Origin of the sequence: Streptomyces sp. Z26 (assembly GCF_003665095.1) — a bacterium.
Taxonomy (GTDB): domain Bacteria; phylum Actinomycetota; class Actinomycetes; order Streptomycetales; family Streptomycetaceae; genus Streptomyces; species Streptomyces phytohabitans.
Genome location: NZ_RCHV01000002.1, coordinates 512760 through 569807 on the forward strand (window position 1 = coordinate 512760; position 57048 = coordinate 569807).

Consider the following 57048-nt stretch of genomic DNA (forward strand, 5'->3'; position numbering starts at 1 on the left):
ATGCTGTGGGACCGCGCCACGGGCGAGCCGGTGCACAACGCCATCGTCTGGCAGGACACCCGTACCGACGCCCTCTGCCGGGAACTCGGCCGCAACGTCGGCCAGGACCGCTTCCGCCGCGAGACGGGCCTGCCCCTCGCCTCGTACTTCGCCGGGCCCAAGATCCGCTGGCTCCTCGACAACGTCGACGGCCTCCGCGAGCGCGCCGAACGCGGCGAGCTGCTGTTCGGCACCATGGACTCCTGGGTCATCTGGAACCTGACCGGAGGCACCGACGGCGGCGTCCACGTCACCGACGTGACCAACGCGTCCCGCACCATGCTGATGAACCTGCACACCATGGCGTGGGACGAGAAGATCTGCCAGTCCATGGGCGTACCGATGTCCGTGCTGCCGGAGATCCGGTCGTCCGCCGAGGTGTACGGGGAGGCCAAGGGCGCGCTCGCGGGCGTGCCGGTGGCGTCCGCCCTGGGCGACCAGCAGGCGGCGCTGTTCGGCCAGACCTGCTTCGCGCCGGGCGAGGCCAAGTCGACGTACGGCACGGGCACGTTCCTGCTGCTGAACACCGGCGAGGAGGCCGTCAACTCCTACAACGGGCTGCTGACGACGGTCGGTTACCGGATCGGCGACCAGAAGCCGGTCTACGCGCTGGAGGGCTCCATCGCCGTCACCGGTTCGCTGGTGCAGTGGATGCGCGACCAGATGGGCCTGATCAACAGCGCGGCCGAGATCGAGACCCTCGCCAGCTCCGTCGAGGACAACGGCGGCGCCTACTTCGTACCCGCCTTCTCCGGCCTGTTCGCCCCGTACTGGCGCTCCGACGCGCGCGGCGTCATCGCCGGTCTGACGCGCTACGTCACCAAGGCGCACCTCGCGCGCGCCGTGCTGGAGGCGACGGCCTGGCAGACGCGGGAGATCGTCGACGCCATGGCGAAGGACTCCGGCGTGGAGCTGACCTCCCTGAAGGTCGACGGCGGCATGACGTCCAACAACCTGCTGATGCAGACGATGTCGGACTTCCTGAACGCGCCCGTCGTCCGCCCGCTGGTGGCCGAGACCACCTGTCTGGGCGCCGCGTACGCGGCCGGGCTCGCCGTCGGCTTCTGGCCGGACACCGACGCCCTGCGCGTGAACTGGAAGCGGGCCGCCGAATGGACCCCCCGGATGGACGCGGACAGGCGCGACCGCGAGTACAAGAGCTGGCTCAAGGCCGTCGAGCGGACCATGGGCTGGCTCGAGGAGGAGAACTGATCATCATGAACACCCCGCAACGCGTCCCGGCCCTCGGGACGCACCCGACTTCGGGAGCCCGTCCGGACCGCGCCGAGACCAGGGAACGGCTCGCGCGTGCGACGTTCGACCTGCTGGTCGTCGGCGGCGGCATCCTGGGCACCTCCGTCGCGTGGCACGCGGCGCAGTCGGGTCTGCGGGTCGCGATGGTGGACGCCGGCGACTTCGCCGGCGCCACCTCGTCCGCGTCCTCCAAGGGCGCGCCGCACGGCGCGGTCAAGCTGGGCGCGGGCGTCACGCGTACTCGGCGCTGTCCGGTTTCGGTGACGGCGTCGGGCGGGTCGTCTCCCGGTCGCGGGCGGCGGCGGAGAACCCGGGGCCGCGTACGGAGAACCTCCGGTGCATGGCCGTCTTCGGCGACCACCAGATGAACGACTCGCGGATGGCCGTGATGACGGTGCGCGCCGCCGTCGACTCGGGCGCGGTCGCACCGGCTGCTGGCGGACCGCGAGCCCGGCGTACGGATGGACCCGGCGACGGCCCGTCAACTGGCCACGCACTACGGCTCGTTGGCCTTCGACATCGCCCGGCTGGCCAACGAGGACCCGGCGCTCGGTGAGCGCGTCCACCCCGACGGCCCGGAGATCTGGGCGCAGGTCGCCTACGCCCGCGACCACGAGTGGGCGGCGACCGCCGACGACGTGCTGCGCCGTCGTACGACGCTGACCGTGCGCGGGCTGGACACCGGGGAGGTACGCGCCCGGGTGGAGCGGATGCTCGCGGAGCGGGACGGCTGACGCCCGTACGGGACCACGGGAGCGCCTCCGGACAACGGTCCGGGGGCGCTCCCGGCGCGTTCCGGCGCACCGTGCGGCGGGCGTACGGAACCGGGCGTTCCGCACGGCGGGGCGCACCCGGACCTGCGGGCCGGACCGCGCGCGGGCTGCTGCGGCGGCCCCCGCACCGCTTAGGCTTGGGCCCGCACGCAAATTGATCGGACGCCGGACGGAGCGAGGGGCTCCGCACCGGTCGGAAGGAGGCGCTGGGTGATCGAGCTGGAGGGGGTTCCCGAGCTGGTCGACCCGGTCATGGTGGCCGCGTTCGAAGGCTGGAACGACGCCGGCGACGCCGCCTCCACCGCGGTCGGGCACCTGGAACGGGAGTGGAAGGGCGAGGTGTTCGCGGCGCTGGACGCCGAGGACTACTACGACTTCCAGGTCAACCGTCCGCAGATGTGGCTGGACGACGGCGTGCGGAAGGTCACCTGGCCGACGACACGGCTCTCGGTGGTCCGGATCGACGACTCCGACGGCAAGGGCAGACCGCGCGACCTGGTGCTCGTCCGTGGCATCGAGCCGAGCATGCGGTGGCGTTCGTTCTGCAACGAGGTGCTGGGCTTCGCGCACGAGCTGGGCGTCGAACTCGTCGTCGTGATGGGCGCGTTGCTCGGTGACACCCCGCACACGCGTCCGGTGCCCGTCACCGGCATGACGTCCGACCCGGACCTGGCGCGCACGATGAACCTGGAGGAGTCCCGTTACGAGGGGCCCACCGGCATCGTCGGCATCCTCCAGGAGGCGTGCACGCACGCGGGCGTACCGGCGGTGAGCCTGTGGGCGTCCGTACCGCACTACGTCTCGCAGCCGCCCAACCCGAAGGCGACGCTGGCCCTGCTGAACCGGCTGGAGGACCTGCTGGACCTGCGCATCCCCCTCGGTGAGCTGCCGGAGGACGCGCGCGCCTGGCAGATCGGCGTGGACCAGCTGGCGGCCGAGGACACCGAGGTCGCGGAGTACGTGCAGTCGCTGGAGGAGGCGCGGGACACGGCGGAGCTGCCGGAGGCGTCGGGCGAGGCGATCGCGAAGGAGTTCGAGCGCTACCTGCGGCGCCGCGACGACGGTCCGGGCACCGGGCACGCCACGGAGAGCGGCGAGAGCGGCCCGCCGTACGTACGGGAGCCCGGCGGCGCCGGTACGGCGGGCGGGCCCGGCGGCGGCCGGTCGCGCCCGGCGCGGCCGCGGGCGGGCGACGACGCGGGCGCGGCCGGGCGGGCCCGGCGCGGCGAGGGCGACGCCGGGGACGCGGGCGCCGAAGCGGCCGACGGGAACGCGGACGGGGACGCGCGGCAGGACGCGGCGGACGGCCCGGAAGGCGCAAGCGGGGAGAGCGGTACGGACGGCACGGCCGGGGAGGACGCGGCGGGCCGTACGGACGGACCGTCCGGGTCCGAGCCCGAGTCCGAGGGGCGCGAGGACGGTGGTGACGGCGGCAAGGGCTGAGCCCGCGCCGTACGGGCGCGACGGGCGCGAACGGGCGGGGCCGGTGCCGGACTTGGTGTCCGGTACCGGCCCCGCCCGTCACGTCGGGTCGCGCGCCCGCTCAGCGCGGCACGCGCGTCAGAGCGCCACTCCCAGCAGCGCGTCCACCGCGCGCGAGACCAGCCCGGGGGCGCCCTCGTCCGTACCGCCGTCCGCCTGCTGCGCGGCGGCCCAGCGGTCGACGGCGGCGAGCGCGGCGGGGGCGTCCAGGTCGTCGGCGAGCGCGGCGCGGATCTCGGCCAGCAGCGCCTCGGCCGGTGGCCCGTCGGGCCGCGACACCGCGGCACGCCAGCGGGCGAGCCGGGCCTCGGCCTCGTCCAGTACGGCGTCGGTGTACTCCCAGTCGGCGCGGTAGTGGTGCGCCAGCAGCGTCAGCCGGATCGCGGCCGGGTCGGTCCCGGCCTCGCGGAGCTTCGAGACGAAGACCAGGTTGCCCTTGGACTTCGACATCTTCTCGCCGTCCAGGGCGACCATCCCGGCGTGCACGTACGTCCGCGCGAACGGGAACTCGCCGGTCAGCGCCTGCGCGTGCGAGGCACCCATCTCGTGGTGCGGGAACGCCAGGTCGGAGCCGCCGCCCTGCACGTCGAAGCCCATCCCCAGGTGCTCCAGGGCGATGGCGACGCACTCGATGTGCCAGCCGGGGCGCCCCCGGCCGAGCGTGCCGCCGTCCCAACTGGGCTCGCCCTCGCGGGCGGCGGACCACAACAGCGGGTCGAGCGGGCTCTTCTTGCCGGGGCGTTCGGGGTCGCCGCCGCGTTCCGCGGACAGCAGCCGCATCGTTTCCGCGTCCAGTCGGGAGACCGAGCCGAAGCGGGGGTCGGAGTCGACGGAGAAGTACGTGTCGCCGTCCAGGTCGTACGCGGCGCCCGCCTCCCGGAGCCGTTCGACGAGCGGCACGATCCGGGGTATGGACTCCACCGCGCCGACGTAGCGCGCCGGGGGCAGCATCCGCAGTGCCGTCATGTCCTCGCGGAACAGGGCGGTTTCGCGCTCGGCGAGAGCCGTCCAGTCCTCACCGGTCTCGACGGCCCGCTCCAGCAGTGGGTCGTCGACATCGGTGACGTTCTGTACGTAGAGGACCTGCCGCTTGGTGTCGAGCCACACGCGCTGCACGAGGTCGAACGCGTTGTACGTCGCCGCGTGCCCCAGGTGGGTGGCGTCGTACGGCGTGATGCCGCAGACGTAGATACGGGCGACGGGACCCGGGGCGAGGGTCACCCGCCCTCCGGTCGCGGTGTCGTGAATCCGTAGGTCGCCGCCCTCGCCGGGCAGCGCGGGGACCTCGGAAGCGGGCCAGGCATGCATGCCCTGAGCGTAACCGGCGTGCGGTCGTCCGTACGAGCCGGGAGGCGTCCGGCCTGCGGGGATTGGCCGATTGCCCGGCCTTGACGGACGGGCGCGGACGTGCGGACGCCTCACCGCGCCGTACGGAGCGCGGACCCGTCCGTCGTACGGCTACAGCGGCGGCCAGGGGATCGGCGGCCACTCCCCGCCCGGCGCGGGGTGGCGGCCGGAGGCGAGCAGGGCGGCGGTGCGTGCGCGTACGGCGTCCAGTTCGGCGGCCGTGACCAGTTCGGCCAGCCGGGTGCCGAGCGGGGCACCCTCGGCCAGGGCGGCGGAGAGGCCGCGCAGCACGTCCAGCGCCTCGTCCGGCAGCGGTTCGCCCGCCCAGCCCCACAGCAGGGTGCGGAGCCGGTCCTCGGCGTGGAAGGTGACGCCGTGGTCGATGGCGTACAGGCGGGCGCCGGAGAGCAGCAGGTGGCCGCCCTTGCGGTCGCCGTTGTTGAGCACCGCGTCGAGGACGGCGAGGCGGCGCAGGCGCGCGTCGTCGGCGTGCACGAGCAGCGCCGTACGGCCGCCGCCGACGTCCGCGAAGCCGATCGCCTTCCAGCCGGGGCCGGGCTCGTCGCCCTCGACGAGGGCGAGGAGCTGCTCGTCCTCCTCCCCCTCGGTGCCGTCGTGGGTCGCGTCGTCGGCCGCGTCCCCGGAGTCCCCCGGATCGTCGTCCGGGTCCTCCGCGTCGTCCTCCGGCACCGGCCCGATCCACAACTGGCACATGCCCTCGCCGTACGGCCCGTCCCGCAGCACGGTGGCCGGAACCAGCCCCCAGCCCGTGGCCTCCGACACCTCGTACGCGGCGACCTCGCGCTGGGCCAGCGTGCCGTCCGGGAAGTCCCACAGGGGCCGCTCACCGGCCACCGGCTTGTAGACGCACGGCAGGGACGCGCCGGACGGGTCCTCCACCACGCAGTGCAGCACCGCGTTGGAGGCGCCGCCGATCCGGCCGCGTACGGTCAGCGCGCCTCCGGCGAGCAGGGCCCGCGTGGCGTCCCGGTCCACGGCGTCACTCGTCACGCCGGTCATTCGCTGCGCCGGTACCCGTTCTGGCGCGGGCACACGTGCCCCTCCGGGTCCAGCGGCAGGCTGCACAGCGGGCACGGCGGGCGCCCGGCGTTCACGACCTCCATGGCGCGCTTGGCGAACGAGCGGGCCATGGCGCCGCTGATCCGCACGCGCAGCATCGGGGGGCCGTTCTCGTCGTCCTGGAGGAGGCGCTCCTCGGCGTCCGCGAGGTCCTCCTCGGAGTCGATCTCCAGCTCGACGAGCGCCTGCGCCTCGACGACCATGCGCTCGCCCTCGCCGTCCCAGGCCAGCGCCATGGTGCCGACCCGGAACTCCTCCTCCACGGGCGCCTCCAGCGGGCCCGTGTCCTCGACCTCCGCGGGTGCCACGGCGGGCACCGGGGCGTTCCCGCCGGAGCGGCGTACGACCTCGTCCAGCAGCTCGTCGATCCGCTCCGCCAGCGCTTCCACCTGGGCCTTCTCCAGGGCGACACTCGTCGTCCGGCCGGTCCGGGAAGCCTGGAGGAAGAAGGTGCGCCGCCCGGGCAGCCCGACCGTACCGGCCACGAATCGGTCCGGTGGGTCGTAGAGGAACACCTGACGTGACACGTCCTTCTCCGTTGCGTCGACTGATTGGCCCACCCGCACCCTACTGCGCGTGCTGATCAACGCCGCTACGAGCCGCCGCCGACCGCCGCGACACCGTCCGCCGTACCCCCGGCGGCGCCGTCCCCGCTCCCGGCACCCCCGTCCGTACCCTCCGCGTCCGCCGCGGTGGGGGCGGGCGGCGGGGCGAGGGAGGCGAGTTCGCCGGTGTCCCCGAGGCGCAGCAGGAACGGGCGGTGCGGCGTGTAGCGGATCACGGTGACCGAGCAGGGGCCGACCGCGATCCGCTGGAAGAGGTCCAGGTGCATGCCGAGGGCGTCGGCGACGATCGCCTTGATGATGTCGCCGTGGGAGCACATCAGCACGGCCGCGTCCGGCCCGTGCTCCGCCGCGACGCGCGCGTCCCAGTCCCGTACGGCCTCGACGGCGCGCGTCTGCATGTTCCGCATCGACTCGCCGCCGGGGAACGCGGCTGCCGAGGGGTGCTGCTGGACGGTCGTCATCAGCGGCTCCCCGTTCAGCTCGGAGAGCTTGCGGCCGCTCCAGTCGCCGTAGTCGCACTCACCGATCCGCTCGTCCGTGTGCGCGGGCACGTCGGGGCGGGCGGCGGCGAACGGCGCCAGGGTCTCGCCGCAGCGTTGCAGCGGGCTGCGCACGGTGGCCGCGACGGGCACCCCGGCCAGTCGGCCGGGCAGCGCGGCGGCCTGCTCGCGGCCCAGCTCGTCCAGGGCCACCCCGGGCGTCCACCCGGCCAGCAGGCCCGCGGTGTTCGCGGTGGAACGGCCGTGGCGTACGAGGATCAGCGTCGGCATACGGCCACCCTACGGCGTCGTACGGGCGCGCCGCGGGCCGCTTGGGCGGGCCGCCGCCGGGCACCGGACGGCGGCCCGGGGGTTGTGCCTCCGGCGGACGGGGGCAGAATGCCAACCGTGATCGTCGACTGCGCCCTGTACCGGGACGGCCGCCGCAGCGAGCGGCGCCAGCCGGAGGACTTCTCCGACGCGCTGGACGAGGCCCGCGCTTCGGGTGACGCGTTCCTGTGGATCGGGCTGCACGAGCCGACGGAGGCCGAGTTCGCGCTCGTCACCAGCGAGTTCGGGCTGCACCCGCTGGCCGTCGAGGACGCGCTGTGCGCGCACCAGCGGCCGAAGCTGGAACGGTACGACGACTCGCTGTTCCTCGTCCTGAAGCCCGCCGCGTACGACGACGGGACGAGCACCGTGTCGACGGGCGAGCTGATGCTGTTCGTGGGCGACTCGTTCGTGGTCACCGTGCGGCACGGCGACACCAACCCGCTGAGCGCCGTACGCCAGCGGCTGGAGGACGAGCCCGATGTGCTGCGGCACGGGCCGACCGCCGTGATGTACGCGGTCAGTGACGCCGTCGTCGACCACTACATGGACGTCGAGGCCGAACTGCACGTGGATCTCGACGAGTTGGAGGAGGAGGTGTTCACGCCGGACGGCGGGGAGGGCCGGGGCGTCGCGGAGCGGATCTACGCGTTCAAGCGCCAGGTGCTGGAGTTCCGGCGGGCGGCGGGGCCGCTGGCGGAGCCGATGACGCGGCTGGCCGGGGGCGGTATGCGCTTCGTACCTGGCCCGTCGTTGCCGTTCTTCCGCGACGTGAACGACCACCTGACGCGCGTCAACGAGCAGATCGAGGGCCTCGACCGGCTGCTGTCGGACATCCTGTCCGCCCATCTGGCGCAGCTCAGCGTCCGGCAGAACGACGACATGCGCCGGATCTCCGCGTGGGCCGCGATGTGCGCCGTGCCGACGATGATCGCGGGCGTCTACGGCATGAACTTCACGCACATGCCGGAGCTGCACTGGGCGTGGGCGTACCCGGCCGTGGTGGCGCTGATGGCGGGCACGTGCGTGGTGCTGCACCGGTTCTTCCGCAGGCGCGGCTGGCTCTGAACGGCCCGGGTGGCCGTACCAGCGGGGGCGCCGGCGGGCCCGTACCCGCCGGCGCCCCGGCTCAGGCGAAGCCCGGCGCGGGCGCGGCGGGGCCGCCCAGCGCGTTCCGCCGCACCGGCATCTCCAGGGTGGTCATCCGCCGCCAGCCGCCCGCCCGTTCGTACGCGTACACCGCGCGGACGCCGCCCGCCAGCACCGCGGACTTCGCCCGCGGCCACCCCAGGAGGCGTCCCATGCGGCCCATCACGGCGAGGCTGACGTCCCGGTAGACGGCGGTCTCCGCGAGGGCGCACTCGCGGAGCGCGTGCTGGATGCGGCGGCCGTGCCCGGCGGCGGCCAGCCGCAGCAGCTCCTCGTGGCAGTACGCGAGGTGGTTGTCCTCGTCGGCCGCGATCATCCGTACGGCGCGGCCGATGTCGGGGTGGTCGCCGAAGTGGCGGGTGAGCAGGTTCATCTGGGCCGCCGCCCGTTCCTCGGTGACGCGGCTGTGCGCGAGGTACGTGACGACGTCGTCCTCCGTCAGCGGCTCGTCGCGGCGCAGCTTGTGGTGGGAGAGGCCGATGCCGCGCCGTTCCAGCAGCGCGGTGTAGTCGGTGTCCTCGGGCACCTCGCACGGCGTGAGGCCGCGCCCGCGCAGGAGGCCGAGGAAGATGCGGCCGTGCTTGTCCTCGTCCGCGCCGTGCCGCGTGATCTTCGGGGCGAGGTAGCGCCTGCTGTCGGGTACGAGGGCGGCGATCCGGGCGTTCTCCCAGCCGCCCTGGGCCTCGCCGCTGGCGGCGACGGAGCAGAAGAGCCGGAACGACTCGTCGTCGTCGATGATGTCCTGGAACAGGCTTCGGGCCGAGAGCATGGCGGTCTCCTCCGTGCGCGCGATTCGCCACGGTCGAGTCAACTGCCGCCCCGTCCGCCCGGCAACAGCTCCGCCTCCGGCCTCCGCCGAACGAAGGAGCACACGCGTGTGCGAGGGGGCGGGACCGGGCGCGCGTCGTAACCCCGCGGGGCGGGCCGCCGTTGTGCAGCGCGACGGCCGTGGCGGGGAGACCCCCGAGCCCCCACCACGGCCGCTGTGCGTCACACCCGAGCGCGCCGCCCGTTCCGTACGGGCGGCGCGCTCGGGTGCGTGGGGCCGCGGGTCGCGGGCGGGGCGTCCGTACGGGCGTCCCGCGCGCGGTCAGGCCAGTCCGGCGCGCTCCAGGGCCTCCACACCGGCGCGCAGCGAGGTCAGCCGCTCCTCCAGCGCGAAGCCCGCCGGGGCGAGGGACAGGGTGGTCACACCGGCGTCGGCGTACGCCTGCATGCGGTCCGCGATCCGGTCGACGGACCCGATGAGGGTGGTGGAGTCGATCAGCTCACGCGGTACGGCCGCCGCCGCGGCGTCCTTCTCGCCCGCCAGGTACTTGTCCTGGATCTCGGCGGCCTCGCGCTCGTAACCCATGCGCTGCGCCAGGCTGTTGTAGAAGTTCTGCTTGCGGCTGCCCATGCCGCCGACGTACAGCGCGGTGTACGGCCGGAAGACGTCCGCGAGCGCGTCCACGTCGTCGCCGACGGCCAGCGGCACCGTCGGGCAGACGTCGAAGCCGTCCATCTTCAGGCCCGCCCGCTCCCGTCCGGCGCGCAGGTGGCCGAGGGTGGTCTCCTCCGCGTGCTCGGGGGAGAAGAAGATCAGCAGCGCGCCCTCCGCGATCTCGCCGGTCTGCTCCAGGTTCTTGGGACCGATCGCGGCGATGTAGAGCGGGATGTGCTCGCGCACGGGGTGCACGGTGAGCTTGATGGGCTTGCCGGGGCCGTCCGGCAGGGGCAGCGTCCAGTGCTGTCCCTCGTACGAGAGCCGCTCGCGCGTCATGGCCTTGCGCACGATCTCGACGTACTCGCGGGTGCGGGCGAGCGGCTTGTCGAACTTCACGCCGTACCAGCCCTCGGAGACCTGCGGCCCCGAGACGCCGAGGCCGAGGCGGAAGCGGCCGCCGGAGAGGCTGTCGAGGGTCGCGGCCGTCATGGCGGTCATCGCCGGGGCGCGGGCCGGGATCTGGAAGATCGCCGAGCCGACGTCGATCCGCTCCGTCTGGGCCGCGACCCAGGAGAGCACGGTGGGGCCGTCCGAGCCGTACGCCTCCGCGGCCCAGCAGACCGCGTAGCCGAGCCGGTCGGCCTCGCGGGCGACCGCGAGGTTGTCCGCGTCCATCCCGGCGCCCCAGTAGCCGAGGTTGATCCCGAGCCGCATGCGGTCCCCTTACTGATCAGTAACGTGGTTGTCCCCGGGACTCTAGCGCGCACCCGCAAGTACGCTCAACGCCCATGGAACAGAGGCACCTGGGCCGTACAGGTCTGCGGGTTTCCCGGTTGGGGCTCGGCACGCTCGGCTGGGCCCGGGACACCCGCGAGAGGGACGCCGCCGACCAACTGAAGGCGTTCTGGGAGGCGGGCGGCACTCTGGTCGACACGGCCGACGTGTACGCGGACGGGGGCGCCGAGTACCAACTCGGCCGCCTGCTCGGCGGACTGGTGCCCCGCCGGGACCTGGTGATCGCCACGAAGGCGGGCAGCGTACCCGACCCCGACCGCCGCTTCGACGCCTCCCGCGGCCACCTGCTGTCCGCCCTCGACGCCTCGCTGGAACGTCTCGGCACCGACCACGTCGACCTCTGGCACGTCCACGCCTTCGACCCGACGACACCCCTGGACGAGACGCTCCAAGCGCTCGACATCGCGGTCAGCACGGGCCGTACGCGCTACGTCGGCGTCTCCGACTTCTGCGGCTGGCAGCTCGCCAAGGCCGCCACCTGGCAGCTCGCGGCGCCCGGCACCCGCACCCGGCTGGCCAGCACGCAGCTGGAGTACTCCCTCCTCCAGCGCGGCGTCGAACGGGAGGTGCTGCCCGCCGCCCTGGACCTCGGCATCGGGCTGCTGCCGTCGTCCCCGCTGGGGCGCGGCGTGCTCACCGGCAAGTACCGGCACGGCACTCCCCCGGACTCGCGCGGCGCCTCACCCCACCTCGCCCCGTTCGTCGCCCCGTACCTCGACGACACGGCGCGCAGCATCGTGGACGCCGTGACCACCGCCGCCGACGGGCTGGCCGTCACCCCGGTCCAGGTCGCCCTCGCGTGGCTGCGCGACCGGCCGGGCGTGGTCGCGCCCATCGTCGGCGCGCGCACGGCGCAGCAGCTCGACGCCGCTCTGTCAGTGGAGGGCCTTAGTCTTCCCCAGGAGATCTGCCAGGCGCTCGACGACGTGTCAGCCCCGGTGCACCGCTATCCCGACCAGGACTGGAGCGAGCTGTGACCAGCCAGGACAAGGCAGCCGAACTCCTCGCGGCCGTACGGGCCGTGGAGAGCGGCGAGCGCGCCGCAGCCTCGTTCTTCGCGGAGCCCGCGCGACCGGCGGCCCCGGCGAGACCGCGGGCGGCGGACCGTACGGGCGGGGAGGGGCGTACGGGCCCGGCGGCCGCGGGGGGCGGCGCGGCGGCAGGGGGGAGAGCGGAGCCCGCGGGGCCGCTCGCCGTGCCGGAGGACGTGCGCGCGCTGCTCGCCGGGAGCGGCGCGCCGGAGGAGCTGGGCGGCGCCGTGGTGGCGGCGCTGGGGCCGCGGGCGGACGCGGTGCTGCGGGACGACCCGTGGCAGCTGCTGGCCGTGCCGGGCGTGCTGCCGGAGCAGGCTGACGGGTTCGCGCGCGCCGTGCTGGGCGCGGAGTGCGGGCCGGACGACGAGCGGCGGACGTGCGCGCTGACGGTGTGGCTGCTGGAGCGCGCGGCGCTGCGGGGGCACACCGCGCGGGAGCCCGAGGAGCTGCGCGCGGACCTCGCGCGGCACGGCGTACCGGACCCGGAGGAGGCGTTGCGGGGGGCCGTGGACGCGGGCGCGGTCCTCGTCTTCGAGGACGCGCTGGACGCCCTGGAGGCGCCGGGTGTGCCCCGGCGGGAGAGCGGCGGCGCGGGCGGTCCGGGCGGCGCGGAGGAGGACACGGACGGCGCGGAGCGGCCGGTGCGGCTGCTCGCCGGGCTGGACCGGTGCGCGTTGGCGGAGGAGAGCCTGGCGGACGGACTGGCCCGGCTGATCGGCACGTTCGGCACCTCCGGGGCGGCGGGCGGCGCGGACGTGGACGGCGCGGACGGCACGGACGGCTGGGCGGCGCTCGCGGCGGCGGCCCCGTCGCCCTCGGCGGCGGAGCTAGTACGGGCCGCGGCCGGGCACGGTCTCGTGGCGCACACCGGCGGGGAGGCCGCGCGCGCCGAACCGGCCGCGCTGGTCGCCGCCGCCGCGTCGCTGGGACTGCGGGCGTACGCGGTGACGCACGGCGAGGACGGACGGCGGCGGGCGGCGGAGCTGGTCGCGGCGGCCACGACGGCGTGCCCGGCCCGTACGGCGGACACGGACGGGCCGGACGGCCCCGAGGAGGCGAACGACCCCGCGCACGGAGGGAGTTCGGGCCCCGGCCCGGTCCTCACGGTGGCCGGGCTGCTCGACGGCGGCGCCGGTCCGGGACGGGACGAGGAGGGGATGTACGCGCTCGACCTGCTCGTCGTCCTCGACGCGCCGCAGCTCGACGCGGAGACGGCGGCGGCGCTCGTCGAGTCGGTGCCGGACGGCGCCCGGCTGGTGCTCAGCGGCGACCCGCTGCTGCTGGGCTCGGCGGGGCCGGGCCAGGTGTTCCGGGACGTGCTGGCGGCACGCGCCTGCCCGCGCGTGGTGTCCCGGACCCCGGACCCGGGCCCGGTGGGCGAGCTGGTCTCGGGCGTCGGGGTGGGCGAGTTGCTCCAGGTGGAGGCCCCCGGCAAGGAGGTCGTGATCGTGCCGGTGCGGGACGCGGGCGACGCGGTGCACCGTACGGTCCAGCTGGTCGCGGACTCGGTGCCCCGCGCGCTGGGCGTACCCACGGAGGACACCCAGGTGGTCACCCCGGCGCACGGCGGCAGCGCGGGCACCCGCGCGCTCAACGCGGCGCTGAAGGAACGGCTGAACCCGGGCCCCGGCCGGTTCGGCGGCTTCGACCCGGGCGACCGGGTCGCGCACTCCGCCGCCCCGGGCCGTACGGCCGTCGGCACCGTCGTCTCCGCCGACCAGGACGGGCTGCGGCTGGACCTCGCGGGGGACGCGGTCGTCGTCCCGCCGGACCGGGTGCCGTCGACCGTGCGGCACGGCTGGGCGGTCACCGCGCACCAGGCGGCGGGGCTGCGCTGGCCCGCGGTCGTGGCGGTCCTCCCGGGGGACGCGGCGGACACGCTCACCCGGGAGTGGGTCTACACCGCCTTCAGCCGCGCCGACCGGCACCTGTCGGTGGTGCACGGCGTGGGCGACGCCCTGCCCCGCGCGGTGGCCGGGGCGACCGCGCCGGAGCGTACGACCCGGCTGCGTACTCTCCTGGTGCAGGCGGCACAGGCCGCGACGGCCCCGGCGCCCTCGGCGGCGGGGGACCCGGCGGTCTGATCCCCGTACGGCCCCGTCCCGGCCCGCCCCGTGCGCGGCACCCGTACGGGACGGGGCCGGTGCGCGACGCGGGTCGGCCGGGGCGCCGGTCAGTACGAGGTGCCCGCGCCGGGGCCGCCCTCCGGGCCCCGCTCCAGGTCGAGTTCGAGGTCCTCGTCGTCGAAGACGGTGCTGACGTCGAAGCGGCAGATCACCCGCTCCGGGTCCGCCTGGTCGAAGGGCGCTGCCAGCCACTCCCCCGGCTCACCGGGCGCGTCGGCGGCCGACACCCAGAGCGTCGCGTCGCCCTCCTCCAGGCCGAACTCCTTGTGCCGCGTGGCGATCTCGTCCGGCTCGAACTCGCCGAACAGCACGCCGAGTGCCGCGTGCACGCTGTGCCCCGCCGACGCCGCGTCGAAGCCGTCCCGCTCGACGGCCGACTCGGGGTCGAGGTCGGTGACGCGCTGCGCCTGCGCGAGCAGCCGCTGCGGCTCGTCGACGACGTAGTCGCGACGGGCGAAGACGCTCAGCGCGCGCGGCTCGTCGGGCCCCGTGTAGTCGGGCATGGTGTCGCCGCCGGGGATCTCGAACGGCGTGACCTCGTCGTACGCCTCGTAGAGCAGCTCGTCGTACGCCTCCCCCGCCGCCGCCAGCGCGTCGAACGCGGCGAACACGGCGGTCTCGTGGTCGGCGCCGGTGCCGCCCCCGGCCTCCGCCGCGGCCCGCCGTTCCACGGCGTCGAGGTGCCGGTCCAGGGCGGCCTTCACCGCGTCGGCGGCGGCGCGTACGTCGGCAGCGGTCGGCTGCTCAGCATCAGACATAGTGCAGACGCTATCCGCAGTGGGGCCCTGCACGCACAATAGATGTGATGCCGGAATACGAATTTCGCGATGTGTACGTCCCGCGCACTGTGTCGCGCAAGGCCGCCACACAGCTGCTGACCGACCATGCCGAGTACGGGCGCTGGGAGTTGGACCGTACGCGGCTCTACCCGGACGGCAGCCGCAGGGTGCGGCTGCGCCGCCGGATCATCCGACAGCTGCGCGCCACCTGGTGATCCACGGCGCCCCGACGCGGCCGGGCGCCCGCACCGCGGGGGCGCCCGGCACATCACAGAGCGGGCCCCGATCGGGACCCGCTCCGGTGGTGTGCTGTGTCTGCGGCGCTGCCGCAGCCGCTCTGGGGGCCGGGCTGCTCAGCTCCGGTGATCCGGCGCCGTCCCTCCGGCGCCGCGGAGATCAGTGCTGCCGCGCGGCCCGGTTACGGCGGTAGAGGACGCCACCGGTGAGGAGCAGACCGCCGCCGAGCGACAGTCCGAGCGCGAGGTCGTAGCCGTTGCCGGTCTCCGCGAGCTGCGTCTGCGGCTCGGCGGCGAGCTGCGTCTCGGTCTGCGGCAGCGTCTCGGCCTCTTCCTCGGGTGCCTGCTCGGGCGCCTCCGGCTGGGGGCCTCCGGTTCCTCCGAGGGCGTCTCGGCCTTCGGGGGCTCCGGCGTGTGGGGGGTCTCGGGCTTCGGCTCGCTGCCCGAGTCGTCGTTGACGCAGGTGTTGCCGAACGCCGGGTTGAGCAGGCCGACGACGTCGATGGTGTTGCCGCAGAGGTTCACCGGCACGTGCACGGGAAGCTGGATGGTGTTTCCCGACAGCACGCCCGGGGAGTCGGACGCGGCGCCCTGGGCACCCGAGTCGGCGAACGCCGTACCGCCCGACAGCGCGAGCACGCCGCCCGCGGCGGCCACGGTGATCAGGCCCTTCTTGGTGACCTGTCTCATGGTTCTTCCTGCCTTCGTTCCTTGTGAGTTACGAGCGGCCCGGCGGTCGACACCCCCGGCACCGCCCGCCCAGTGGACCGGTGGCCCCGGAGCGCATGGCGCGCGCTCCGGGGCCACTCGGCGTCAACCCCTCACGGGGCGAGACACAACGTCACTTGTTGACGCAGGCGTTGCCGAACGCGGGGTTCAGCAGGCCGATGACGTTCACGGTGTTGCCGCAGACGTTCACGGGAACGTGCACGGGCACCTGAACGACATTGCCGGACAGCACGCCGGGGGAACCGACCGCGGCACCCTGGGCACCGGAGTCCGCGACGGCCAGGCCCGCACCCGCGAGCACCAGACCACCGGCGGCAGCCGCAGCAGCGACGACCTTCTTGATCATTAATCCTCCTCGTTGGCAATGCGGTCCCATACCGCGGACCGCATCTGATGTAACGAGGAGGAGGTAATCGGGCTACGAGCGTACGCACGCATTCACTCGTCCTGACTACGAGCGGACAGGCGCCCGATTTCCGCGCGCGCCCGTCAGCCGGTGTCCGCGACGGCCCCGCAGGGCCGCGGTGTTCAGCACTGGTCGAGGAACCGGTCCAGCACCCGTACGCCGAACTTCAGCCCGTCCACCGGCACCCGCTCGTCCACGCCGTGGAACATCCCCGCGAAGTCCAGCTCCGGCGGCAGCTGGAGCGGCGCGAAGCCGAAGCAGCGGATGCCCAGGTCGTCGAAGGACTTGGCGTCCGTGCCGCCGGACAGCATGTACGGCACGGCGTGCGCGATCGGGTCCTCGGCCTTGAGCGAGCTGCGCATCGCCGCCACGAGCGCGCCGTCGAACCCCGTCTCCAGGGCCTTGTCCGCGTGGACGTCCTCCCGCTTCACGCGCGGGCCCAGGACACGGTCGAGGTCGGCGAGGAACTCCTCCTCGTGACCGGGCAGGAACCGGCCGTCGACGTGGGCGGTGGCCTGGCCCGGGATGACGTTGACCTTGTAGCCCGCGCCGAGCTGGGTGGGCGCGGCGGTGTTCTGGAGCGTGGCGCCGATGATCTTCGCGATCCCGCCGAGCTTCGCGAGCGTCTCCTCCATGTCCTCCGGGTCGAGTTCGGTGCCCAGTGCGTCGGACAGCTCGTCGAGGAAGGACCGCACGGTCTTCGTCACCCGTACGGGGAACTTGTGCCGTCCCAGCCGGCCGACGGCCTCGCACAGCTCGGTGATCGCGTTGTCGTTGTTGGTCATCGAGCCGTGCCCGGCGGTGCCGTCCACGGTCAGGCGCATCCAGTGCATGCCCTTCTGCGCGGTCTCCACGAGATACAGCCGCAGGTTCTCGTTGACCGTGAAGGAGAAGCCGCCGACCTCTCCGATGGCCTCCGTCACGCCCTCGAAGAGGTCGGCGTGGTGGTCGACGAGGTGCCGCGCGCCGTAGACGCCGCCCGCCTCCTCGTCCGCGAGGAACGCGAGCACGACGTCGCGCGGGGGCTTGCGGCCGGTGCGCAGCCGCTCCCGTACGACGGCGAGGGTCATCGCGTCCATGTCCTTCATGTCGACGGCGCCGCGCCCCCAGACGCAACCGTCGCGGACCTCGCCGGAGAAGGGATGGACGGTCCAGTCGTCGGCGTTGGCGGGGACGACGTCCGTGTGGCCGTGGATCAGCAGTCCCGGCCGGGAACGGTCCTCGCCCTCGATCCGCGCGACGAGCGAGGCGCGGCCACGGTCCGACTCGAAGATCCGCGGCTCCAGCCCCACCTCCGCGAGCTTCTCGGCGATGTACTCGGCGGCGGCGCGCTCGCCGGTCGCCTCGTTGCCGCCGTAGTTGCTGGTGTCGATCCTGATCAGGTCCCGGCAGAGGTCGACGACCTCGTCCTGGCCGGTGGGGTCGGTGGCCGCGGGCGTGCTGGACTGGCTCACGCTTCCTCCTCGTGTGGCGGGTGTCCATCCTCCCGCGTCACCCGGGTCGGGCCCAAGCAGCGGTGATCGACCACGCCCGTGGCGGTGCTAAAGTTGGACACGTCACGGCGGGCGGGTGAAGCACCCGCGGACCGTGGCGAACACCTTTGTCGGGGTGGCGGAATGGCAGACGCGCTAGCTTGAGGTGCTAGTGCCCTTTACAGGGCGTGGGGGTTCAAGTCCCCCCTCGACACCGGATGAACCCCCTGCCCAGCAGGGGGTTCTTCGTTGTGCCCGCGCCTCGTACGCTGTCCCCGCGCGCGGGCGTACGGGTCCCGCGCACAGGCTGCGGGAGGTCCGCGTATGACGGTCGTCGCCACCGCGTACGGCGAGGTGCGGGGTGTCCGGGAGGAGCACGCGACGGTGTTCCGCGGGGTGCCGTACGCGGCGCCGCCGGTCGGCGCGCGCCGCTTCCGGGCGCCGGAGCCGCCGGAGCCCTGGGAGGGCGTACGGGACGCCGCCGCGTACGGGCCGACCGCGCCGAAGCACCCGTACGCGCCCGCGCTGGCGGAGCTGCTGCCCGACCCGGTGATCCCCGGCGACGACTTCCTGCACGTCAACGTCTGGACCCCGGCGGCCGGGCCGGACGCGGGACCGTTCCCGGTGATGGTGTGGGTGCACGGCGGCTCCCTCTGCCACGGCTCGAACGCCGTGGGCCTGTACGACGGCACCTCGTTCGCCCGCGACGGTGTGGTCCTGGTGTCGGTCAACTACCGGCTGGGCACGGAGGGTTTCGCGTTCCTGCCGGACGCGCCCGCGAACCTGGGGCTGCGCGACCAGATCGCCGCGCTGGAGTGGGTGCGGGACAACGTGGCCGCGTTCGGGGGCGACCCCGGGAACGTCACCGTGTTCGGTGAGTCCGCCGGGGCGATCAGCATCGCGGCGCTGCTGGCGGCGCCGCGCGCGGCGGGCCTGTTCCGGCGGGCGGTGCTCCAGAGCGGACCGCCGACGGCGGTGCCACCGGCCACGATGCGCCGTACGACGCGGGCGATCGCGAAGCGGCTCGGGGTGCCCGCGACGGCCGAGGCGTTCCGTACGGTGTCCACCGCGCGTGTGGTCGAGGCGCAGCGGGAGGTGCTCGCGGGCGGCAACCCGCTCACCGGTGGCCCGTCGTTCCAGCCCGTCGTGGACGGCGACCTGCTGCCCGAGCACCCGGCGGCGGCGCTGGCGCGCGGCGCCTCGGGGGACGTGCCGCTGCTGGTGGGCACGACCACCGAGGAGTACCGGCTGTGGTTCGTGCCCGGCGGGCTGATGGAACGCGTCAGCCCGCTCGGCCTGCGGCTGGCGATGCTGCGCAAGCGCGTCCCGCGCGCCGCCGCCCGCGTCTACGGCGCGAACCGGCCGGGCGCGCGCCCCGGCGAGATCCTCGGTGCCCTCGCGACGGACCTGCTGCTGCGGCTCCCGTACAACCGGCTGGCGGACGCGCGTACGGGCGGCAGCACGTACGTGTACGAGTTCGCGTGGCCGAGTCCGGTGCTGGGGCTCGGCGCGTGCCACGCGCTGGAGATCGGCTTCGTCTTCGACCGCTTGGACTCGCCGGACGCGCACGCCCTGGCCGGTGCGGACGCCCCGCAGCCGCTGGCGGACGCGATGCACGGGGCGTGGACGGCCTTCGCCCGCACCGGTGATCCCGGCTGGCGGGCGTGGGACGAAACCCGGCCGGTCATGGTGTTCGGGCCGGACACGGCCGAGGTGGCGCACGCTCCTCGGGAGGACGAGCGGGCGCTGTGGGGCTGAACCGGGCACCCGGCCGGGACCGGCGGGGCTGAAGCCGGTGGCGGCCCGGCGCGGAGCGGGGCTCCGGCCGGGCCGCGGGGGCAGTCGTTCCGGCACGCGCCGTCACGTCGGCACGTGCCGTCACTCGTCGCGGCGGGACGCCTCCGTGCACTCCTTCGCGCCCTCGCACTCCGTCAGGGCCGTCAACGTCCCGTGCAGGGAGGCCCGTTCGTCGGCGGAGAGTTCGTCGGCCCGGTTGCGGAGCTGGTCCGGGTCGGAGTCGGTGCGGTAGAACTCCCGTTGCCCGTCGGCGTACTCGACGTACAGCTCCTTGTCCGTACGGATCGCCGCGTAGTCCGGCGGGTTCCCGGCGTTCTCGGGGGCCGCGTCGGGGTCGCCCCTCTTGGACCCGCCGCGGTGGTGTTCGACGAGGGCGGTCTCTCGCCAGTCGTCGGGCTGTTCGCCGTGCAGCAGGGGGGCGAGGCTGCGCCCGTCGGTGTCCGACGGCGGCTCCAGCCCGGCGAGTTCCTGGAAGGTCGGGCTGAGGTCGGTGTTCTCCGCGATCTGCGGGACCTTCTCGCCCGCGGACACCCCGGGACCGGTGACCATCAGCGGCACGTTGATGTCGGTGTCGTACGCGGTCTGCTTTCCGGGGCGCAGCCGGTGCTCGCCCATGTGGAACCCGTTGTCCGAGGAGAAGACGAAATACGTCTCGTCCGCGATGCCCTTCTCCGCCAGCTGCTTCTGGACGCGCCCGACGAGATCGTCCACGGCCTGCACGGAACGCACCCGCTTCGCGAACTTCCGGTCGATCTCCTTCTTCTCCTGGGCCGAGAGCGGCTTCAGCCCCTTCTGCCATTCGGGCGCGGGCGTCGGCGCCTTGTCGTACGCCGCCGTGCGCGGTGCCTCGACCGTCGGGTACGTGTCCTCGTCGCGGGGCGCGGGAGTCGCGGGGCCGTGCGGCGAGAAGGTGGAGACCTCCAGCATGAACGGCTTCTCCGCCTTCACCGAGTCGTCGACGAAGGACGTGGCCCTGTCGGAGAGGACGTCGGTGAGGTAGTCCTCCGGGTCGCTGCCGTAGTGGGTGACCTTCCCGTTCTCGTTGAGGTCGTAGTCGTACTGCTTGTAGCCGTCCCCGGCGACGTCCCACTCGTCCCAGCCGGGCGGCACCTCGGTGCCCGCGTCGGTGGCGTCCTCAGCGCTGGCGGCGGCGGGGTCGGCCTGCTGGGCGCCTTCTCCCCCGCGCCCGCGCCCGCCACCCCGCTCGGGCCGCCGCTGCTCGCCGTCGGGCGTGTAGCCGTTCATGTACTTGCCCATGAAGCCCGTCCGGTAGCCCGCTTTCCGGAGGGAGTTGGCGAAGCACTTCTCCTCGCCGCCGTTCTTGGTGAAGGCGCCGTATCCGCCGTCGTCGCCGTTGTTCGTGAACACCCCGGTGTTGTGCGGGTAGTCGCCGGTGAAGATGGTCGAACGGGACGGGCAGCAGAGGGAGTCGGTGACGTAGTAGTTCGGGAAACTCACGCCTTTCTCCGCCATCTCGCGTACGTGCGGCATGTACGGGACCAGGTTCTCCGAGAGGTCGTCGGTGAGCACGAAAACGATGTTCGGCCGGGATTTCCCGGCCGCGTCCGGTGATTCCGACGCGTCCGTGTCCTTTCCGTCCGAATCCCCGGTGCACGAGCCGAGCAGGGCCGCCGCCAGTACGGCGCACATTCCGGTCGCGAGCCTCCGGCGGTGACGTGAGACGAGCATGAACGTGCCTCCACGGTGCGCTGGTTGTGCGATTCCGGCCATGCTAGGAGCGGAATCCGCGCGGACCGCGAAACGGCGGAATTGTTCCGGAGGTTCCGCGCGACCTCCGGAACAATTCCACGGACGGGCCGTCGGCGGGGTGGCGCCGTCACTCGTCAGCCCTCGACCGTCGGCCGTCGCCCGGTTCAGCCGATGGAGAACCCGAGGTCGGACACGTACCAACTGCCGCCGACCCGCGTCGCCGTCAGGTCGACGGCGACCTGCCCCTTCTTCAGACCGGTGGAGTTGCCCAGGATGACGTCGGTGAGGGACTGCCCGTCGACGTCGATGTGGTCGCCACCGACCTTCAGCGCGCCACCGGACGGGCCGGGGCCGTGCACCGACACCCGGGGCGGGTCGCCGGGGTTCTTCGGGGTGAACGCCGTGTGCATGTCGCTCAGTTGCTCCTTCCCCTTCGCGGCCGCCGCCGGGGTGGTCCCGCACGTGCCGACGGCGTCGGGCGAGGGCTTCTCCGGCGCCGGGGCGTCGCCGGGGGACATGGCGATCATCACCGCGCACGCGTCGTCCGGCCGGTCCTGGACCACGGCGGTCACCCAGCGGGTGATCGCCTGTTTCGCGGTGGACGCGGGGCCGGCCCCGCCCTTCGGGGCGTCCGGTGTGTCCGGGGAACCGGCGTCCGGCGCCGGTTCGGACGCGGTCGGGCTCTGGGACGAACGTGTCCCCTTGGCGCCGTCCTTCGCCGTGTCGCCGTCCCCGCCGTCGTCCGAGCACCCGGCGAGGAAGGGGGCGACGGCCACCAGGCACGCGCCGGCGAGCAGCCCGGCCGTCCGGCCCCGCGCCCGTACGCGTCCCCGTGCCGCCATCCGTACCTCTCCGTCCTCCGGCCGTCCGCCCCCGGGGGCCGCCCTCCCCACCGCTCCGTCCGCCGCGCGCGCGGATTGCCGCAACTCGCCTGTGTTCACGTGTCGTTACCTCACTTCGTGGGTCGGTTCTGCAACACCAGCCCCATGCACCACACGGACTCGTCCGGGCGCCCGGTGGTTCCCCGTACGCGCGGCCGGTACGTGTGCGGGGCGCCCGGCGGCGGCAGACTCGGACCCGTCACCCGCCCCCGACGGCAGAGGACCCCGATGCCCGCACCGACGCCCCGTACGGCACCCACGGACCCCGCCGCCCCCGCCCGGCGGCCGAACGTCCTCGTCTTCTTCACCGACCAGCAGCGCTGGGACACCACCGGCCTGCACGGCAACCCGCTCGGCCTCACCCCGCACCTGGACCGGCTGGCGGCGGACGGGGTGTGCGTGGACCGCTCGTTCACCTGCCAGCCCGTCTGCGCGCCGTCCCGCGCGAGCCTCCAGACCGGGCGCTACCCGACGGCCACCGGTGTCCACCGCAACGGCCTGAGCCTGCCGCGCTCCGCCCCCACGCTGGCCCGCGCCTTCCGCGACGCGGGCTGGGCGACCGGCTACATCGGCAAGTGGCACCTCGCCGGTGACCACACGCACGGGCCGGTCCCGGAGGAGGACCGGGCCGGGTACGAGCACTGGCTCGCGGCGAACCTGCTGGAGTTCACCTCCGACGCGTACGAGACGACCCTCTACGACGGCGACGGGGCACCGCACACCTTCGGCGGCTACCGTGCCGACGCCCTCGGTGACGCCGCCCTCGACTTCCTCACCGGGGACGGGCGGCGGGCCGGGGACGGACGAGGGGCCGCGGACCGGCCGTTCTTCCTCTTCCTCTCCTTCCTGGAGCCGCACCACCAGAACTCCCGCGACGACTACCCGGCGCCCGAGGGCTACGGCGCGCGGTACGCGGACCCGTGGGTGCCGTCCGACCTGGCCGCGCTCGGCGGCGGCAACTGGGCCGAGCACCTGCCCGGCTACTACGGCATGGTGCGCCGCCTCGACGAGGTCCTCGGCCGGATCACGGCCGCCCTGGCGGAGCGCGGCGAACTCGACGACACCGTCGTCCTCTTCACCTCCGACCACGGCTGCCACTTCAAGACCCGCAACGACGAGTACAAGCGGAGCGTCCACGACGCCTCCCTCCGCGTGCCCACCGTCCTGCGCGGTCCGGGGCTGCGCGGCGGTACGCGGCTGCCGGAGCTGGTCAGCCACGTCGACCTGCCGCCGACGCTGCTGGACGCGGCGGGCGTGCCGGTGCCCGACACCATGCAGGGCCGGTCGCTGCTGCCGCTGCTGCGCGGCGCGGACCCCGCGTGGCCGTCCGAAGTGCTCGTGCAGGTCAGCGAGTCGGAGGTGGGGCGGGCGCTGCGCACCGACCGGTGGAAGTACGGCGTCACCGCGCCGGAGGGGGACGCGTGGCACGACGTACGGGCCGAGGCGTACCGGGAGACGTACCTCTACGACCTGGCCGCCGACCCCGACGAGCTGGTCAACCTGGTCGGCGATCCCGCCCTCGCGACCGTACGGGACGGGCTGCGCGCACGACTCCTGGCGCGGATCGTCGCCTCCGGCGAGCCGCTGCCCGTCATCACGGCGGCGGCCCCGGCGGGGTGACGCGCGCGGGCGCGGCGTGGGGGTCGCGTGCGCCGTGTGGGGCCGCGTCAGCGTTCCGGCGGGTCCCGGTCGGCGTCCGGCGTCCGGGGGTCGGGGTGCGCGGGCGTGGTGGCGTCGGTCAGCCAGTCGCGGCGCAGGAGCGGCAGCGTGTGTTCCACGGCGGTGTGCGCCGCCGCCGCGTCGCCGGTCGTGGCGCCGGTCGCGGGCAGCCGTACCGCGAAGTGCGCGCCGGGCCGCCCGTCGGGCCGGTCCGCCACGGTGACGGTGCCCCGGTGCAGCGCGACCTGCTGGGCGACGAGGGTGAGGCCGAGCCCGGAGCCGGGGCTGTCCGGGCCCCGGTGGAAGCGGGCGAAGACCCGGGCGCGGTGCTCGGCGGGGACGCCCGGCCCGTGGTCGGCCACGGTGAGCAGCGCCTCCGTACGCTCCCCCGCGCGGTGGGCGCGCAGCGCGACCTCGACGCGTACGGGGGCGGGGGCGGGGGCGGGGGACGTACGGCCGTGGGTCCAGGCGTTGGCCAGCAGGTTGTCGACCGCCGAGCGGAGGCCCAGTTCCCAGCCGTGCACGAGGAGTTGCTCCCCGGCGCGTACGGACACCTCGGCCTCCGCGTGCGCGCGGCGCAGACCGGCGGCGGCCTCCGCGACCAGTTCGGCGAGGTCGACGGGCCCGAACGCGTCCGCCTCCACCAGGTCGCCCCGGCCCAGCGCCCGCAGCATGGTCAGCAGGCCGAGCAGCCGGGCGTGCTCGCGGTCCAGGTCGGCCAGGACCTCGGCGCGGTCGCGGGGGTCTAGGCCGGGGTGGGCGGTGAGGACGTCCAGGTTGGTGCGCATGCTCATCAGCGGGGTGCGCAGCTCGTGGGAGGCGGCTGTGGTGAAGGAACGCGCGGTGGCGAGCGCCTCGCCGGTACGGGCGGCCTGCTCGTCGTAGCGCGCGAGGACGGTGCGTACGGTGCGGGCCAGTTCGTCGACCTCGGTGACGCCGGTCGGGGTGTGCGCCAGGCGCGTACCGCCGTCCCGTGGGTCGAGGCCGCTCGTACGCCGCTGGAACCGGCGCAGCGGCCGTACCGCTCCGGCGGCGACCGCCCAGGTCACGGCCCCGGCCACGGGTGCGGCGAGCAGCGTGACGGTGACGACGCGCTCCCGTACGACGGACAGGTCCTCCTCGTAGGCGCTGTCCGGGGAGTAGATCCACAGGTTCGGGGCGCCGTCGCGGCCCGCCATGTGCACGCGGCGGGACAGCACGTGCCAGGACTCGCCGCCGCCGTGCGCGGCGACGGGGTCGGGGGCGCGGTCGGGCAACCGTACGTCCGCGTCGGGCTGCGGCCCGGCCGTGAACGCGACGTCCGCACCGGTCAGTCGGACGCCCATGTCGCGCGCGGAGGTCTCCAGGCGGCGCCGGGACTTGTCCGCGACGACGGTCTGGCCGTCCTCGACGGCGTGCAGGTAGCGGTTGGCGTTCTGCGTGACGGCCGTGGCGCGGGCGCGCAGCTGGGCCCGCTGCCCGGCGCGCAGGTCGTCGGCGACGAGGTGCAGCAGCAGCCAGCCGGTGGCGAGGACCAGCAGGGGGACGGTCACGCCCACCGCGAGGGCGAGGCGCGTGGACAGCCTCACGCGCCGCCCCCGCCGGGCCGGTCGGGACGGTCCGGCCGGAGGACGAAGCCGACGCCGCGCACCGTGTGCAGTACGCGCGGGTGCCCGTCGGCCTCCAGCTTGCGCCGCAGGTAGCTGACGAACGTGTCGACGACGTCCGTACGGACGGGGAAGTCGTAGCCCCACACGCGGTCGGTCAACTGCTCGCGGGTGAGGACGAGTCCGGCGTTGCGGGCGAGCACCTCCAGCAGCGCGAACTCGCGCCGCGTCAGCTCCAGCGGCCGCCCGGCCACGCTCGCCGCGCGGGCGGCGGGGTCCAGCGCGAGGCCGCCGACCCGTACCCGGTCGGTGGGCGCGGGCGGGCGGCGGCGCAGCAGGGCGCGCAGCCGCAACTCCAGTTCCTGGAGGGCGAACGGCTTCACCAGGTAGTCGTCGCCGCCCGCCTGGAGTCCGGCGACGCGGTCCTCGACCTCGTCGAGGGCGGACAGCATCAGCACCGGAACGTCGTCCCCGCGCGCGCGGAGGGTGCGGCAGACGTCGATGCCGCTCAGGCCGGGCATGCAGATGTCGAGGACGACGATGTCGGGGCGGTCGGGGCCGCCCGCGTCGTGCCCGTACGCGTGTCCGTGCCGGTCGCCGTCGGCGTCGTCGTCCGTGTCGGTGTCCAGGCCCTCGTCCCGGCCTTCGTCCGCGCCGAGGGCGGCCAGCGCCGCGCGGCCGTCCCCGGCGAGCGTCACCCGGAAGCCGCCGAGCCGCAGGCCCCGTTCCAGGGAGCGCCGCGTGGACTCGTCGTCGTCCGCGACGAGGACCCGTCCGGCGTCACCCGTCATACGCACCTCCGGTCGGCGGTCGGGCGCCGCCGGGGCGGCGGCGCAGCAGCAGCGCGACGGCGCCGAGCGCGGCACCGACGTCCCCCAGCTTGGCGGATCGCAGCACCGGGGGCGTACGGGGGCCCGCGGGCGTACGGGCTCCCCGGTCCGGCATGTTCGCGTCCAGCTCGTCCCGCAGCGGTCCGGTCAGGGCCGGGCCGAGACCGGCCAGCTCGCCGCCGACGACGACCGTGTCCGGGCCGAAGGCGTGGCACAGGTCGGCCAGCGCCCGGCCCGCGTGCCGCCCCGCGCGGGCCAGCGCGACGCGGGCCGCCGGGTCGCCCGCGGCCAGCGCCGCCGCCAGCTGCGGTACGTCGGCGGCCGAGCCGTGCGCCGCCAGCACCGCGTCGACGGACGCCAGCGTCTCCAGGCAGCCGGACCGGCCGCACGCGCAGGGCGGCCCGTACGGGTCGACGCTCAGGTGCCCGAACCGGCCGGAGCCGCCGTGGGCGCCCCGGTGCGGTTCGCCGCCGACGACGAGGGCGCCGCCGACGCGGTGCGACAGGTGCAGGTAGAGCACGTCGCGTTCCCCGGCGGCCGCGCCCCAGGTCCGTTCCGCGAGGGCGGCCAGGCGGGTGGCGCTCTCGACGTGCGCCCGCGCGCCGAACCGCTCCCGGAGCAGGGCCCGTACGGCGTCGTCGGGGCCCTCGTCCGGGCCCGCCCGGGTGCCGTCGCCGACGCCGAGGGCGACCCGGACACCGGGACCGACGGCCGCACCGTCCGGCGGCGCCGCGCGCGACGCGCCGCCCGTGAGCGAGCGGGCCAGCCGCCCGGCGAGGGCGACCCGGGCCTCCCACGGGAGGTCCGGGCGGTGCGGTACGGACGCGGTACGGAGCGCGCCGTGCGCGGTGGCGGTCGCGGCGGCCCGTACGGCGGTCGGGGCGAAGTCGACACCGAGCAGGTCGGTGGCGGCCGGGTCCAGCGACACCCGTTCGGCGGGTCGGCCCCGCCCGCGCCCCGCCGCCTCGGGCACCTCCACCCGTACGGCTCGGGCGTCCACGAGGGCGCCGACCACCTCGGACAGGGTGCTGCGGGACAGGCCGCTCAGACCGGCCAACTCACCGCGCGTGAGCGGGCCGTGGCCGCGCAGCAGCCCCAGCACCGTGCTCTCGTGCCGGGCGCGGGCCGGGGAGGCGCGGCCGGGTCCGCGCGGCGGCGGGTGCCGGAGCGCGATCGGCGGCACGAGGGGCGGCGCGGTCGGGGTGGTCGTCGCCATGGGGTCGGCCTTCCTGGCGTGCGGACGCTCCGGTACGTACCGCCGCACGGCACGCGGCGCCCGTACGGCGTGCACCGGCGCGCGACCGCGGCACCGCCGCCGGGCGACCGGCACGGTGCGAAGTTAGGGGCCGTTCTTGTGAGTTCTCTGTGAGTCCCCCGGCGGCGGGGCGGGCACCCCGGTCCCGCCTGCCGCGCGGCGGGTGCCGGTGACCCTGGAGCGGGGCAGGCGGCCCGCGCGGGACGTACCCGCCAGGGTGGTGCCGGAGACGGTCACGTCGAAGTCGAGGTTCAGCCGCAGCGGCTTGGTGACGGACTGGCTCCAGGTCAGCCGGTCGCCGTCGAGGACGACGTCGCGCAACGGCACCTCCTCCCCCGCGCCGCGCGCGCTGCCGGTCAACCGCCCTGCCACGTCGTGGAGTTCGATCTCCGCGTGGAGTCCGCCGAGCGGTGTGGCGAGGGTGAGGTCCCAGATTCCCGTGACGGACATGGTCGTTCGGTTCTCCTCGGGTCGGGTGCAGCCAGGGGGTTGGGGCGCGGGTGCGTGGCGCTGGTCAGAACGGGACGGGCTCCGGGCCGGTGGGGCGCCAGACGACGCCCCGGCGCTCGTACGCGAACAGCGTCTCCACGGCGTGCGCGACGCGTGGGCCCGCCTCCCGTTCCAGCAGGTACAGGCCGAGGTCCAGCCCGGAGGTCACCCCGGCGCCGCTGACGAGGTCGCCGTCGTCCACGACGCGGGCGCGTACGGCGCGGGCGCCGGTGGCGTCCAGCAGGTCATGGCCCAGGTGGTGCGTGGTGGCGTGGCGGCCCTCCAGCAGTCCGGCCATGGCCAGGACGAGCGAACCGCCGCACACCGTGCAGACGGTGACGGCGGGGTCGGCCATCGCCGCGCCCAGCAGGGCGGGCAGCCCGGTCGTCAGGGTGCGCCCCAGGAGCACGGGGATGGTGTCGCCGCCGGGGCCTTCGCCGTTCCCGGGACCGTCGGGGTCGGCTCGGTCGGCCTCGTCGGCCTGGTCACCGACGCGTCCCGCCGCCCCGGGTACGACGACGAGCCCGGGGCGGTGGGGGTCGAGCACGGCGGTGGCCGCGAGCGCCAGGCCGCCCGTACCGCTGACGACCTCGCGGGGACCCTCCGCCGACACGAGGGCCACGTCGACGGCGCCGCCCGAGGCCGTACCGCCCGCGTGCAGGACCTCGTAGGGGGCGATGACGTCGAGCGGGTCGAAGCCGTCGAACAGGACGATCTGCGCGTACATGGCCGGGCCTTCCGGGTGGGGTGGCGCGGCACTCGCGCCGCGGCGTTCCCCGAAGCTAGTCCGGCGGCGGCCCGGTCCCCAGTGGCCGGAACGACACCCTTCAACGGGTTGTCGCCACGGCCGTCCCGGCCCACGGGGCGCCGCTCCCGGCCCCGGCCCCGGCCCCGGCCCCGGTCAGACGAGCAGGACGCGGCGCCCGCGCGTGTGGCCCGTACGGCTGTCGGCGTGCGCCGTCGCCGCGTCCGCCAGGGCGTACGACGTCGTGACCGGGATGTGGAGCCGTCCGCGCGCGATGAGGTCGACGGCGGTGGCGAGCGCGTCCGGCATGCTGCCCGCGACGCCGGAGAACCGCACGCCGTGCTCCGGCGCGGAGAGGTCCGCGATGGACACCACCTTCCGCGCGTCGCCGGTGAGTTCGACCAGTTCGGCCAGTACGCCCGAACCGGCCAGGTCGAGGGCGGCGTCGACGTGTCCGAGCCGCCGGACGCGTGCGACCCAGCCGTCGCCGTACGTGGTGGCGAGGGCGCCGAGTTCACGCAGGTAGTCCTGGTTGGCGGCACCGGCCGTGCCGATCACCGTGACGCCCCGCTCGCGCGCTATCTGGAGCACCGCCGAGCCGACGCCCCCGGACGCGCCGCTGACGAGCAGCGTCTGCCCGGCCCGTACGCCGACCTCGCGCAGGACGCGCAGCGCGGTCTCGACGACGGACGGGTAGCCGGCCGCCTCCTCGAACGTGAGTCCCTCGGGCATCCGGGCCCAGTGGGACAGCACGGCGAACTCGGCGTAGGTGTCGGCGCCTTCGCCGAAGACGTGGTCACCGACGGCGACTCCCGTCACGCCCTCGCCGACCTCGTCCACCACTCCGGCGGCGTCCAGGCCCAGCCCGGAGGGCAGTTCGATCGGATGGGCGCCCAGCTTCTGGCCCTCGCGGATTCTCCAGTCGACGGGGTTCACGCCCACCGCCCGTACGGCGACGCGTACGTGGCCGGGGCCCGCGTGGGGCTCGTCGGCGTCGGTCAGGCGCAGGACTTCGGGGCCGCCGAACTCGGCGAAGCTCACTCTCTTCATGTGGCCGAACGTAACACTAACGGTTAGCTTTTCCTAACGGTTCCAATGTCGGTTTTGGTAGCGTGCCGCCATGACCGCGCCTCCCGCCCCCGGACGCCGCGCACGCAAGAAGGCCGCGACCCGCCAGAAGATCGCGGACACCGCGCTGCGCCTGTTCCTGGCGCGCGGGTACGAGGCGGTCGGCATCCGCGACGTCGCCGCCGAGGCGGACGTGGCCGTCACCACCGTCTTCGCGCACTTCGCGGCGAAGGAGGCGCTGGTCTTCGACCAGGACGCGGACTTCACGCGACGGCTGGACGAGGCGGTCGCGGGGCGGGCGCCGCACGAGCCGCTGGTGCCCGCGCTGCACCGGGAGATGAAGGCGCTCGTGCTGCACTGCACGCGCAACGGCGCCGAGCCCGTACGCCGCATGATCGACGAGACCCCGGCGCTGCGGCGGTACGAGGAGTCGATGCGGCTGCGTCACACGGAGGCGCTGGCCGCCGCCATCACGGGCGCCGTCGACCCGCCGCGGACCGCGACGGCCTGCCGGGCGCTGGCGCGGTTCACCATCGACGCGCACGCGTTGGCGCGCGAGGCGGACGACCCGGAGGGCGCGGTGGACGAGATCTTCCGGATGATCGAGGCGGCCTGGGCAGCCGGGGACGGGCAGCGGGCGGACTGACCCGCCGGGCGCGGGCGTACGGGGCACGCGGGTCCAACCGGCGGCGTACGGGCCCCCGTTGGCGTCATCCGGCGCGTACGCGCGCCGCCCGTGGGGCCGACCGACGCGCGCCCACGCCCACCTGACCCGCCCGCCGCACCGTCCCGCCGTACGCGAGCGGGGACGCGCGATGCTTGTTTACAACGTTGCAGTGGTGCGGTATACCACCTGAGAACACCCCATACGACGCCGTGGCCGACATCCGCCGGACCGCGCCTCCTCCACCGTTTCGTACCACCCCGCCGCACTCGCGAAGGGCGGGCCGAAACCCCGACACCCGCGCCACGCGCCCGAGTTCGCCCTGTGCCGGGCCGCTACGGACGCGCGCCCTCGCGGTCCCGTACGTGCCGCGCCCACGCACCGCACATGCCGCACCGCGCACTTCGCCCACGCAGCAGCGAACCGACGGGAGCCCCCATGGCCGTGAACCGAGACAGACGCGCACGCCGTTCAGCGAGACCGGTGCCGCTCCTGGTCGCCGTCCTGATCGTCCTCGGCGGGCTGTTGTCCGCCGGACCGGCCGGGGCCGCGCCCGAGCCGGGTCCTCCGGCGGAGCGTCCGGCGCCCGCGGCGGCGACCGGCACGATGCGCAACCCCGTGAACTCCGGCCCCGACCCGTTCGTCACCCACTTCCAGGGCCGCTACTACCTGGCCACCACGCAGGGCGACGCGGTCCGGATGTGGAGCGCCGAGAGCGCCGCCGACCTGCTGCGCGCGGAGCCGAGAACGGTGTGGAAGCCGACGGACCCGTCCGGCGACCGGATGGTGTGGGCGCCGGAGTTCTACCGCTTCGACGGACGCTGGTACCTCTACTACACGGCCAGCGACGGCGTGGACGAGCACCACCGGCTGTTCGTGGCGGAGTCCGAGGGCGACGACCCCATGGGTCCGTACCACCACAAGGCGAAGCTCGAACCGCCCAACCACGTGGGCGAGTTCGCCATCGACGCCGCCGTCGTCCGGCACGGCGGGAAGCTGTACCTCGCCTACAGCGGCCTCAACGCGTACCAGCACAACGGCCTCAACATCGCCCCGATGTCCGACCCTTGGACCGTCTCCGGCGACGCCACCGCGCTGAACGCCGCCGGAGGCTGCCCGGAGGTGCGCGAGGGGCCCGCGTTCCTGGAGCGCAACGGCCGTACGTGGATGACGTATTCGGCCTGCGACACCGGCAAGCCCGACTACCAGGTGTGGATGATGTCGCTGGACGCCGCGGCCGACCCCCTGGACGCGGGCGCGTGGCGGCAGCACCAGGGGGCGCTGTTCGCGCGGAACGACGAGGCGGGCGTCTTCGGGCCCGGACACCACTCGTTCTTCCGGTCACCGGACGGGGCCGAGGACTGGATCGTCTACCACGCCAAGACGACCAGCCAGAACACGTACACCGACCGCACCACCCGTATCCAGCGCATCGGCTGGAACGGCGACGGCAGCCCGGCCCTCGGCCGCCCGCTGGCCGTCGGCGCGACCCTGGACCTGCCGTCCGGCGACCCGGGCCCCGGCACGTACTGGATCAACGACGACGGCCGGTCGAACGGGCCCGGCGGCGTCGCGTACACGGGCACCTGGAACTCCGGTACGGGCTGCGCCGCCCAGTGCTTCTTCGGTGACGACCACTGGTCGGAGGCGAAGGGCAACACCGCGACCTGGACGTTCGAGGGCACGCGCATCGCGCTGCTGTCCGTACGCGACACCGGCAACGGTTACGCCGACATCAGCGTGGACGGGGGCGCGCCGACCCGCGTCGACCTCCACGACAGCATCAGGAAGGGCGAGGTCGTGCAGTACGTCAGCCCCCAACTGCCCTCCGGCCGGCACACGTTGCGGGTGACGGTCACCGGGGAGCGGAACGCGTCGGCGGGTGCGGCGTTCGTCAGCGTCGACCGCGCGGAGGTGTGGACGGACTGACGGCGGGCGGCGTACCGCCCCCGGCGTACGGGCGGGCGGCCCGGCTACGCGCGCACCGCCGCGTAGTCGGGCAGCTCCAGGTCGTGGTGGGCGGCGCGCTGCTCCGCCGCGCCCTCGGAGCCCAACTCGCCGGACGCCGCGCGCGGTTCGCGGACGAACGCGTTCCGCGCGTCCAGCTGGGCGCGGGTCGTCGGGGTCACCACGGTGCCCCCGGCGGTGGCGAGCGCCTGGTTCCGCTCGGCGAACGGCCGCATCCTGCGCTCGTACGCGGCGAAGGCGTCGGCGTGGTTTGCGTGCGTCGCCAACTCGCCGGCCAGGACGTACGCGCCGGCGAGCGCCACGCTCGTGCCCTGGCCGGAGAGGAAGGACGTGGCGTGCGCGGCGTCGCCCGCGAGCACGACGCGCCCGTGCGACCACGTGTCGACGTGGATCTGGCTGACCACGTCGAAGAAGAGGTCGTCGGCCTCCCGCATCCCCCGCACCATCCGCGGCAGGTGCCAGACCCGCTCGGGGAAGCGGGCGGCGACGAGCGCGCGTTGCGCCTCGGGGTCGCGGAACGCGTCGAGGGGCGGGTCCTCGCGGGTGAACGTGAGGAAGCCGTGCACGCGCTCGCCCGGCTCCAGGGCGTAGAGGACGGCGCCACGGCCGGGCTCGTTCCAGATGGCGGCCTCGTGCGCGAGCCCGAACTCGGGAGGCAGCGTGAAGCCCGCGAAGACGTGGCCGAGGTAGCGGTGGAAGGGCTCCTCGGGGCCGAGGACGAGACGGCGGGTGTTCGAGTGCAGTCCGTCGGCGCCGACGACGAGGTCGAAGGTGCGGCGGGCGCCGCTGTCGAGGACCACGCGCACGGTCTCGCCGTCGTCGTCGAGCGTGGCGATCGAGTCCCCGAAGAGGAACTCGACCCGGCCGCGCAGCGGCGCGTACAACGCCTCGGCCAGGTCACCGCGCCGTACCTCCAGGTCCGCTCCGGCCTCGCCGCCCGTGAACTGCTCGGGCCGCAGCGAGCCGATCGTGGCGCCCGACGCGTCGAAGAACGTCATCCGTCGGCTGTCGACGTGCGCCTCCCGCAGTCGGGGCAGCAGGCCCATGCGCTCCACTACGGTACGGGCGATGCCGCGTACGTCGACGGGGTAGCCGCCGCCGCGGAGGGCGGCGGCCTTCTCCACGACCGTGACCTCGAAGCCGAAGCGGTCGAGCCAGTACGCGACGGCGGGGCCCGCGATGCTCGCGCCGGAGACGAGGACGCGGCGGCGGCCACCGCCGGTGGGCGTGGGCGGGACGGCGTCGGTGGGACGGGTGGCGTTCATGGCACTCCCCTTTCGGTTGCGCCGGGCACGGCCCGGCACGCTGGCGGCACGGCTCGCGGCTCGCGAAGATACGTACCTTAGGTATCCTTATCCGGCCCCTACGTCGGCGCCGTTCGCGCGCCGACACCCCGACCATATAGATACCTAACTCAGGTATGCAAATGGAGTCGCCATGTCCCCCGCCGAGCCCAACTCCCCGGAACCGCCCGATCCGGCCGCACCGGAGGACACGCACCCCGAACTGCTCGCGATCATCCCGCGCATCACCCAGCTCGCCGCCGCCGTGAACAAGGGCCGCCTGGCCGAACGGGCCACCGCGGCAGCCGGTCTCACCCTCGAACGCCCGGCCATGGGCGTCCTGTTGTCGCTCCGCACCAGCGAACGACCGTTGCGCATCGGCGAGATCGCCGACCACATGCAGGTCGTCGGCCCGCACGCGACCCGTCAGGTGCAGGCACTGGAGAAGCGTGGCCTCGTACGGCGCGTGGCCGACCCGCACGACCGGCGCGCGAGCCTGATCGAGGCGACCGACGCGGGAACGACCGCCGCGAACCGCTACATCACGTCCCTGCTGGGCTGGTTCGCGGAGACGCTGGTCGACTGGCCCCAGCGGGACCGCGACGATCTCGCCCGCCTGCTCGGCCGGTTCGCCGACGACGTGACGAGCCGCCTGGCCCGTTTCCCGGAGGACGGCGACGCCTGACACGTCCGCCGGGGGCGCCGTTCTCCCGTAGGACCTCAACACCCCTACAAGTTCATGTACTTGAACTCTGATCCGGCCAACAGGCTTGTCCGTGCCGTGCATTGACAGGCCGTCAGACCGGTCGCAAGCTCAAAAGTGCACCACTGTTGCGTGATCGCGTGATTTCCGGCCCTCTTCAGGCCCCCATGCAGGATTCAACCAACAGTCCGGGATGTGCATACATGAACGAGTACGAGAAGCCGCTCCCCCGCCGACCCCGGCGGTTCCCCCGCCGCGCCGTGCTCGCGGGAGCGTTCGCGAGCGCCCTCCCGCTCGGGCTGCCGCTCGCCGCGGGCCCGGCCCGCGCGGCGGGCTCCGGGCGGGCCGTGTCGTCCGGCGCCACCGTCACGGTGGACGCCGACGGCGGGTACGCCGTGGAGACCACCGCGCCCCGCTACCGGTTCGCCGGGTCGGTGGGCTCCCCCGTGCGCGACGTGCGGCGTACGGAGGGCCAAGACGGTGTCGGGCCGTACGCCGAGGTGGAGTTCGGCCACACGGCGGAGGGCGTGGACCGTACGAGCGCGATCCGGACGTACGACGACAGCCCGGTGGTGCTGTTCCGCACCGAGTACCACCAGGAGGCGGCCAACTCGGCCCCGTTCCCGGCCTTTTCGGAGGCCCCCGCGCTCGCGCACCACGAGACGTACGACAGCTGCTTCGCGAAGCACCGGTTCGACCTGGAAGTGGACGGGGTGTTCGGCCCGTACCTGGCGTTCGACGGCTCCGGCGGCGGCTACCTGTTCTCGCCCGCCTCGCACTTCCCCACCGCCGTGACCTGGGCCGCGGGCACGTCGCTGACCGGCGGCACCTCGCGGGACATCGCCCGGCTGCCCGCCGGGTTCACGCAGCGTACGGTGCTCGCCTTCGGGTCGGACGTGAACGAGGTGTACGACGTGTGGGGCCACGCCCTCACCGGCCTGTCCGGCAAGCGGCGGCCCGCGCAGGACGCCTCCCACACCCTCGCCACGCTGGGCTACTGGACCGACAACGGCGCCACGTACTACTACGACTTCGACCCGGACCTCGGCTACGCGGGCACGCTGCGCGCCGTGCGGGAACGCTGGCGGGAGCAGGGTCTGCCGATGGGCAACCTCCAGCTCGACAGCTGGTTCTACCCGAAGGGCCCGGACGCGTCGTGGTCGGACATCGAGCACGGCGAGTGGCGCTACGAGGCGGACGCGTCGCTGTTCCCGGACGGGCTCCGGGCGTTCCAGGAGAGCGTCGGCGTCCCGCTGGTCACGCACGCGCGGTGGATCGACGCGTCGAGCCCGTACCGCGACGAGTACGCGATGTCCGGGAACGTGGTGGTGGACCGGGCCTTCTGGGACGACCGGATGCGCTACCTCCGGGAGTCGGGCGTCGACACGTTCGAGCAGGACTGGCTGTGCGACGACGCGCAGCCGGACTTCAACCTGACGGACCGGGAGGCGTTCCTCGGCAACATGGCGGCGGCCACCGCCGCCAACGGCATGGACGTGCAATATTGCATGCCGCTCGTCCAGGACTTCCTGCACAGCACGCTGTTCGACAACGTGACCAACACCCGGGTCTCCGACGACCGGTTCGAGCGCACCAAGTGGGACCGTTTCCTCTACACGTCGCGGCTGGCCTCGGCGGTGGGCACCTGGCCGTTCGCGGACGTGGTGATGAGCGACGAGACCCGCAACCTGCTGCTCCAGAACCTGTCCGCCGGGCTCGTCGGCGTCGGTGACCGGATCGGCCGGGAGAGCGCCGCCAACCTGCGCCGCGTGGCGCTGCCGGACGGCACCGTCGTCAAGCCGGACACCCCGCTCGTGCCCGACACCGCCACGTACGTCCGCGACGCCTCCGGCGGGAACGGCCCGATGGTCGCCACCACGCGCAGCCGACACGGGGAGACGACCGCCGCCTACGTGTACGCGTACGCCCGCGCCGTGCCCGACACCGCGCCGGACGCCGTGTACCAGGCGGAGGACGCGACGTTGTCGGGGCCCGTCGTGGCGGCCGAGCACGCGGGGCACACCGGCAGCGGGTACGCGGACTTCCAGCACGCCGACGGCGACCACGTCGAGTGGGACGTCGAGGTGCCCGCCGACGGCACGTACACGCTGCTGTTCCGCTACGCCAACCACAGCGGCGAGGGGCGCCCCAGCGGCGACGACCGGCCGCTGGCCGTCACCGTGGACGGCGGTGAGCCGACGGCGGCGCCGTTCATGCCGACCGGCGGCTGGGACCGCTGGGAGGAGCAGCCGGTGGTGGTCGAACTGGCGGCGGGCGCCCACACCGTACGGGCCACCGCGACCGGCCGGAACGGCCCCAACCTCGACCGGCTCGGCGTCACGGCGGGCAGGGCGGGCACCGTGGACGCGGCGTTCCGGCCCGCGGACGCGGGGGTGGCGGGCGAGGTGTACGTGTACGACTGGTTCGCGGGCAAGGGCCGTACGGCGGACGGGGGTTCCACGTACACGGTGCCGGTGACGCGCGACGGGGCGTACCTCCAGGTGGTGCCGGTGGGGCGGTCGGGGATCGCGTTCCTGGGCGACGCGGGGAAGTTCGTGTCGCGGGGCGGGCAGCGGATCGCGGAGCTGGCGGACGACGGCGCGGTGCGGGCGGTCGTGGCGTTCGCGGAGGGGGAGGACGCGGTGACGCTGCGCGGGTACGCGACGGGCGAGGTGGCGGCTTCGGCCACGGGCGGCGAGGCGGGTGAGGTGGCGCACGACCCGGACACGGGCCTGTTCACGGTGGAGGTGACACCGGCCGGGGACGCGGCCTCGGTGACGGTGACCCTGACGGCGGGGTGAGGGGGCGCGGTCCGGCGGCGCGTACGGGTCGGGCGCGGGTGTACGGGCGCGGGTGCCGGTTCAGTCCTCCGGTGGGCGGTCCACCGGCAGGGCGCGGGCCGCGTACCCCACGCCCGCCAGACCGGCGGCCGTGGCGACGAGCACACCGCCCGCGCCCACGTCAGCGGCGAGCGCACCGGCCGCGCTGGGGATGACGACCTGACCGGCGCGGTTGCCGACGAGCCGGAGCGACATGGCGCGGCCACGGGCGCCGGAGGGGGCGGAGTCCGCGAGCCACGACATGGTCAACGGCTGCCCCACGCCGAGCCCGAAGCCCGCCAGCGCCACGGACACCGCCAGCGCCGGGGTGCCCAGCGGCAGCGCGGCGGCCGCCATGAACACGGCCGACAGCATCGTGCACCCGACCAGCAGCCGACGGCGGCCGAGGCGCGCGACGAGCCGACCCAGGAACAGCCGCGACACCATCGACGCGACGCCCCGGACGGTGAGGAGCGCGCCGACCGTACCGGCGGCGATGCCGCGTTCGGTGCCCAGCGCGGGCAGGTACACGAGCGTGATGTCCACGGCGGCCAGGACGACGCAGCTGGTCAACAGGGCGCGGGGCAGGCCGGGTAGGCGCAGCAGCCGTACGGTCCCGCCGGGCGCGGCACCCCCAGTCCGCCCGGTGTCGGGCCGGGGCGTGGGGGTGATCAGCACGGACACCGCGACCAGGACCAGGGCGCCGCCGCAGGCGGTGGTGAACAGGAGTCGGGTGTCGGGGATGGCGTTCCCACCGCCGTAGAGGATCATCAGCAGCGGCCCGGCGGCCTGGCCGAGGGACGCGGCGAAGGTGTAGCGGCCGAAGGCGGTGTCGGAGTCCGCGCCGTGCGCCCGGTTGGCGACCCAGGTCTGCTGGCCGATGACACCGCACAGATGGCCGGTGCCGAGGAGGACGCTGCCGCCGACGAGCGCGGCCAGCGAGTGGCCCGCGACGGCGAGGGTGAGCGCCGAGGCGAGCACGAGGACGGAGCCGAGGAAGGCCATCGCCCGTTCCCCGACGCGGTCGGTGACGGCGCCGCTGGGTACCGCCAGGAGGAGCGGGGCGACGGCGAAGCAGGCCGAGAGGACGCCCAACAGGGCTCCGGGAAGGCCGAGTTCGATGGCGCGGTAGGTGGTGGTGGGGCGCAGGACGAAGGTGAGGACCTGCACCAGCAGCGCGTGCGCGAGCAGCGCCGCCCACGGGCCGCGCGCACCGCGACGCCCGGACGGCGCGGGCCGTTCCGCCGGGGTCACGACGGAGGGTCCGCGTACGGCGCGGGCTCGGCGGCCCGTACGGACGGGTCCGGTCGTACGGACGGGGTGAGACGTACGGGCGTGGCGGGCGGCTCGGGCGCGGCGGGGTCGGCTTCCGGCGGGGCGCCCAGCCGCCGTACGGCCGTCGCGCCGAGGCTGGTGTCCACGTGCCGCCGCATGAGGTCAGCCGCGCGGGCGGCGTCCCCCGCCGCGACGCACTCCACCAACTCCGCGTGCTCCGCGGCCTTCTCCTCCCGCGCGGCACCTCCCCGGTCGGTGCTCAGCACCAGCCGCCGGTACCGGTCGGCCCTGTCCCACAGTCCGTCCAGCGTCTCGATCAGCAGCTCGTTGTGGGACGCGCCGTAGAGCGCGGCGTGGAACCGCCGGTGCGCCGCCAGCTCCTCGACACCGGGCCGGGTCGGCAGCGGCACGAGGCCGTCGGCGGCGGCGCGCAGGGCGGCGAGGTCCGTACGCGTACGCCGTTCCGCCGCCAGCCCGGCCGCCAGCGGGTCGAGGGACCGGCGGACCTCCAGCAGGTCGCGGGCCTCCTCGGCGCGCAACGGGGAGACGCGGGCGTCGCGGTGGGCGTCGAGCGTGACGAGACCCTCGCTCGCGAGACGGCGCAGCGCCTCGCGCAGCGGGGTCGTGCTGACGCCGACTTGGAGCGCCAACTCCCGTTGCCGGATGACCGATCCGGGCTCCAGCTCGCCGGACAGGATGCGCTCGCGGACCTGCCGGTAGGCGATGTCGCCCTTCGTCCCGTACGCCTTCGTCTGGTGCGGCTGCGGCTCCTGCGGCACGGCGTCCCTCCCCTGCGGCGTCCCTCCGTCGTTATAACGTACCTCCGGCGCCGTATCCGCCGTCAAGCAGCGGGTTTCCGCAGACGTCCGGACGCCGGGTCGTACGAGTCGCCAGCTCCGTTATCACCTGCGCACGACCGCGCCGGGCTCAACTCCGCCCGCCCGTACGGCGGTTCGCCGCCGCCCGCGCGATGTCCCGGCACCAGTCCACGTCCGCCCCCGCGACACCCGCGTCGGACGCGACGGCGTCGGCCCAGCGCGGCCAGAAGCCCGCGTCGCTCCAGGCGGTGAAGCGGCGGTGGGCGGTGGCGGGCGCGGGCCCGAAGTGGTCGGGGAGCTGCTGCCATCCGCAGCCGGAGGTCAACACGTGGACGACGGCGGTGAGTTCGGCCCGACGTCCGGCCCCGCGCGGCCCGCCGGTACGGGCGGTGGGCGCCATGTCCGCGAGCAGCGGTTCGGCCGCCCCCCAGAGGGCGTCGGGGAGCAGGCGCCGCGCCAGCGCGGTGCCGAGCACCGCCCCGGGCCGCCGCGGCCCGTCGACCGCCGCACCGCCGGGTTCGTGGCCACCCCGGTCGTCGCCGCCCACCCCGTACGCACCGCCCTCGCCGTACGCCCGGCTCTCGGGGGCGACCGCCGCGCCCTCCCCCGCCAGCGACCGCCGCTGGTACGCGTGCCAGCGCGCGAGCAGGTCGCGGTGCCCGCCCTGGACCCAGCGCATGTAGTCGCGCATGTTGCGCAGCCGCCGCCGGGGCGCCTCCTCGTCCGGGCCGAGGAGCGCCAACGCGCGTTCGGCGAGGCGTTGTTGCTGGTCGAGGTAGCGGCGTTCGCCCGCGAGGAACCCGCCCCAGACGTCGTCGTCCACCCGGAAGTAGCGGCTGCGCTCGCCCGGCACCGCGTGCCGCTTCAGGAAGCCCGCCTCGGCCAGGCGCCGGGTGGCCAGCGAGATGGAGCCCGCGCTGACCCGCAGGGCGGCGGCGAGCTGCGCGGAGGACACGTACGGCACATCGGTGACCAGCAGGTACGCGATGATCCGGCCGTCCATGCGCCCGCTGCCCGCCGCCTCCCACAGCAGGCCCATCTCCTCGACGAACGCCGCCCGGTCGAAGCCGTCGTCCGTGTCGCGGGACGGTTCCCGCCACAGGTCGCCGCTCATCCGTTTCCTCCGTTAGATTTCATCTCTGTTCAAAACTTCGAGGACTTCGCGTGGAGACCACCGGCCGAGCGGTCCGCCGCCCTCCGGCGCTCCCGCACCCGTACCCCTGGAGGACGCGCCCCTCATGCCCGCAGCCGACCCGAAGCCTTCCACTCCCGCCGCCGCGGACGGCACGCAGCCCGGCGCACCGGACGTCGCGGGGCGGGCTTGGGTCGAGCACGTCGCGACGGTGCCCCCGGCCGACGCGTACCCGGGTGTCGACGAACTCCTCGCCGCCTTCCGGGCGTTGGCCGCGCGTCACCCCGAGCGGGTGACGGAGCGGCGCATCGGCACCTCCGGGCTGGGTGAGCCGCTGCTGTGCTTCTCCGTACGGGCCGACACCACGGCCACCCCCCGCACGATCGACTCGCCGCGGTCCCCGGACCCCGACGACACCGCGCCCCACTACGTCGTCGTCGGCGGCGTCCACCCCAACGAGCCCGTCGGCGCCGTCACCGCCCTCCACCTGGCCACCGCCCTCTGCGAGGACCCGTCGCTGCGCGGGCACTTCGGCGGCGAGTGGCACGTCGTGCCGTGCGTCGACCCGGACGGCGCCCGGCTGAACGAGGGCTGGTTCCGCTCCCCCACCGACAAGCGGCTCTACGGGCGCCACTTCTACCGCCCGGCGGGCGACAAGCAGGTCGAGTGGACGTTCCCGTTCGCGTACCGGGACGCGTACTTCGACCGCGTGCTCCCGGAGACGTTCGCGCTGATGCGGCTCATCGACGCGACCCGGCCGCGCTTCCTCACCACGCTCCACAACTGCGAGGCGGGCGGCGTCTACTACTACCTGAGCAGCCCCGCCCCCGAGCTGTACCCGGTGCTGGAGGCCATCCCCGCCGCGGCGGGCCTCCCGCTGGCCACCGGCGAGCCGGAGGCCGCGCACACCCCGCGCCACGCCCCGGCCGTCTACGGCTGCATCGACATGCGGGACGCGTACGACCACCTGGACGGCCTGGGCGCCGACGCGGCAGCCGAGATCGCGGGCTCCTCCAGCGCCGCGTACGCCGCCCGGTACGGCACCTTCTACTTCGTCACCGAGGTCCCGCACTGGTCCCACCCCGAGGCGGACGACGGCACGCCGCTGCCGCGGCGGCACGCGGACGTGATCCGCGAGCGGGCCGCGAGCCTGCGCGCGACCGGGCTGCTGCTGGGCGGGCTGCTCGACAGGGCGCTGCCGCACCTGACGCTGCGGACGCCGTTCCTGGCCGCCGTACGGGCCTTCGTCCCCTCCCTGGTGACCGCCGCCGACCTGGAGACGAACCGCGCCGCGGAGCTGCCCGACCGGCCCGCGACGGTCGCCGACCGCTACGCCTGCCTGCACTCCGCGCACAGCTGCCGCATCCGCTTCGGCGGGATGCTGCTGCGCGCGCTGGCCGCCGAGATCACGGCGGGTACGGCGGGCCCGGTCGTCCGCGCGTGCCACGCGGAGCTGCTGGCCGTGTACGAGGGGTGGGAGGCGGAGGCCGACCCGGTGACCGGGGAGCCGATCCCCGTGGCGACGTTGGCCGGGGTGCAGTACGCCGCGCTGCTGGCCGCCGCCGACCACGCCCGCGCGGCGGGTGCGGCGGAGGGCGACCGTACGTAGGCGCGCGGGCCCGCCCGTCTCCCGTACGCACAGGGACCAGGAGAGAGAGTGCTGGAGCAGAAGATCTTCGACGTGACCGACCCCCGGCTGATCCGTGACCTGGTCCGCCGCCACTCCTGGGCCACGCTGGTCAGCCACACCCCCGCGCGGGGGCTCGTCGTCTCGCACCTCCCGGTGCTCGTGGCGGACGACGACCTGGCGGTGGCGGCCGGGACGGAGGGTGCGCCGCCGCTCACCCTCGCCGGGCACCTCGCCGCCGACGACGCCGAGGCGCACGAACTCGGCGCGCACGACGTGGTGGTCGTGGTGGAGGGGCCGCAGGGCTACATCTCACCGACCTGGTACGGCTCCGGACCGCACGTGCCCACCTGGAACTTCGTCGTGGTCCATGTGCACGGCCGCCCGGAACTCCTCGCGCCGGAGCGCACGTACGACGTACTGTCCGACACCGTGGACCATTTCGAACGGCACTTCGCCGAACCCTGGACCCTGGACCGGGCCGACGCCTACGCGCGCCGCATCGCCCCGGGCGTCAGCGGTTTCCGGCTGCCCGCCGCGCGCGTCACCGCGAAGGCGAAGCTCAGCCAGGACGAGAGCCCGCGGGAGGTCGACCGGCTGGCCGACGCGCTCGGCTCCGAACAGCCGTGGGCACGCCCGGAGTTGGCCCGCGCGATGCGCGCCGCGGGGCGGCGGCGATGACGGGCGGGCGACCGTGACGGGCGACCGTACGACGGAGCCGGGGCGCCCCGACGGCCGTACGGAGCCGCCGCGTTCGCTGCGCCGGGTGCGGCTCGGCGCCGGGGGCCCGCTCTGCGACGTACGCCTCGAAGGCGGGCGCGTGCACGGCATCCGCTCGCACGGCGGGCCGCTGCGCGGCTGGGAGCCGTCCGTCGACCTCGACGGCCGTACGCTGCTGCCCGGCCTGTGGGACGCGCACGTGCACGCCGTGCAGTGGGCCGCCGCCCGGCGCCGCCTGGACCTGGCCGGGCTGCCGTCCGCGCGCGCGGCGGCGGACGCCGTACGCGGCCACGCGGCGGGGCTGGAGCCGGGCGCGCTGCTCGTCGGCTACGGCTTCCGGGACGGCCTGTGGCCGGACGCGCCGCACCGGGACCTGCTGGACGCGGCGGCGGGGGCCCGCCCGGTGCTGCTGGTCAGCGCCGACCTGCACGCGGTGTGGCTCAACTCGGCCGCGCTCGCGCTCCTCGGACGCACGGACCACGCGACCGGGCTGCTGCGCGAGACGGAGGCGCTGGCGGCGACGGAACGGCTGGCCACGGCGGACACCGCCACCAGCGACGAGTGGGTGGCGCAGGCGTGCGCGGCGGCGGCCCGGCGCGGGGTCACGGGCATCATCGACTTCGAGTACGCGGACAACGTCACCGACTGGACGCGCCGGATGGCCGCCGCGTACGTGCCGTTGCGCGTCGCCGCGGCCGTCTACCCGGAGTACCTGGACGCCGCCGTCGCGCGCGGGCTCGCCACGGGCAGCCCGGTGCCGGTCGCGGCGCGCGGGGACGGGCCCGGCGGGCTGCTGGAGGCGGGGCCGCTGAAGCTGTTCACGGACGGCTCGCTGAACACCCGTACCGCGCTGTGCCACGAGCCGTACCCGGGTCTGCCCGGGGACGACCCGGAGGCGCACGGCATCGCGCTGCTCACGCCGGAGGAGCTGCGGGCGCTGATGCGGCGCGCGGCGGAGCACGGCGTGGAGCCCGCCGTGCACGCGATCGGTGACCGGGCGAACGGCATCGCGCTGGACGCGTTCGCCGCCGTCGGCTGCCGGGGGCGGGTGGAGCACGGGCAGTTGCTGCGGCCGGAGGACGTGCCGAGGTTCGCGGCGCTCGGTGTCACCGTCGGCGTGCAGCCGTCGCACGCGGTGGACGACCGGGACGTGGCGGACCGGCACTGGCGGGGCCGTACGCACCGGGCGTTCGCCTACGCGGACCTGCTCGCGGCGGGCGCGCGGCTGGAGTTCGGGTCGGACGCGCCGGTCGCGGCGCTGGACCCGTGGGTGACGCTCGCCAACGCGGTGGCCCGTACGGACGACGACCGCCCGCCCTGGCATCCGGAGCAACGGCTGTCGGTGGCCGACGCGTTGACGGCCTCGGCCCGTGGCCGGGCCACGGTGGCGACGGGCGACCGCGCGGACCTCGTCGTCGTCGACGTCGACCCGCTGACCGCCGACGACGCGACGCTGCGGGCGATGCCGGTGCACGGCACGATGGTCGCGGGCGAGTGGACGCACCTGGCGGACTGACCCGCACCCGGACCGTACGGGGGCCACCGCGCGCGGGTGCCCCCGTACGGTCCGGCGGGGGCGTACGGGCGTCCGGTACGTTTCCGGCATGGCCGGAGCCCGCCCCCGTACGACCCCCCGTACGAAGATCAGCGCCTGGACACCGCCGGTCCCGGGCATCACCGAGGTCTTCCACGCCCACTTCACCGACCACGCGTACCCGGCGCACGTCCACGAGACCTGGGACCTGATGATCCTCGACGCGGGCGGCGTCGACTTCGCGCTGGACCGTCGCGAGCACGCGATCTCCGGCGCCGACAGCGTGATGCTGCTGCCGCCGGGCGTCCCGCACGACGGCCGTACGGCGACGGAGTCCGGCTTCCGCAAACGGGTCCTCTACCTCGACACCGGCGTCCTCCCGGAAGGGCTCACCGGCGGCGCGGTGGCCCGACCGGTGCTGCGCGACGCGCTGTTGCGGCGGCGCATCCACCAGCTGCACACGGCGCTGGGGCAGCCGGGCGACGCGTTCGAGGCCGAGTCGCGGCTGTCGTTCGTGGCGGAACGGCTCCGGCGACACCTCGGGACGTGGCGCCCGCGCGAGCCCGGCCGCGAGGCGAACCGGCTCGCCGCCGCGCTGCGCGACCTCCTCGACTCCCGTACCGCCGAGGGCGTCCCGCTGCACGAGGCCGCCGCCCTGCTGCACGCGCACCCGGCGCACCTGATCCGCTGCTTCGGGCAGGCGTACGGGCTGCCGCCGCACGCGTACCTCACCGGCAGGCGCGTCGACCGCGCCCGGCGCCTGCTGCTCGCCGGGCGCCGCCCCGCCGACGTGGCCACGGACGTGGGCTTCCACGACCAGGCGCACCTGCACCGGCACTTCACCCGGCACGTGGGCACGACCCCGGGGCGCTACGCCGCCGGGCGGCCCCGCGACTCCCGCTGAGGCCGCGCCCGGCCGGGTCAGCGGCCGTCGGGTCCGGCGCCCTCGGGCCCGGCGCGGGCGGCGGTCCCGTCGGCCCGCCGCCGGGCGGCGCGCGTCTCCCGTACGGCGGCACGCAGCACGTCGTGCGCCTCCCGTACGGCGTCGCGGGCGGCCCGCCGCTCCGCCTCGGCCTCCTTCACCGCCCGCCGCGCCGCCGCCTCCCGCGCCTCGGCGGCGCGCTGCCGTTCCTCCGCGTGCTCCGCGGCGTCCCGGGCGGCGGCCTCGGCATCCGTACGGGAGCGCAGCTCGCGTACGGCGTCCGCCGCCTCCCGACGCGCCTCGGCCGCCCGGCGCCGCTCCTCGCGGCGGCGGGTGCGGACGGCGTCGAGGTCGGCGACGGGGGCGTCCGGCGGGGTCCCGGTACGGGCGCGGGTGTCGTTACGGGAGCGGGTGCGGCGGGGTGGGGCGCCCGGGGCGGCGGCGGGGGTGTCCGTACCGGCCAGGCGGAGCCGGGAGGCGCCGCCCTCGGCCACGCCCGGGAAGCCGACGACGGCGGCCAGCGGCCGGGCCAGCCGCCCACGGGCCCACTCGGCGCCCGCGTCGGGGTCGGCGAGGGCGGCGTGCAGGGTCCGTTCGACCTCGCGGAGGCTGTCCTCACCGAGCGGGCGGCCCGCCCCGGCGGCCAGCTCGGCGGCCTGCCGGGCCAGGCCCGCCACCACCTGGCGCTGCTGCGCGGCCAGCGCCCGCAGCTGCGCGCCGTCGAGGTCGCGGTGCGCCTCGCGCAGCGCCTCACCGAGGCGCAGCAGCGTGCCGGTCCCGTCGGGTGACTCCCGCGCGAGCAGGTTGCCCGCCCAGGCGGCGAGGGTGGGGCGGCGCAGGCGGCGGATCTCCTCCGCGAGCCCCCGGTCGCCCGCCTGGCGTGCCTGCCGGGCGCGGCGGTCGCGTGCGGCGGTGAAGGCGCTGGGCGGCAGTCCGTACAGCTCGTCGGCCACGGCGTCCAGGTCCAGGTCCATTCCCCCGGCCCTCCGTTCGGCCCGTTCGGCGGCAGGCCCCCGGACCGATTCTGGCACCGTCCGCCGCGCCGGGCAGGCGGGAACGGGGCGCGGGGTCAGGCTACGGGGCCGGTCGCGGGGCCACCCGTACGGGAGGAGCCTCCGGCCAGGACGGGGGGGTGCCTGGCCGGAGGCGGCCTGGTCGGTGCTCGTGAGGGCGGTCGCCTCTCGGCGGAGCGCTCCACGGGGCTTCAGCCGAACGATCTTCCCCGCGGGCATTTTTCAGGGGCCCGGGGACACTCTCCCTCACCAGCACCGCACCCTGTCCAACGGGGGAAGGTGGCGGATTGTTCCCGTACGCGCCCTGCGTATCCCCGTGCGGGTTTTCACCCCCTACGCGCGGGGCGGGGCGGTCAGGTGGCGCCCGGTGGTCCGGCGGCGCGGGCGCGGCGGTGGGCGGCGACCCGTACGCGTGTGGCGCACCGGCGCGAGCAGTAGCGGCGGTCCGGGCCGCTGCCCTGCGCGAGGAAGACCCGGTCGCAGCCGGGCGCGGCGCACACGCCGCCCGGTGGGCGCTGGTGGTCCCAGACGAGGACGGTCAGCGCCATGCAGGACGAGGCGAGGAACCACTCGTCCCACGGGGCGTCGTCGTCGCGGTCGAGGTGCGGGTGCCAGGGCGTGCGGCCGCCGTGGGAGGAGAGGCGCACCCGCACGGTGTGGGCGGCCAGCAGCCCGTTCAGCACGGTCGCGGCGCCGTCGGCGTCCGCGGCGGCGAAGACCTCGCGGAGAAGGGCGGCGCCCGTGCGCATCCCGGCGACGTCGCGCGGGGTGAGGTCGAGGGGTTCGGTCTCGCCGTACTCGCGCAGCACGGCGGCGACGGCGGCCAGCCGCGCGTCGGGGTCGCCGTCCGGGGCCCCGGCGGCGAGGACGTTGACGAGGGCGGCGGTGCGGCGGGCCGTGGCCAGTACGGAGTGGCGGGCGGGCCGGGCGTCGGGGGGCACGGGGTCAGCGTAACGCTTGTTGCACCACTTTGAGTTACCTCCGTAACGTCCCTGGTATGTGGAAGCGTTACTCCCTGAGCACGTACCTGGCCGGTGCCGCGAGCGCCCGTACCGGCGACGAGACGGCCGGTCCGGCGCTGCTGCTGGCCGGCTTCGCGCTCACCGGCACGGCCGCCGGGGCGTCCGCGCTGCTCGCGGCCGTCACCGTCGCCGCCGCCGTCGGCGGGCCGGTGCTCGGAGTGCTGCTGGACCGGGCGGTACAGCCGGGCCGCCTGCTCGCGGGCGCGCTCGCGCTCCACGCGGTGGGGCTCGCGGCGGTCCTCGCCGGGCTCGGGCGGCTGCCGTTCGGCACGGTGCTCCTGCTCGCCGTGGCCACGGGCCTGCTCGGCCCGGCGCTGTCCGGCGGCTGGACGGCCCAACTGCCGTACGTGGTACGGCCGGAGCGGCTGCCCCGCGCCAACGCGCTGGACGCCGCGACGTTCGGGGCCGCCGGTCTGGCGGGCCCGGCGCTGGCCGGGGTCGTCGCGCAGCTCCTCGGGGCGCCGGTCGCGGTGGCGGTGTCCGTGGCGCTGATCGGACTGGCCGTGCCGTCCGCGTGGCGCCTGCCCGCGCGCGCCGCAGCCGTACGCCCCGCGCGTGGCGGGGTGCGCGGTGACCTGGCCGCCGGGGCGCGGTGCCTCGTACGGCGGCCGCGACTGGCGCGCGCGACGCTGTCCTCGGTGGTCTCGTGCGCCGGTCAGGGCGTGTTCGTCGGGTGCGCGCCGCTGCTGGGCGAACGGGTGCTGGGCGGGGCGGGGCACGGCGCGCTGCTGCTGTCCTGCACGGCGGCGTCGGCGCTGGCCGCGAACGCCGTACTGGCGCGCCGACGGCGGCCGTTCGCCCCGGACGCGGTGCTGCGCGCGGGCGCGCTGACGCAGGCGGGCGCGATGGCGCTGGCCGTCGCGGACGCGCCCGCCGCGCTCGTCGCGGCGGCGCTGCTCGCCGGGCTCGGGGAGGGGCCGCAGCTGGCGGCGCTGTTCGCGGTGCGGCACGCGGAGGCGCCGGAACGGCTGCGCGGCCAGCTGTTCACCACCGGGGCAAGCCTGAAGATCACCGGCTTCGCGCTGGGCGCGGCGGCCGTCGGCCCGCTCGCCGCCGCGTCCCCGCACGCCGCCCCGGCGGCCGCCGCGTGCCTCCACCTCCTCGCCGTGGCCGCCTGCCTCACCCGCCCCCGCCGCCGTACGCGCCCCGGCTCACCCGCCGCCCGGTGACGCCGCGCGGTCCGCGAGGGCGCGCGTGCCGGGGGCGCAGGCCGCGCGCAGCGCCGCGCCCTCGTCCGGCGGGAGGTACGCGCTGGCGCCGCGCCGCCGCCCGTCGAGCAGGCGTTCCGCCGCGGCGATCCAGTCGGGTTCGGGCGCGACGCCGAAGTGGGCGGCGAGGCGGGCGAGTTCGCGGGCGGGCGCGTCGAGCAGGTCCTCGAAGGCGACGGACGTACGGAGGTCCGCCGGGAGCGCGTCCAGGTGCGCCAGGCCCTCGGTGATCATCCGGGACCAGAGCGCGCCGTACCGTTCCACCGGCACCGGCCGTGCCAGCGCCCCCTTCAGGTCGAACGTGTCGTCGTCGAGGAGCCGCCCCAGCCGGGCCGCCGCCTCCGGCCCCTCCCGCGCGACGAGTTCGCCGAGGAACTCGATCATCTGGAACCCCGCGTGGCGGCTCATCGACAGCGCGCAGTCCGGCCCGCCCCGGTGGAGGTGCACGAAGCGCGCCTCCGGGAAGTGCCGCCGCAGCCGGGGCACGAGGGCGAGCGAGAAGCCGGACCGTTCCACCACCGCGTACCCGCCGCAGCGGGCCGACAGCTCCGCGAACAGCGCGCGGTAGTGCCCGGCGACCGGCCCCGAGGGGCGGGCGGTGAGCACCGGCCGGAGCGCGTCGTACAGCGCGTCCGGATCGTCGGTGAGGTGCGGCAGCGTCGTCAGGCAGACGGCCGGGACGCCGTCCACGGGGTTGAAGCGGCCGGGGGCGTGCGCGTACAGGTGCTCGGGCAGCGGCGCCCCGTCCCGGGCCATGCGGTCGGCGAACGGCCGGGTGGAGGCGAGGAGTCGCCAGAACTCCTCGCCGTCCAGGGGCTGTTCGGGCAGCGCGTCCGGCTCCAGGGTGGTGAACAGCTCGCTCATGCTGAGGATGTCCGGATGCAGCCGCAGCACCTCGGAGAGCGCCGTGGAGCCGCAGCGCCCGGTGCCGACGACGAACGTCAGCGGGGGCGGCGCGGCGTACGGCCCGGAGGTGTCCGGTACGGCGTACGGGGTGGGCTCGGCGGCGTACGGCACGGGCTCGGTGGAGGACACGGCGGGCCCTCAGTAGCCGGCGCGGGCGTTGACGCGGCGCGGGTAGTACCGCTCGTCGCCGTCCCGTTCGTAGTCCGGGCGGCGCGGGGTGTCGCCCGCGGGCTGGTCACCGAGGACGGTGACGCGCTGGCCCCGGCGGTACTCCTGGTAGTCGTTGATGGCGACGTGCTGCGTGGCCCGGTTGTCCCAGAGCGCCACGGTGTGGACGTCCCAGCGGTGCCGCAGGGTGAAGCGCGGCTGCTCGGAGTGCTCGAAGAGGTGCTGGAGCACGGCGTCGCTCTCGTGCCGCGTCAGCTGCGGGATGTGCGAGGTCCACATCCGGGTGACGTACAGCGAGCGGCGTCCCGTGACCGGGTGCACGCGCACCACGGGGTGCTCGGCGGACATCTCCCCCACCTGCGGCGCCTTCAGCACGTGTACGGCGGTGAGGCCGTCGAGCAGCTCGCGGAACGGCGCGGACAGCGTCTCGTACGCCAGGTACTGGTTGCTCCACATCGTGTCCCCGCCGACCGGCGGGCAGTGCACCAGGTGCAGGATCGACGCCACGGGCGGGTTGGGGCTGAAGGTGACGTCGATGTGCCACTCGTCGGCCTTGCCGCCCTTGTCGGACTCGATGAGCGTGACCTCGGGGTGCTCGTCCAGCTTCGGCAGGAACGGGTGCGTCTCGACCTCGCCGAACCGGCGGCCGAACGCCACGTGCGCCTTCGGGGTCAGGGCCTCCTGCCCCGGGAAGAACAGCACGAGGTGCTCCAGCATGAGCGCGTGGACCTGCTCGAACTGCGCGTCCGTGATGTCGTTCAGGTCGATCCCGCGCACCTCGGCGCCGAGGGCGCCGGAGACACGGCGTACGTCGAGCGCCCCGTCACCGGTGGCGGGGGCGCCGGGCGCCCCGGTGGGGGCGGGCTGCGGGGTGGCGGACTGCGTCACTGCGGTTCTCCTTGCTCGTTCGGTACGGGGCGCGCGGTGCGGTCACGGGGTGCGCGCGGGCGGTGCGGTACGGGCGTCGCGGTGGGCGCGTGCGGGCTCAACGCCCGGCCGGAGCCCGGTCGTCGTCCGCGTCGCGGTGGGGACGCCGGTCCCGGTGGGCGCGCGGGTCGGGCAGCAGGCCGACCTGCTGGAGCCGGTCGAGGGGCGTCAGGGGCAGCGGGCCGAGGCCCGCCATGTTGTGGGTGACGACGTCGAGGAGCCGCGGGTTGGCGCCGGTGCAGCGCACCGCGCGGCGCCCGACGACGCGCCCCGGCCAGGCCAGGTCGGTCACCATGCGGGCCGCGTTGGCGCTGGTCCTGGCGGCGGAGGCGAGGAACGGACGCCGGTCGGCGCGGTACGCCGCGAGGGCCGCGTCCACCGCCCCCGCCGTCAGCCGCGGGCGCCCGGCCGCGCGCGCCGCCGGGTCCGTACGGTCGTCCGCCTGGTCGGTGCCGAGTCGTCGGGCGACCTGGTCGGTGAGGGCGGCGGCGCAGGTGATCGCGGTGTTCATGCCCTGGGCGGCCATCGGGTGCACCGCGTAGCCGGACTCTCCGACGAGGGCGAGGCCGGGCGCGGTGAGGTCGTCGGCGAGGTAGCGGTGCACGGCGAAGACCTGGCGGGTGGCCACGGCGTCCGCGAGGCCGGACAGCAGCCCGGCGAGCGCGGGCACCTCCGCCACGGCGGCGGTCAGCCAGCCGCCGAAGCCGTCCGGGCCGAGGCCGCGCAGCTCGTCGGGGGCGGTCTGGAGGTAGAGCCGCACCCGGCCGCCGGGCAGCGGGTACACCAGGCGCAGGCCGCGGTCCGTGAGGTAGGCGGAGAAGTCGTCGGGCGCCGGGTCCGCGCCCGTCAGCTCGACGGAGACCAGCCGGTGCGGGTAGTCGACGCGCCTGCCATCGATCCCGGCGTCCCGGCGCAGCCGCGAGCCGATGCCGTCGGCGGCCACGACGAGCGGCGCGCGCACGACGCGCGTCCCGTTCCCCGTACCGTCCGCGCCGTCAGAACCGTCCGCCGCGCCGCCACCGGCAGACCCGCCGCGTGGTCCGTCGGCCAGGACGAGCCCGGTGATCCGCCCGTCGGCCGCGCGCAGCGCCTCCCGTACGAGCGTGCCGCGCCGGATCTCCACGCCGTCCGCCAACCCCTCGGTCAGCGCGGCGAGGATGTCGCGGTGGTCGTGCGCGAGGAGGCCGCGGTCGCCCTCCGGGAGCCGCCCGTAGTCCAGGGCCATCAGCGCCCCGCCGGTCGCGGCGCGTACGACGAGCCGGTCGAGGGCGACGCCGCCCCGGCGGCGCAGCACCTCCTCCGTGCCCCAGCGGCGCAGGACGCGCAGGGCGCCGGGCTGGAGGACCTCGCCCTTGGCGACGTCGCGCGGGGCGCGCTGCTTGTCCAGCACCAGGACGCGCAGCCCGAGGCCGCCCAGGCCGTGCGCGGCGGCCAGGCCCGCGACGCCCGCGCCGCAGACGAGGACGTCGTACTCGTCGTCTGCGCCGACGCCCCGTTCGTCGTCGTACGTGCCCGTCATGCCGTCCCCGCCTTCCCGCGTCCGGCCGCACCCGTCGCGTCCGCGCCCGCGCCCGCCGCCGTACGCATCCGGCCCAGCGCCTTCACGGCGAGCGCGGTCGCCAGGACGCGGTCGGGGTAGCGGTAGCAGTGCCGTACGTACTCGTTGACCGCCGAGCCCGGCCAACTCCCGTCCGTCTCCTGCCGGTCCAGCAGCCACCGCGCGGCGGCCACCACCGGTCCGGAGTCGGGCGCCTCGCCCGCGGCGAGCAGGGCGTGCAGCGCCCAGGCGGTCTCCTCGACGGTGCCGCCGCTGCCGTCCGGGCCGTCGGTGCCGGTGACCGTGCCCGGTACGGCGCCGGGGTCGTGCCCGCCCGTACCCCAGGAGCCGTCCGGCAGGCGGCTGCGGAGGAGGAAGCCCCGGGCACGGCGGGCGGGTTCGCTGCCGCCGCGCCCGGCGCGCGCGAACGCGACGAGCGCCGCCGAGGTGCCGGGCGTCAGCCCCCGGTACCACATCGCCTCCAACGCCCCGTCGGACCGCTGCTTCCGCGCCAGGCTGCGCAGGCTCTTCAGCACCCGGGGGTCGGTGAGCCCGGCGCCGCACTCCAGCAGGGCCAGCACCGCCTTGGCCGTCATCTGCGGGCACGGCCCGAACCCGCCGGGGCGGCTGTCGCGCACGGCCAGGCTCCACGACCCGGACCGGTCCTGCATCGTCGTGAGCCAGCGGATGCCGCGCCGCGCGTACGGGTCGGCGGCACCGCCCGGCAGTCGGCGCAGCAGCGAGCTGATCTCCGCCGTCTCCAGCGCCATGGGCCAGCTCCGGTCGGTGGAGAAGCCCCAGTGCCCCTCCGGGCAGGCCAGCGCGGTGAACGGCACGTCCTGCTGCCGCTTCCGGAACATGTCGCGTACGGGCACCAGCCGCGGGTCCGCCGCGTACCCGGCCTCCAGCAGCGCGGCACCCGCGAAGCTGGACCAGGTGATGTCGAGCGGCATCAGCGCCCAACCGCCGCCGGGCAGCGCGCGGTCGGAGAGCCAGTCGGTGGCGGCCCGTACGATGTCCGGCTCCGACTCGGCGCGGGCGACGCCGAGCGTGATGAGGCTGGTGAGCCAGGGGTCGCCGCTGAACGACCCCACGGAACGCTCCCGTTCGAACGCCTCGCGTACGACGGCGGCGGCCCGCGGTCGGATCGCCTTGTCGACACGTCCACCCAGTCCGTCGCGGCCGCGCCGTACGGACTGACCGAGCGCGAGCGCGGAGAAGATCGGCAGCCGCAGGCTGAGGGTGCGGCGGGCGAGGCCGGGCGCGAGCAGCAGTTCCAGCGGCAGTCGGGGCAGGGACGCCGGGTCGCGTGCGCCGGACATCGCCTCGAACTGCCGTACCAGGCCCGCCATCGCCGGTTCCGGCAGCCCCTCGGCGCCGCCTCGGGAGCGCACCAGCGCGCGGGCGGCGGCGACCGCCGTACGGGAGGTGTCCGGCGCGGTCAGGGCGAGCGCGGAGGCGACGACGGAGGTCGTGAGCGTCTCGGTCGGCACGCCGTCCATCGCCCAGCCGCCGTCGGGGCGTTGGGTCGCGTACAGCCGTTTGACGGCCTGCTCGTGGAGTTCGGCGGCGGCGCCGTGCGGCCCCGCGCCCGAGTGGGCGCGCGCGGCGTGCAGGGCGACGAGGACGGCGGCGGTGTTGGCCGGGGAGAACCGGTCGCCCCCGGGGTCGACGACGCCGTCGTCGCGGCGCGCGGCGAACAGTGCCTCGGCGCCGTCGGTGACCGCGCGCTCCAGCCGGGCGGTGACCGGGGTGTGGGACGTCACGGGAGTTCAGCCCTTCGGTTGCGGGAGGCGGCGGGTACGGGCGGGGCGGGACGCACGGGGGACGCGGGCCGTACGGCGGCGGGCGCGACGGCCGCACCGGGTACGGCGGCGGGGCCGGGCGGCCCGACGGGCTCGGGCGGGGCGGCGGGTTCCGGCGGGAACTCGTGGCGGGCCCGCATCCGCCGCTGCGACACCAGGCTCACCGCCAGCAGCGGCAGCAGCACGGCGAGCGCCCGCGGGCCGCCCCAGCCGCCCGCGACGACCGCCGCCGCCAGCACCAGCCGCTCCCCGACGAGGACCTCGTGCGCGCGGAGCGCGAGCCGCGCCCCCGGCGACGCCGTCCGCAGCAGCGGCCGGAACGCCGCCACCCCCGCCCCGGCGGCCACCAGGGCGAGCGCCGCGCACGCGACGGTCCGCCCGGCGCCGTCCCCGCCGCCGTACGCCACCGCGTACACGTGGACGGCGACAGCGGCGAGCGCGGCACCGTACAGCAGCGCGGCGATCCGTACGGCGGCGTCCAGGCCGCGGACGACGGGCACCGTGCGGTAGCCGCCCGCCCGGTCGCCGTCCACGTCCCGCAGGGTGCCGACGAGGTTGGAGGCGGTGTCGTGCAGCAGGAACGCCAGCGCCACGGGCAGCACCCGCCAGGACGGCGGTTCGCCGGGCGGCGACGCGACGGCCGCGCCGAAGACGACGGCGAGCGCGGTGAGCAGGCCGCGCACCGCGTTGCCGAGGATGCCGCGGCCCTTGAGCAGCCTGCTGTACGCGACGACGCCCGCCAGCGCGAGCGCGACGCCCGCCACGACCGGCCAGTTGACGGCGAGCGTCACCAGCGCGGCGGCCAGCACCGCGCCGAGCCCGCAGGCCCGTGCCGTACGGGCGGACAGGCGGCCGGAGGGGATCGGGCGCTGCGGCTTGCCGAGGGCGTCGAGGTCGCGGTCGAAGTAGTCGCCGAGGTAGTGCCCGCCGAGCCAGCCGAGGGTGGGGCACAGCCAGGCGGCGAACACCCCGGCGGCCGTGGTCGTGTCCGCACCGGCCGCCGCTCCCGCGAGGCCGACCAGGCCGGGGTAGGCCAGGGTGTACGGCCGCCAGGTCTCCAGATGGGCGCGGAGGACGGCGCCCGCCGGGGCGCTCACCGGTCGCGGTCGACGGAGAGTTCCGCGACGGCGGCGAGCGCGTCGCGGGCCTCCGTCCCGGGCAGGTCCAGCAGCGCCGACCGGGCCCGCTCGCCCTCGGCGGCGGCCTCGGCGCGGGCGGCGGCGAGCGCGCCGGTGTCCTCCAGCAGGCGGCGTACGGTCTCCAGCGCCTCCTCCGGGGCGACGGCGCCGGTCAACGCCGCGTGCAGCCGGGCCCGTTCGCCCGCGTCGGCGCGCTGCCAGCACAGCAGTACGGGGAAGGTGGGGCGGCCGTTGACGACGTCACTCAGCGGCGACTTGCCGCTGGTCTCGGTGTCGCTGAGGAGCGGCAGCAGGTCGTCCGTCATCTGGAAGGCCCGGCCGAGGTGCTCCGCGAAGCGGCGCAGCGACTCCTCCACCGCCGCCGGGGCACCGGCGAGTTGGGCGCCGCCGACGCAGGCGGCGCGGAACAGCGCGCCGGTCTTCAGCGCGATCATCGCCAGGTACGGTTCCAGGCCGGAGCCGGGGTCGGCGCGCAGCTCGTCCTCCATGACCTGGCCGCGGCACAGGTCGACACCGGCGGCGGCGAGGGTCCGTACGACGGCCACCTGCCGCTCCCCCGGTATCCGGCCGTCGGCGGACTCGGCCACCGCCTGGAACGCGCCGATGATGAGGGCGTCACCGGTGACGATCGCGTTCGGCATGCCGTGCCGGGCCACCACCGTGGGCCGCCCGCGCCGGAGTTCGTCGCCGTCGATGACGTCGTCGTGCACGAGGGAGCCCACGTGCAGGCTCTCGATGCCGAGCGCGGCGGTGAGGGTGTCCTCGCGGTCCATGCCCGCCACGGCGGCGGACTCGGTGAACAGCAGCGGGCGCAGCAGCTTGCCGGGCGGCAGCATCGCCGCGTTCCCCAACGCGTCGACGCCGTCGGCGTCCTGGGGACATCGGCGCGTCAACTCCGCACGCAGCAGCCGCAAGGTCGGCTCCAGCGGGCCGGGTCCGCTGCGCGGCGGCAGCGTGGCGGGCGCGGCCCCGCCGCCGCCGGTCACGCCACGCCCCCGAACTCCGCGCGGAAGTCGGCGGCGAGCGCCGCGAACGCGTCGTTGGCCTCCCGTTCCGCGACGGTCACCCGGACGCCCTCGCCGGGCTTGCCGCAGACCATGACGCCGTGGTCGGCGCAGCGCTGCGTCAGCTCCTCGACGCCCTTCTCCAGCGGCAGCCAGACGAAGTTGGCCTGGCTGTCCGCGGACGTCCAGCCCTGCGCGGTGAGCACGCCGTGCAGCCGGTCGCGTTCGGCGGCGGTCTCCCGGCACTGGGCGGTGATCCGCTCCGCCTCGCCGAGCGCGGCGACGGCCGCGGCCTGCGCCACGGCGCTGACCCGCAGGAAGAGTTGGTGGCCGCGCATGGGCGCGAGCAGCGAGGGGTGTGCGACGAGGTAGCCGACGCGGAGGCTGAGCAGCCCGTACGACTTGGAGAACGTACGGACGACGCAGACCCGTTCGTCCTCGCGGTAGAGGTCGATGCCGTCGTCGGTGCGGCCGTCGTCGGTGAAGTCGAGGTACGCCTCGTCGACGACGACCTTCACGTGGGCGGGCAGCCGGTCCAGGAACGGGCGGAGCGTGCCCCGGTCGACGACGGTGCCGGTGGGGTTGTTGGGGTTGCAGACGACGACCAGCGCGGTCCGGTCGGTGACGGCGGCGGCCATCGCGTCCAGGTCGTGCCGCTCGTCGGTCAGCGGGACGCGGACGACCGAGGAACCGGCGTTCTCGGCCATCATCGGGTACGCCTCCCACGACGGCCAGGCGTGCACGGTGTGGGTGTCGGCGCCGGTGAAGGTGGTGAACAGCAGCTGGAGGAGCGCACCGGAGCCGGGGCCGACCATGACGTCGGCGGGCGGCACCGCGTGGTGCGCCCCGAGGGCGGCGGAGAGGCCGAAGCCGAGCGCGTCCAGCGTGCGGTGCGCCTGCCCGGCCGTGTCCCGTACGGCGTCCAGGACGGCGGGCAGCGGCGGGTGGTGCGTCTCGTTCAACGCCATCTGGTGGACGATCGCGCCGGGTTCGGTGACCGGCTGCATTCGGTTCCAGCCGCTCTTTTCTGACATCGATCCTCCAGGGCGGAGAGTGCCGACAGGTAGCCGGTGCGTACGGGCAGTCGGTGCGTACGGGCAGTCGGTGCGAAATCCTGCGGAAACCTTGCTGGTCCTCGCATAAGCGCCGGGTAAGCGCTCTCGGTGACGCCTTTCAGCGGCACACCGTAACCGCATCCCGTTCGGGAAAACCAGGCCCCGCGGGCGGTTCCGCGAGATTCCGGCTATCACGTGGATCTCGCGCGCGGAGCAAAACTCCATCCCTTCCCGCTGGCCCTCCGGATAGTCTCAACTCCTGCTCAAGAAACGTGCG

General features: G+C 75.4%; 48 protein-coding genes, 1 tRNA gene and 1 pseudogene (1 of these 50 cut by a window edge). 19 read left to right on the forward strand and 31 right to left on the reverse strand.

Annotated features, from left to right (window positions below; all coding sequences use genetic code 11):
* The 3 genes and pseudogenes from glpK to D7M15_RS02330 all read left to right on the forward strand — a co-directional run.
* A protein-coding gene (glpK, locus tag D7M15_RS02320; protein WP_121515955.1) for a glycerol kinase GlpK crosses the window boundary here: on the forward strand, positions 1 to 1251 show its 3' portion. 273 nt of this gene lie to the left of the window's left edge; the window shows 1251 of its 1524 coding nt (coding positions 274–1524); its start codon lies off the left edge, out of view; it ends in the stop codon at positions 1249 to 1251.
* Positions 1252 to 1256: 5 nt separating this feature from the next.
* A pseudogene (locus D7M15_RS02325) lies at positions 1257 to 2027 on the forward strand (FAD-dependent oxidoreductase).
* Positions 2028 to 2276: 249 nt separating this feature from the next.
* Entirely contained in the window at positions 2277 to 3509 is a 1233-nt protein-coding gene (locus tag D7M15_RS02330) for a PAC2 family protein (RefSeq protein ID WP_121515956.1), read from the forward strand.
* Between the two features lie 117 nt (positions 3510 to 3626).
* Here D7M15_RS02330 and mshC read toward each other — a convergent pair whose 3' ends face one another.
* The 4 genes from mshC to D7M15_RS02350 all read right to left on the reverse strand — a co-directional run bounded on the left by mshC (position 3627) and on the right by D7M15_RS02350 (position 7311).
* Positions 3627 to 4856, reverse strand: coding sequence for a cysteine--1-D-myo-inosityl 2-amino-2-deoxy-alpha-D-glucopyranoside ligase (mshC, locus tag D7M15_RS02335; RefSeq protein WP_121515957.1), 1230 nt, complete (start codon positions 4854 to 4856; stop codon positions 3627 to 3629).
* Between the two features lie 150 nt (positions 4857 to 5006).
* Positions 5007 to 5915, reverse strand: coding sequence for an SCO1664 family protein (locus D7M15_RS02340; protein ID WP_121515958.1), 909 nt, complete (start codon positions 5913 to 5915; stop codon positions 5007 to 5009).
* Positions 5912 to 6502, reverse strand: coding sequence for a DUF3090 domain-containing protein (locus D7M15_RS02345; protein ID WP_121515959.1), 591 nt, complete (start codon positions 6500 to 6502; stop codon positions 5912 to 5914). The genes D7M15_RS02340 and D7M15_RS02345 overlap by 4 nt, the downstream gene beginning before the upstream one ends.
* Positions 6503 to 6567: 65 nt before the next feature.
* Positions 6568 to 7311: a histidine phosphatase family protein gene (locus D7M15_RS02350; RefSeq protein ID WP_121515960.1), complete on the reverse strand. Its 744-nt coding sequence runs from the start codon at positions 7309 to 7311 to the stop codon at positions 6568 to 6570.
* A 108-nt stretch (positions 7312 to 7419) separates the two neighbouring features.
* On the opposite strand from D7M15_RS02350, the gene D7M15_RS02355 reads away from it, so the two are divergent.
* Positions 7420 to 8418 (forward strand): magnesium and cobalt transport protein CorA, encoded by a 999-nt coding sequence (locus D7M15_RS02355; RefSeq protein ID WP_121515961.1) that lies wholly within the window; start codon positions 7420 to 7422, stop codon positions 8416 to 8418.
* Between the two features lie 61 nt (positions 8419 to 8479).
* Here the strand turns inward: D7M15_RS02355 and D7M15_RS02360 are convergent, their stop codons facing one another.
* On the reverse strand, positions 8480 to 9268 hold the full coding sequence (locus D7M15_RS02360) for a ferritin-like domain-containing protein (protein ID WP_121515962.1): 789 nt from the start codon (positions 9266 to 9268) through the stop codon (positions 8480 to 8482).
* Positions 9269 to 9589: 321 nt separating this feature from the next.
* Complete coding sequence (locus tag D7M15_RS02365; protein ID WP_121515963.1) at positions 9590 to 10639, reverse strand: LLM class F420-dependent oxidoreductase; 1050 nt, start codon at positions 10637 to 10639, stop codon at positions 9590 to 9592.
* Between the two features lie 74 nt (positions 10640 to 10713).
* Here D7M15_RS02365 and D7M15_RS02370 point away from each other — a divergent pair, with 74 nt between their 5' ends.
* Positions 10714 to 11697 carry an aldo/keto reductase gene (locus D7M15_RS02370; protein ID WP_121515964.1) on the forward strand — a complete coding sequence of 328 codons (984 nt, stop codon included), beginning with the start codon at positions 10714 to 10716 and terminating at the stop codon, positions 11695 to 11697.
* Complete coding sequence (locus D7M15_RS02375; protein WP_240649095.1) at positions 11694 to 13838, forward strand: ATP-binding domain-containing protein; 2145 nt, start codon at positions 11694 to 11696, stop codon at positions 13836 to 13838. The genes D7M15_RS02370 and D7M15_RS02375 overlap by 4 nt, the downstream gene beginning before the upstream one ends.
* A gap of 89 nt (positions 13839 to 13927) precedes the next feature.
* Here D7M15_RS02375 and D7M15_RS02380 read toward each other — a convergent pair whose 3' ends face one another.
* Positions 13928 to 14638: a hypothetical protein gene (locus tag D7M15_RS02380; RefSeq protein WP_121515966.1), complete on the reverse strand. Its 711-nt coding sequence runs from the start codon at positions 14636 to 14638 to the stop codon at positions 13928 to 13930.
* 47 nt (positions 14639 to 14685) lie between these two features.
* Between D7M15_RS02380 and D7M15_RS02385 the strand changes: the two genes are divergently transcribed.
* A complete protein-coding gene (locus tag D7M15_RS02385; RefSeq protein ID WP_121515967.1) occupies positions 14686 to 14874 on the forward strand; it encodes a DUF5703 family protein in 189 nt (62 codons plus the stop codon).
* A gap of 138 nt (positions 14875 to 15012) precedes the next feature.
* On the opposite strand, the gene D7M15_RS29475 is transcribed toward D7M15_RS02385, so the two are convergent.
* The 3 genes from D7M15_RS29475 to D7M15_RS02400 form a co-directional block, all read right to left on the reverse strand.
* Entirely contained in the window at positions 15013 to 15585 is a 573-nt protein-coding gene (locus D7M15_RS29475) for a chaplin (RefSeq protein ID WP_346428778.1), read from the reverse strand.
* A gap of 151 nt (positions 15586 to 15736) precedes the next feature.
* Entirely contained in the window at positions 15737 to 15970 is a 234-nt protein-coding gene (chpH, locus tag D7M15_RS02395; RefSeq protein ID WP_121515968.1) for a chaplin ChpH, read from the reverse strand.
* A gap of 182 nt (positions 15971 to 16152) precedes the next feature.
* Positions 16153 to 17484 carry a M20/M25/M40 family metallo-hydrolase gene (locus tag D7M15_RS02400; RefSeq protein ID WP_121515969.1) on the reverse strand — a complete coding sequence of 444 codons (1332 nt, stop codon included), beginning with the start codon at positions 17482 to 17484 and terminating at the stop codon, positions 16153 to 16155.
* A gap of 147 nt (positions 17485 to 17631) precedes the next feature.
* Here D7M15_RS02400 and D7M15_RS02405 point away from each other — a divergent pair.
* Together D7M15_RS02405 and D7M15_RS02410 are read left to right on the forward strand one after the other, a co-directional pair.
* Positions 17632 to 17717, forward strand: a tRNA-Leu gene (locus D7M15_RS02405).
* Positions 17718 to 17826: 109 nt separating this feature from the next.
* Complete coding sequence (locus D7M15_RS02410; RefSeq protein ID WP_121515970.1) at positions 17827 to 19260, forward strand: carboxylesterase family protein; 1434 nt, start codon at positions 17827 to 17829, stop codon at positions 19258 to 19260.
* 120 nt (positions 19261 to 19380) lie between these two features.
* Here D7M15_RS02410 and D7M15_RS02415 read toward each other — a convergent pair whose 3' ends face one another.
* Positions 19381 to 20988 carry a sulfatase gene (locus D7M15_RS02415; protein ID WP_121515971.1) on the reverse strand — a complete coding sequence of 536 codons (1608 nt, stop codon included), beginning with the start codon at positions 20986 to 20988 and terminating at the stop codon, positions 19381 to 19383.
* 185 nt (positions 20989 to 21173) lie between these two features.
* Positions 21174 to 21851, reverse strand: a complete 678-nt coding sequence (locus tag D7M15_RS02420; RefSeq protein ID WP_121515972.1) for a hypothetical protein — start codon at positions 21849 to 21851, stop codon at positions 21174 to 21176.
* A gap of 267 nt (positions 21852 to 22118) precedes the next feature.
* On the opposite strand from D7M15_RS02420, the gene D7M15_RS02425 reads away from it, so the two are divergent.
* The gene (locus tag D7M15_RS02425) at positions 22119 to 23510 is read left to right on the forward strand and encodes a sulfatase-like hydrolase/transferase (protein WP_121515973.1); all 1392 of its coding nucleotides are present in this window, start codon (positions 22119 to 22121) and stop codon (positions 23508 to 23510) included.
* A gap of 47 nt (positions 23511 to 23557) precedes the next feature.
* Here the strand turns inward: D7M15_RS02425 and D7M15_RS02430 are convergent, their stop codons facing one another.
* The 6 genes from D7M15_RS02430 to D7M15_RS02455 form a co-directional block, all read right to left on the reverse strand.
* Complete coding sequence (locus tag D7M15_RS02430) at positions 23558 to 25117, reverse strand: HAMP domain-containing sensor histidine kinase (RefSeq protein ID WP_121515974.1); 1560 nt, start codon at positions 25115 to 25117, stop codon at positions 23558 to 23560.
* Positions 25114 to 25926, reverse strand: coding sequence for a response regulator transcription factor (locus D7M15_RS02435; protein WP_121520106.1), 813 nt, complete (start codon positions 25924 to 25926; stop codon positions 25114 to 25116). Before D7M15_RS02435 ends, D7M15_RS02430 begins: the two co-directional genes overlap by 4 nt.
* Positions 25916 to 27181 (reverse strand): ROK family transcriptional regulator, encoded by a 1266-nt coding sequence (locus D7M15_RS02440; protein WP_121520107.1) that lies wholly within the window; start codon positions 27179 to 27181, stop codon positions 25916 to 25918. The genes D7M15_RS02435 and D7M15_RS02440 overlap by 11 nt, the downstream gene beginning before the upstream one ends.
* A 123-nt stretch (positions 27182 to 27304) precedes the next feature.
* Complete coding sequence (locus D7M15_RS02445) at positions 27305 to 27670, reverse strand: hypothetical protein (protein ID WP_240649096.1); 366 nt, start codon at positions 27668 to 27670, stop codon at positions 27305 to 27307.
* A 64-nt stretch (positions 27671 to 27734) separates the two neighbouring features.
* A complete protein-coding gene (locus D7M15_RS02450; RefSeq protein ID WP_121515975.1) occupies positions 27735 to 28436 on the reverse strand; it encodes a DJ-1/PfpI family protein in 702 nt (233 codons plus the stop codon).
* Positions 28437 to 28610: 174 nt separating this feature from the next.
* Positions 28611 to 29504 (reverse strand): NADP-dependent oxidoreductase, encoded by an 894-nt coding sequence (locus tag D7M15_RS02455; RefSeq protein ID WP_121515976.1) that lies wholly within the window; start codon positions 29502 to 29504, stop codon positions 28611 to 28613.
* A 70-nt stretch (positions 29505 to 29574) separates the two neighbouring features.
* Between D7M15_RS02455 and D7M15_RS02460 the strand changes: the two genes are divergently transcribed.
* Positions 29575 to 30168, forward strand: a complete 594-nt coding sequence (locus D7M15_RS02460; RefSeq protein WP_121515977.1) for a TetR/AcrR family transcriptional regulator — start codon at positions 29575 to 29577, stop codon at positions 30166 to 30168.
* Positions 30169 to 30624: 456 nt separating this feature from the next.
* Complete coding sequence (locus D7M15_RS02465; RefSeq protein ID WP_121515978.1) at positions 30625 to 32115, forward strand: family 43 glycosylhydrolase; 1491 nt, start codon at positions 30625 to 30627, stop codon at positions 32113 to 32115.
* A 44-nt stretch (positions 32116 to 32159) separates the two neighbouring features.
* On the opposite strand, the gene D7M15_RS02470 is transcribed toward D7M15_RS02465, so the two are convergent.
* Positions 32160 to 33419 (reverse strand): FAD-dependent monooxygenase, encoded by a 1260-nt coding sequence (locus tag D7M15_RS02470; protein WP_121515979.1) that lies wholly within the window; start codon positions 33417 to 33419, stop codon positions 32160 to 32162.
* 172 nt (positions 33420 to 33591) lie between these two features.
* Between D7M15_RS02470 and D7M15_RS02475 the strand changes: the two genes are divergently transcribed.
* Together D7M15_RS02475 and D7M15_RS02480 are read left to right on the forward strand one after the other, a co-directional pair.
* Complete coding sequence (locus D7M15_RS02475; RefSeq protein WP_121515980.1) at positions 33592 to 34122, forward strand: MarR family transcriptional regulator; 531 nt, start codon at positions 33592 to 33594, stop codon at positions 34120 to 34122.
* A gap of 221 nt (positions 34123 to 34343) precedes the next feature.
* A complete protein-coding gene (locus D7M15_RS02480) occupies positions 34344 to 36941 on the forward strand; it encodes a carbohydrate-binding protein (RefSeq protein WP_165906186.1) in 2598 nt (865 codons plus the stop codon).
* A 60-nt stretch (positions 36942 to 37001) separates the two neighbouring features.
* On the opposite strand, the gene D7M15_RS02485 is transcribed toward D7M15_RS02480, so the two are convergent.
* From D7M15_RS02485 to D7M15_RS02495, 3 genes are all read right to left on the reverse strand, one after another.
* Positions 37002 to 38213 (reverse strand): MFS transporter, encoded by a 1212-nt coding sequence (locus D7M15_RS02485; RefSeq protein ID WP_121515982.1) that lies wholly within the window; start codon positions 38211 to 38213, stop codon positions 37002 to 37004.
* Complete coding sequence (locus D7M15_RS02490) at positions 38210 to 39013, reverse strand: GntR family transcriptional regulator (protein ID WP_121515983.1); 804 nt, start codon at positions 39011 to 39013, stop codon at positions 38210 to 38212. Before D7M15_RS02490 ends, D7M15_RS02485 begins: the two co-directional genes overlap by 4 nt.
* Before the next feature lie 148 nt (positions 39014 to 39161).
* Positions 39162 to 40166 (reverse strand): transposase, encoded by a 1005-nt coding sequence (locus D7M15_RS02495; RefSeq protein ID WP_121515984.1) that lies wholly within the window; start codon positions 40164 to 40166, stop codon positions 39162 to 39164.
* Between the two features lie 124 nt (positions 40167 to 40290).
* On the opposite strand from D7M15_RS02495, the gene D7M15_RS02500 reads away from it, so the two are divergent.
* The 4 genes from D7M15_RS02500 (at position 40291) to D7M15_RS02515 (ending at position 44969) form a co-directional block, all read left to right on the forward strand.
* Positions 40291 to 41793: a M14 family zinc carboxypeptidase gene (locus D7M15_RS02500; protein ID WP_121515985.1), complete on the forward strand. Its 1503-nt coding sequence runs from the start codon at positions 40291 to 40293 to the stop codon at positions 41791 to 41793.
* A 48-nt stretch (positions 41794 to 41841) separates the two neighbouring features.
* Positions 41842 to 42492, forward strand: a complete 651-nt coding sequence (locus tag D7M15_RS02505) for an FMN-binding negative transcriptional regulator (protein WP_121515986.1) — start codon at positions 41842 to 41844, stop codon at positions 42490 to 42492.
* Positions 42493 to 42505: 13 nt separating this feature from the next.
* A complete protein-coding gene (locus D7M15_RS02510) occupies positions 42506 to 44047 on the forward strand; it encodes an amidohydrolase (RefSeq protein WP_206337306.1) in 1542 nt (513 codons plus the stop codon).
* An 88-nt stretch (positions 44048 to 44135) separates the two neighbouring features.
* On the forward strand, positions 44136 to 44969 hold the full coding sequence (locus D7M15_RS02515) for an AraC family transcriptional regulator (RefSeq protein WP_121515987.1): 834 nt from the start codon (positions 44136 to 44138) through the stop codon (positions 44967 to 44969).
* A gap of 17 nt (positions 44970 to 44986) precedes the next feature.
* Here D7M15_RS02515 and D7M15_RS02520 read toward each other — a convergent pair whose 3' ends face one another.
* Together D7M15_RS02520 and D7M15_RS02525 are read right to left on the reverse strand one after the other, a co-directional pair.
* Positions 44987 to 45961 carry a hypothetical protein gene (locus tag D7M15_RS02520; RefSeq protein ID WP_206337307.1) on the reverse strand — a complete coding sequence of 325 codons (975 nt, stop codon included), beginning with the start codon at positions 45959 to 45961 and terminating at the stop codon, positions 44987 to 44989.
* A 392-nt stretch (positions 45962 to 46353) separates the two neighbouring features.
* On the reverse strand, positions 46354 to 46941 hold the full coding sequence (locus tag D7M15_RS02525) for a CGNR zinc finger domain-containing protein (RefSeq protein ID WP_121515988.1): 588 nt from the start codon (positions 46939 to 46941) through the stop codon (positions 46354 to 46356).
* 56 nt (positions 46942 to 46997) lie between these two features.
* On the opposite strand from D7M15_RS02525, the gene D7M15_RS02530 reads away from it, so the two are divergent.
* Complete coding sequence (locus tag D7M15_RS02530) at positions 46998 to 48191, forward strand: MFS transporter (RefSeq protein ID WP_121515989.1); 1194 nt, start codon at positions 46998 to 47000, stop codon at positions 48189 to 48191.
* Here D7M15_RS02530 and D7M15_RS02535 read toward each other — a convergent pair.
* The 7 genes from D7M15_RS02535 to D7M15_RS02565 all read right to left on the reverse strand — a co-directional run bounded on the left by D7M15_RS02535 (position 48174) and on the right by D7M15_RS02565 (position 56750).
* Positions 48174 to 49265, reverse strand: coding sequence for a sulfotransferase (locus tag D7M15_RS02535; RefSeq protein WP_240649097.1), 1092 nt, complete (start codon positions 49263 to 49265; stop codon positions 48174 to 48176). The two genes, D7M15_RS02530 and D7M15_RS02535, sit on opposite strands and share 18 nt — an antisense overlap.
* 9 nt (positions 49266 to 49274) lie before the next feature.
* On the reverse strand, positions 49275 to 50192 hold the full coding sequence (locus D7M15_RS02540; protein ID WP_121515990.1) for a TauD/TfdA family dioxygenase: 918 nt from the start codon (positions 50190 to 50192) through the stop codon (positions 49275 to 49277).
* Between the two features lie 97 nt (positions 50193 to 50289).
* Positions 50290 to 51750, reverse strand: a complete 1461-nt coding sequence (locus tag D7M15_RS02545; protein ID WP_121515991.1) for an NAD(P)/FAD-dependent oxidoreductase — start codon at positions 51748 to 51750, stop codon at positions 50290 to 50292.
* Positions 51747 to 53534 carry a prenyltransferase/squalene oxidase repeat-containing protein gene (locus D7M15_RS02550; protein ID WP_121515992.1) on the reverse strand — a complete coding sequence of 596 codons (1788 nt, stop codon included), beginning with the start codon at positions 53532 to 53534 and terminating at the stop codon, positions 51747 to 51749. The genes D7M15_RS02545 and D7M15_RS02550 overlap by 4 nt, the downstream gene beginning before the upstream one ends.
* Positions 53531 to 54670, reverse strand: coding sequence for a UbiA family prenyltransferase (locus tag D7M15_RS02555; RefSeq protein ID WP_206337308.1), 1140 nt, complete (start codon positions 54668 to 54670; stop codon positions 53531 to 53533). Before D7M15_RS02555 ends, D7M15_RS02550 begins: the two co-directional genes overlap by 4 nt.
* Positions 54667 to 55698 carry a polyprenyl synthetase family protein gene (locus D7M15_RS02560; RefSeq protein ID WP_240649098.1) on the reverse strand — a complete coding sequence of 344 codons (1032 nt, stop codon included), beginning with the start codon at positions 55696 to 55698 and terminating at the stop codon, positions 54667 to 54669. Before D7M15_RS02560 ends, D7M15_RS02555 begins: the two co-directional genes overlap by 4 nt.
* Entirely contained in the window at positions 55695 to 56750 is a 1056-nt protein-coding gene (locus D7M15_RS02565; RefSeq protein ID WP_121515993.1) for an aminotransferase class I/II-fold pyridoxal phosphate-dependent enzyme, read from the reverse strand. The genes D7M15_RS02560 and D7M15_RS02565 overlap by 4 nt, the downstream gene beginning before the upstream one ends.
* Positions 56751 to 57048 lie beyond the last annotated feature (298 nt).

Coding starts and splice junctions, on each gene's coding strand:
- D7M15_RS02370 (WP_121515964.1), top strand. CDS start 10,714: ATGGAACAGAGGCACCTGGGCCGTACAGGTCTGCGGGTTTCCCGGTTG.
- D7M15_RS02435 (WP_121520106.1), bottom strand. CDS start 25,926: ATGACGGGTGACGCCGGACGGGTCCTCGTCGCGGACGACGACGAGTCC.
- D7M15_RS02530 (WP_121515989.1), top strand. CDS start 46,998: ATGTGGAAGCGTTACTCCCTGAGCACGTACCTGGCCGGTGCCGCGAGC.
- D7M15_RS02420 (WP_121515972.1), bottom strand. CDS start 21,851: ATGGCGGCACGGGGACGCGTACGGGCGCGGGGCCGGACGGCCGGGCTG.
- D7M15_RS02415 (WP_121515971.1), bottom strand. CDS start 20,988: ATGCTCGTCTCACGTCACCGCCGGAGGCTCGCGACCGGAATGTGCGCC.
- D7M15_RS29475 (WP_346428778.1), bottom strand. CDS start 15,585: ATGAGACAGGTCACCAAGAAGGGCCTGATCACCGTGGCCGCCGCGGGC.
- D7M15_RS02340 (WP_121515958.1), bottom strand. CDS start 5,915: ATGACCGGCGTGACGAGTGACGCCGTGGACCGGGACGCCACGCGGGCC.
- D7M15_RS02515 (WP_121515987.1), top strand. CDS start 44,136: ATGGCCGGAGCCCGCCCCCGTACGACCCCCCGTACGAAGATCAGCGCC.
- D7M15_RS02365 (WP_121515963.1), bottom strand. CDS start 10,639: ATGCGGCTCGGGATCAACCTCGGCTACTGGGGCGCCGGGATGGACGCG.
- mshC (WP_121515957.1), bottom strand. CDS start 4,856: ATGCATGCCTGGCCCGCTTCCGAGGTCCCCGCGCTGCCCGGCGAGGGC.
- D7M15_RS02450 (WP_121515975.1), bottom strand. CDS start 28,436: ATGTACGCGCAGATCGTCCTGTTCGACGGCTTCGACCCGCTCGACGTC.
- D7M15_RS02545 (WP_121515991.1), bottom strand. CDS start 51,750: ATGACGGGCACGTACGACGACGAACGGGGCGTCGGCGCAGACGACGAG.
- D7M15_RS02495 (WP_121515984.1), bottom strand. CDS start 40,166: ATGAGCGGCGACCTGTGGCGGGAACCGTCCCGCGACACGGACGACGGC.
- D7M15_RS02425 (WP_121515973.1), top strand. CDS start 22,119: ATGCCCGCACCGACGCCCCGTACGGCACCCACGGACCCCGCCGCCCCC.
- D7M15_RS02565 (WP_121515993.1), bottom strand. CDS start 56,750: ATGTCAGAAAAGAGCGGCTGGAACCGAATGCAGCCGGTCACCGAACCC.
- D7M15_RS02520 (WP_206337307.1), bottom strand. CDS start 45,961: ATGGACCTGGACCTGGACGCCGTGGCCGACGAGCTGTACGGACTGCCG.
- chpH (WP_121515968.1), bottom strand. CDS start 15,970: ATGATCAAGAAGGTCGTCGCTGCTGCGGCTGCCGCCGGTGGTCTGGTG.
- D7M15_RS02465 (WP_121515978.1), top strand. CDS start 30,625: ATGGCCGTGAACCGAGACAGACGCGCACGCCGTTCAGCGAGACCGGTG.
- D7M15_RS02350 (WP_121515960.1), bottom strand. CDS start 7,311: ATGCCGACGCTGATCCTCGTACGCCACGGCCGTTCCACCGCGAACACC.
- D7M15_RS02440 (WP_121520107.1), bottom strand. CDS start 27,181: ATGGCGACGACCACCCCGACCGCGCCGCCCCTCGTGCCGCCGATCGCG.
- D7M15_RS02380 (WP_121515966.1), bottom strand. CDS start 14,638: ATGTCTGATGCTGAGCAGCCGACCGCTGCCGACGTACGCGCCGCCGCC.
- D7M15_RS02480 (WP_165906186.1), top strand. CDS start 34,344: ATGAACGAGTACGAGAAGCCGCTCCCCCGCCGACCCCGGCGGTTCCCC.
- D7M15_RS02455 (WP_121515976.1), bottom strand. CDS start 29,504: ATGAAGAGAGTGAGCTTCGCCGAGTTCGGCGGCCCCGAAGTCCTGCGC.
- D7M15_RS02410 (WP_121515970.1), top strand. CDS start 17,827: ATGACGGTCGTCGCCACCGCGTACGGCGAGGTGCGGGGTGTCCGGGAG.
- D7M15_RS02445 (WP_240649096.1), bottom strand. CDS start 27,670: ATGTCCGTCACGGGAATCTGGGACCTCACCCTCGCCACACCGCTCGGC.
- D7M15_RS02475 (WP_121515980.1), top strand. CDS start 33,592: ATGTCCCCCGCCGAGCCCAACTCCCCGGAACCGCCCGATCCGGCCGCA.
- D7M15_RS02500 (WP_121515985.1), top strand. CDS start 40,291: ATGCCCGCAGCCGACCCGAAGCCTTCCACTCCCGCCGCCGCGGACGGC.
- D7M15_RS02355 (WP_121515961.1), top strand. CDS start 7,420: ATGCCAACCGTGATCGTCGACTGCGCCCTGTACCGGGACGGCCGCCGC.
- D7M15_RS02470 (WP_121515979.1), bottom strand. CDS start 33,419: ATGAACGCCACCCGTCCCACCGACGCCGTCCCGCCCACGCCCACCGGC.
- D7M15_RS02360 (WP_121515962.1), bottom strand. CDS start 9,268: ATGCTCTCGGCCCGAAGCCTGTTCCAGGACATCATCGACGACGACGAG.
- D7M15_RS02460 (WP_121515977.1), top strand. CDS start 29,575: ATGACCGCGCCTCCCGCCCCCGGACGCCGCGCACGCAAGAAGGCCGCG.
- D7M15_RS02385 (WP_121515967.1), top strand. CDS start 14,686: ATGCCGGAATACGAATTTCGCGATGTGTACGTCCCGCGCACTGTGTCG.